This window comes from Shewanella sp. HL-SH5 (genome assembly GCF_051163755.1).
In the GTDB taxonomy this organism is placed as follows: Bacteria; Pseudomonadota; Gammaproteobacteria; order Enterobacterales; family Shewanellaceae; genus Shewanella; species Shewanella glacialimarina.
Genome location: NZ_CP195038.1, coordinates 1,260,933 through 1,318,603, shown reverse-complemented (window position 1 = coordinate 1,318,603; position 57,671 = coordinate 1,260,933). Strand labels below are relative to the sequence as shown.

45 protein-coding genes and 1 other RNA gene (2 of these 46 cut by a window edge) are annotated in these 57,671 nt (G+C 40.4%); 19 read left to right on the top strand and 27 right to left on the bottom strand.

The window, feature by feature from the left end; genetic code table 11:
- The 3 genes in view from ACRWQM_RS05695 to ACRWQM_RS05685 are tightly spaced (at most 34 nt apart) and all read left to right on the top strand, a layout consistent with a single transcriptional unit that may run on beyond the window.
- On the top strand, nt 1–824 hold the 3' portion of the coding sequence (locus ACRWQM_RS05695) for a sugar phosphate nucleotidyltransferase (protein WP_434931531.1). Its footprint begins 529 nt before the window's first position; only the last 824 of its 1,353 coding nucleotides appear in the window; the start codon falls outside the window, past its left edge; the stop codon is at nt 822–824.
- 31 nt (nt 825–855) lie between these two features.
- Nucleotides 856–1,275 carry an adenylyltransferase/cytidyltransferase family protein gene (locus ACRWQM_RS05690; protein WP_226414508.1) on the top strand — a complete coding sequence of 140 codons (420 nt, stop codon included), beginning with the start codon at nt 856–858 and terminating at the stop codon, nt 1,273–1,275.
- A 34-nt stretch (nt 1,276–1,309) separates the two neighbouring features.
- Nucleotides 1,310–2,554, top strand: coding sequence for a CDP-glycerol glycerophosphotransferase family protein (locus ACRWQM_RS05685; RefSeq protein ID WP_434931530.1), 1,245 nt, complete (start codon nt 1,310–1,312; stop codon nt 2,552–2,554).
- Nucleotides 2,555–2,583: 29 nt separating this feature from the next.
- On the opposite strand, the gene cysS is transcribed toward ACRWQM_RS05685, so the two are convergent.
- Nucleotides 2,584–3,963, bottom strand: coding sequence for a cysteine--tRNA ligase (cysS, locus tag ACRWQM_RS05680; RefSeq protein WP_434931529.1), 1,380 nt, complete (start codon nt 3,961–3,963; stop codon nt 2,584–2,586).
- Nucleotides 3,964–4,105: 142 nt separating this feature from the next.
- Between cysS and ACRWQM_RS05675 the strand changes: the two genes are divergently transcribed.
- Both ACRWQM_RS05675 and ACRWQM_RS05670 read left to right on the top strand, forming a co-directional pair.
- Complete coding sequence (locus ACRWQM_RS05675) at nt 4,106–4,597, top strand: peptidylprolyl isomerase (RefSeq protein WP_434931528.1); 492 nt, start codon at nt 4,106–4,108, stop codon at nt 4,595–4,597.
- A complete protein-coding gene (locus tag ACRWQM_RS05670) occupies nt 4,597–5,316 on the top strand; it encodes a UDP-2,3-diacylglucosamine diphosphatase (RefSeq protein WP_434931527.1) in 720 nt (239 codons plus the stop codon). The genes ACRWQM_RS05675 and ACRWQM_RS05670 overlap by 1 nt, the downstream gene beginning before the upstream one ends.
- Nucleotides 5,317–5,428: 112 nt before the next feature.
- Here the strand turns inward: ACRWQM_RS05670 and miaE are convergent, their stop codons facing one another.
- The gene (gene miaE, locus ACRWQM_RS05665) at nt 5,429–6,193 is read right to left on the bottom strand and encodes a tRNA isopentenyl-2-thiomethyl-A-37 hydroxylase MiaE (protein WP_434931526.1); all 765 of its coding nucleotides are present in this window, start codon (nt 6,191–6,193) and stop codon (nt 5,429–5,431) included.
- Between the two features lie 333 nt (nt 6,194–6,526).
- On the opposite strand from miaE, the gene ACRWQM_RS05660 reads away from it, so the two are divergent.
- The gene (locus ACRWQM_RS05660; protein WP_434926650.1) at nt 6,527–7,123 is read left to right on the top strand and encodes a Yip1 family protein; all 597 of its coding nucleotides are present in this window, start codon (nt 6,527–6,529) and stop codon (nt 7,121–7,123) included.
- An 86-nt stretch (nt 7,124–7,209) separates the two neighbouring features.
- On the opposite strand, the gene fabB is transcribed toward ACRWQM_RS05660, so the two are convergent.
- Nucleotides 7,210–8,421: a beta-ketoacyl-ACP synthase I gene (gene fabB, locus ACRWQM_RS05655; protein WP_226414494.1), complete on the bottom strand. Its 1,212-nt coding sequence runs from the start codon at nt 8,419–8,421 to the stop codon at nt 7,210–7,212.
- A gap of 155 nt (nt 8,422–8,576) precedes the next feature.
- On the opposite strand from fabB, the gene mnmC reads away from it, so the two are divergent.
- Nucleotides 8,577–10,592 carry an FAD-dependent 5-carboxymethylaminomethyl-2-thiouridine(34) oxidoreductase MnmC gene (mnmC, locus tag ACRWQM_RS05650; RefSeq protein ID WP_434931525.1) on the top strand — a complete coding sequence of 672 codons (2,016 nt, stop codon included), beginning with the start codon at nt 8,577–8,579 and terminating at the stop codon, nt 10,590–10,592.
- Nucleotides 10,593–10,652: 60 nt separating this feature from the next.
- On the opposite strand, the gene ACRWQM_RS05645 is transcribed toward mnmC, so the two are convergent.
- The 15 genes from ACRWQM_RS05645 to ACRWQM_RS05575 all read right to left on the bottom strand — a co-directional run bounded on the left by ACRWQM_RS05645 (nt 10,653) and on the right by ACRWQM_RS05575 (nt 30,826).
- Nucleotides 10,653–11,003: a hypothetical protein gene (locus tag ACRWQM_RS05645; RefSeq protein ID WP_434926652.1), complete on the bottom strand. Its 351-nt coding sequence runs from the start codon at nt 11,001–11,003 to the stop codon at nt 10,653–10,655.
- 297 nt (nt 11,004–11,300) lie between these two features.
- Nucleotides 11,301–12,815, bottom strand: coding sequence for an amidophosphoribosyltransferase (purF, locus tag ACRWQM_RS05640; RefSeq protein ID WP_434926653.1), 1,515 nt, complete (start codon nt 12,813–12,815; stop codon nt 11,301–11,303).
- A gap of 35 nt (nt 12,816–12,850) precedes the next feature.
- Nucleotides 12,851–13,339, bottom strand: a complete 489-nt coding sequence (locus ACRWQM_RS05635) for a CvpA family protein (RefSeq protein WP_226414484.1) — start codon at nt 13,337–13,339, stop codon at nt 12,851–12,853.
- Nucleotides 13,340–13,541: 202 nt separating this feature from the next.
- Nucleotides 13,542–14,207: a cell division protein DedD gene (dedD, locus tag ACRWQM_RS05630; protein ID WP_434931524.1), complete on the bottom strand. Its 666-nt coding sequence runs from the start codon at nt 14,205–14,207 to the stop codon at nt 13,542–13,544.
- Between the two features lie 15 nt (nt 14,208–14,222).
- Nucleotides 14,223–15,518, bottom strand: a complete 1,296-nt coding sequence (folC, locus tag ACRWQM_RS05625; RefSeq protein WP_434931523.1) for a bifunctional tetrahydrofolate synthase/dihydrofolate synthase — start codon at nt 15,516–15,518, stop codon at nt 14,223–14,225.
- Nucleotides 15,519–15,542: 24 nt separating this feature from the next.
- Nucleotides 15,543–16,328 (bottom strand): tRNA pseudouridine(38-40) synthase TruA, encoded by a 786-nt coding sequence (truA, locus tag ACRWQM_RS05620; protein ID WP_226414479.1) that lies wholly within the window; start codon nt 16,326–16,328, stop codon nt 15,543–15,545.
- A gap of 94 nt (nt 16,329–16,422) precedes the next feature.
- Nucleotides 16,423–20,817, bottom strand: coding sequence for a FimV/HubP family polar landmark protein (locus ACRWQM_RS05615; RefSeq protein WP_434931522.1), 4,395 nt, complete (start codon nt 20,815–20,817; stop codon nt 16,423–16,425).
- Nucleotides 20,818–21,084: 267 nt separating this feature from the next.
- Nucleotides 21,085–22,101 carry an aspartate-semialdehyde dehydrogenase gene (locus tag ACRWQM_RS05610; RefSeq protein WP_434926657.1) on the bottom strand — a complete coding sequence of 339 codons (1,017 nt, stop codon included), beginning with the start codon at nt 22,099–22,101 and terminating at the stop codon, nt 21,085–21,087.
- 167 nt (nt 22,102–22,268) lie between these two features.
- A complete protein-coding gene (locus tag ACRWQM_RS05605; protein WP_434931521.1) occupies nt 22,269–23,408 on the bottom strand; it encodes a 4-phosphoerythronate dehydrogenase in 1,140 nt (379 codons plus the stop codon).
- Between the two features lie 68 nt (nt 23,409–23,476).
- A complete protein-coding gene (gene glnS / locus ACRWQM_RS05600; protein WP_434931520.1) occupies nt 23,477–25,147 on the bottom strand; it encodes a glutamine--tRNA ligase in 1,671 nt (556 codons plus the stop codon).
- Nucleotides 25,148–25,301: 154 nt separating this feature from the next.
- Nucleotides 25,302–27,611 (bottom strand): Fe(2+) transporter permease subunit FeoB, encoded by a 2,310-nt coding sequence (gene feoB / locus ACRWQM_RS05595; protein WP_434931519.1) that lies wholly within the window; start codon nt 27,609–27,611, stop codon nt 25,302–25,304.
- On the bottom strand, nt 27,608–27,841 hold the full coding sequence (locus tag ACRWQM_RS05590; RefSeq protein ID WP_226414467.1) for a FeoA family protein: 234 nt from the start codon (nt 27,839–27,841) through the stop codon (nt 27,608–27,610). Before ACRWQM_RS05590 ends, feoB begins: the two co-directional genes overlap by 4 nt.
- Before the next feature lie 176 nt (nt 27,842–28,017).
- Nucleotides 28,018–28,548 (bottom strand): GNAT family N-acetyltransferase, encoded by a 531-nt coding sequence (locus ACRWQM_RS05585; protein WP_434931518.1) that lies wholly within the window; start codon nt 28,546–28,548, stop codon nt 28,018–28,020.
- 84 nt (nt 28,549–28,632) lie between these two features.
- A complete protein-coding gene (locus ACRWQM_RS05580; RefSeq protein ID WP_235089149.1) occupies nt 28,633–28,911 on the bottom strand; it encodes a peptidylprolyl isomerase in 279 nt (92 codons plus the stop codon).
- Nucleotides 28,912–28,987: 76 nt separating this feature from the next.
- Nucleotides 28,988–30,826 carry a DUF885 domain-containing protein gene (locus ACRWQM_RS05575; RefSeq protein WP_434931517.1) on the bottom strand — a complete coding sequence of 613 codons (1,839 nt, stop codon included), beginning with the start codon at nt 30,824–30,826 and terminating at the stop codon, nt 28,988–28,990.
- A gap of 74 nt (nt 30,827–30,900) precedes the next feature.
- Between ACRWQM_RS05575 and ACRWQM_RS05570 the strand changes: the two genes are divergently transcribed.
- Nucleotides 30,901–31,410: a diguanylate cyclase domain-containing protein gene (locus ACRWQM_RS05570; RefSeq protein ID WP_226414458.1), complete on the top strand. Its 510-nt coding sequence runs from the start codon at nt 30,901–30,903 to the stop codon at nt 31,408–31,410.
- Nucleotides 31,411–31,480: 70 nt separating this feature from the next.
- On the opposite strand, the gene ACRWQM_RS05565 is transcribed toward ACRWQM_RS05570, so the two are convergent.
- The 8 genes from ACRWQM_RS05565 to ACRWQM_RS05530 all read right to left on the bottom strand — a co-directional run bounded on the left by ACRWQM_RS05565 (nt 31,481) and on the right by ACRWQM_RS05530 (nt 43,459).
- On the bottom strand, nt 31,481–32,728 hold the full coding sequence (locus ACRWQM_RS05565) for a tetratricopeptide repeat protein (protein ID WP_434931516.1): 1,248 nt from the start codon (nt 32,726–32,728) through the stop codon (nt 31,481–31,483).
- Entirely contained in the window at nt 32,728–33,348 is a 621-nt protein-coding gene (locus ACRWQM_RS05560; RefSeq protein WP_434926664.1) for an energy transducer TonB, read from the bottom strand. Before ACRWQM_RS05560 ends, ACRWQM_RS05565 begins: the two co-directional genes overlap by 1 nt.
- Nucleotide 33,349: 1 nt before the next feature.
- Complete coding sequence (locus ACRWQM_RS05555; protein WP_226414450.1) at nt 33,350–33,754, bottom strand: ExbD/TolR family protein; 405 nt, start codon at nt 33,752–33,754, stop codon at nt 33,350–33,352.
- Nucleotides 33,755–33,767: 13 nt separating this feature from the next.
- Nucleotides 33,768–34,295, bottom strand: a complete 528-nt coding sequence (locus ACRWQM_RS05550; protein WP_226414447.1) for a MotA/TolQ/ExbB proton channel family protein — start codon at nt 34,293–34,295, stop codon at nt 33,768–33,770.
- The gene (locus ACRWQM_RS05545; RefSeq protein ID WP_434926665.1) at nt 34,295–35,650 is read right to left on the bottom strand and encodes a MotA/TolQ/ExbB proton channel family protein; all 1,356 of its coding nucleotides are present in this window, start codon (nt 35,648–35,650) and stop codon (nt 34,295–34,297) included. The genes ACRWQM_RS05550 and ACRWQM_RS05545 overlap by 1 nt, the downstream gene beginning before the upstream one ends.
- Nucleotides 35,650–36,432 carry a DUF3450 domain-containing protein gene (locus ACRWQM_RS05540; protein ID WP_434926666.1) on the bottom strand — a complete coding sequence of 261 codons (783 nt, stop codon included), beginning with the start codon at nt 36,430–36,432 and terminating at the stop codon, nt 35,650–35,652. Before ACRWQM_RS05540 ends, ACRWQM_RS05545 begins: the two co-directional genes overlap by 1 nt.
- A 1,175-nt stretch (nt 36,433–37,607) precedes the next feature.
- Nucleotides 37,608–40,442, bottom strand: a complete 2,835-nt coding sequence (locus ACRWQM_RS05535; protein WP_434931515.1) for a TonB-dependent receptor domain-containing protein — start codon at nt 40,440–40,442, stop codon at nt 37,608–37,610.
- Nucleotides 40,443–40,960: 518 nt separating this feature from the next.
- Nucleotides 40,961–43,459 carry a DNA polymerase II gene (locus tag ACRWQM_RS05530; RefSeq protein ID WP_434931513.1) on the bottom strand — a complete coding sequence of 833 codons (2,499 nt, stop codon included), beginning with the start codon at nt 43,457–43,459 and terminating at the stop codon, nt 40,961–40,963.
- An 80-nt stretch (nt 43,460–43,539) separates the two neighbouring features.
- Here ACRWQM_RS05530 and dinG point away from each other — a divergent pair, with 80 nt between their 5' ends.
- The 6 genes from dinG (at nt 43,540) to ACRWQM_RS05500 (ending at nt 49,085) form a co-directional block, all read left to right on the top strand.
- Nucleotides 43,540–45,615 carry an ATP-dependent DNA helicase DinG gene (gene dinG, locus ACRWQM_RS05525; protein WP_226414435.1) on the top strand — a complete coding sequence of 692 codons (2,076 nt, stop codon included), beginning with the start codon at nt 43,540–43,542 and terminating at the stop codon, nt 45,613–45,615.
- An 8-nt stretch (nt 45,616–45,623) separates the two neighbouring features.
- On the top strand, nt 45,624–46,397 hold the full coding sequence (locus ACRWQM_RS05520; protein WP_226414433.1) for a sulfite exporter TauE/SafE family protein: 774 nt from the start codon (nt 45,624–45,626) through the stop codon (nt 46,395–46,397).
- Complete coding sequence (locus tag ACRWQM_RS05515; RefSeq protein WP_434931512.1) at nt 46,394–47,056, top strand: primosomal replication protein; 663 nt, start codon at nt 46,394–46,396, stop codon at nt 47,054–47,056. The genes ACRWQM_RS05520 and ACRWQM_RS05515 overlap by 4 nt, the downstream gene beginning before the upstream one ends.
- 9 nt (nt 47,057–47,065) lie before the next feature.
- On the top strand, nt 47,066–47,770 hold the full coding sequence (locus ACRWQM_RS05510; protein ID WP_434931511.1) for a DUF2057 domain-containing protein: 705 nt from the start codon (nt 47,066–47,068) through the stop codon (nt 47,768–47,770).
- A 7-nt stretch (nt 47,771–47,777) separates the two neighbouring features.
- The gene (locus ACRWQM_RS05505; RefSeq protein WP_434931510.1) at nt 47,778–48,686 is read left to right on the top strand and encodes a histone deacetylase family protein; all 909 of its coding nucleotides are present in this window, start codon (nt 47,778–47,780) and stop codon (nt 48,684–48,686) included.
- Nucleotides 48,687–48,764: 78 nt separating this feature from the next.
- The gene (locus ACRWQM_RS05500) at nt 48,765–49,085 is read left to right on the top strand and encodes a late competence development ComFB family protein (protein WP_434926672.1); all 321 of its coding nucleotides are present in this window, start codon (nt 48,765–48,767) and stop codon (nt 49,083–49,085) included.
- 114 nt (nt 49,086–49,199) lie between these two features.
- On the opposite strand, the gene ffs is transcribed toward ACRWQM_RS05500, so the two are convergent.
- Nucleotides 49,200–49,297: signal recognition particle sRNA small type (gene ffs / locus ACRWQM_RS05495), an RNA gene on the bottom strand.
- Nucleotides 49,298–49,559: 262 nt separating this feature from the next.
- Between ffs and ACRWQM_RS05490 the strand changes: the two genes are divergently transcribed.
- The 5 genes from ACRWQM_RS05490 to ACRWQM_RS05470 all read left to right on the top strand — a co-directional run.
- Nucleotides 49,560–50,375, top strand: coding sequence for a hypothetical protein (locus tag ACRWQM_RS05490; RefSeq protein WP_434926673.1), 816 nt, complete (start codon nt 49,560–49,562; stop codon nt 50,373–50,375).
- A gap of 329 nt (nt 50,376–50,704) precedes the next feature.
- Nucleotides 50,705–52,840: a multiheme c-type cytochrome gene (locus ACRWQM_RS05485; RefSeq protein WP_434931509.1), complete on the top strand. Its 2,136-nt coding sequence runs from the start codon at nt 50,705–50,707 to the stop codon at nt 52,838–52,840.
- Between the two features lie 278 nt (nt 52,841–53,118).
- Nucleotides 53,119–55,095: an OmcA/MtrC family decaheme c-type cytochrome gene (locus ACRWQM_RS05480; protein WP_434931508.1), complete on the top strand. Its 1,977-nt coding sequence runs from the start codon at nt 53,119–53,121 to the stop codon at nt 55,093–55,095.
- Between the two features lie 103 nt (nt 55,096–55,198).
- Nucleotides 55,199–56,185, top strand: coding sequence for a DmsE family decaheme c-type cytochrome (locus ACRWQM_RS05475; protein ID WP_434926676.1), 987 nt, complete (start codon nt 55,199–55,201; stop codon nt 56,183–56,185).
- A gap of 12 nt (nt 56,186–56,197) precedes the next feature.
- A protein-coding gene (locus ACRWQM_RS05470; RefSeq protein WP_434931507.1) for an MtrB/PioB family decaheme-associated outer membrane protein crosses the window boundary here: on the top strand, nt 56,198–57,671 show its 5' portion. Its footprint extends 614 nt past the window's final position; only the first 1,474 of its 2,088 coding nucleotides appear in the window; it begins with the start codon at nt 56,198–56,200; its stop codon lies off the right edge, out of view.

Genomic DNA, 57,671 nt, shown 5'->3' with positions numbered 1-57,671 from the left:
ATTTAGACAGTATTGAAAACTTTGTTGCTGCGACAAGCCATATCATCAAACATGCCGATGAGTTCGCCATTAAAGGCCGTAAAGTAAACAGCATGGGAGTCGCTGGTTTATACCTTGGCCAACAAACCCAATGCCCAAGTTTTGCTGAACAAACAGTTCATGGCTGCATTGGCGCAAATAGCTTTGTCCACTCATCAGTTAACTGTAATAACTTAATCGTTATTGGCCAAAACTGTTTTATAGAAGACAGTGAGCTAAATGATAGCATCATCATGCCCAATACTTTTGTGGGTAAAAATCTCACCGTAAAAAATCAAATTATTTCGCAAGATTACATCATAGATATAGCCCATAACACTTGGGTAAAAGTCAATGATACTAGCCTTGTTGCAGCTTGTCAGACTGGCGTTAAGCCACAGCAAAAACCGTCATTAGTACATAGATTCATTGGTTTTGCTTTGCTGATACTGGCTTTACCTTTAATGCTGATAAGTTTACTGGTCGCCAAAGCAACTTCCCCTCAACAGCCTATTATTCGCTTCAATGCCAGTAGTAACCAGCAGCGCACAATTCAGTTATACGAAATCGCTGTCAATTCGCAAATATTAGCCAAGTTACCGCAATTGTGGCATGTAGCCAAAGGCAATCTATTACTTTTCGGGGCAAGCGCAACCTTAAACCAACAGGCTAAATATGGGGTATTTGGTCCGGTACAACTGTTACTTGATAAAAATGCCCCCGCAGAAGAAATTGAATTAGTTGAGATGGAGTTTCAGCAATTAAGTCAACTCGGATACGTCAAACGTTTATGGCAATTAGCTTAATGCATACCAGACAAAATTTGAGGATACAGATATGAAAACCATTATAACCTACGGCACATTCGATTTATTCCATTTTGGCCATGTTAGATTGTTTAAGCGCTTAAAAAGCTTAGGAGATAGATTAATTGTAGGCGTTTCAACTGATGAGTTTAATGCCTTAAAAGGCAAAGCAGCCTTCTTTAATTATCAGCAAAGAATTGAAATTGTTGAGGCCTGTAAATACGTTGACATGGTGATAGCTGAAACGGATTGGCGTCAAAAACGTACTGACATTATTCGCCTCAATGCTGATGTATTTGCCATTGGCGACGATTGGGCAGGTAAATTTGATGACTTGAATGATATTTGTAACGTCCTATATTTAGAACGTACTCAACAGATATCGACCACTGATATCAAAAATAATTTAGCAAACACCCGTCCCGCGATATTAAGCCCGCAAACGGTTTAATTCGCGGTTCACTCATTCAATTTGGATAACGGTCATGAAAGGTATTTTACTGTTTATACGCTTTGCTATCACGCAGCTTATTTATACTCTTTCAGGCTTGACTCCAAGAGGTCACAAAGCGGTGATGGGCTGTTATAAAGATAAATTTGCCGATAACAGTAAATACTTATTTTTACACTGGCAGCAACAACAAACCATCCGCGCTATTTGGATATCCGCTGATAAACACATAGTTAAGCGTTTGCAAGATGAGGGATATGAAGCCTATTTAAGATGGTCACGGTTAGGTGTGTGGCATAGTGCAACCGCTAAGTATTATGTGTATAACACCTATATTGGCGATGTTAATCAATACCTCGCCAAAGGCGCTGTTAAAATTAACTTATGGCACGGTTCGCCATTAAAACAAATCGAATTTGATATCAGTAATGGCCCACTATTTCAGGTTTATCATCCGCAAAATATCAGCCAAAAGTTCATTGCTAAAGCCCTGTATCATCAACAATATGTCCGCCCAAACTTAATGATAGCTCCCAGCGATACGGTTAAAAAACTGTTTGCTAGTAGCTTTAGAATTAACGATGAGCAGTTTTTAACCTGTGGCAATCCACGCACCGACTATTATCAGCGTTATAAAAGTGAAGATTGGTTGCAACTTCAGCTGCCGTTAAACACGCAGCAAGTTATCCTATATGCGCCGTCATGGCGCGACAGCCATTTAGATAACGCTGCCAACATTTATACTCAAGCCATCGACTTTGAATGCTTGTCAGCACAATTACAACAGTCGAATCAATGCTTGTTGATAAGGTTACATCCAAATGAAGCGCATCTTGCGACTGAGCTAAGCCAGTATCCGAATATTATTAATGTCACTTTTTGGGATGATATTTACGGCATTCTGGAGAAAATTGATTTGTTAATAACAGACTATTCATCTATCTATATTGATGCCCTGCAATACCCATGTGACATTGCGTTTTTCTTATTTGATAAAGCACACTATCAAGCAGAATGTCGCAGTGAATACCCCTATGTGGCTGAATTACCTAAGGCAGGCATCAATTTATTCATCTTTAGTGATTTACAGGATTATTTAATTGAATTTGCTGATCAGCGCTATGATTTAACTGACAGTAAAGTACAGAACACTATTAAAGACTCAGCCAGAAGTCGTTTAATCAATACCTTTTGGCAATATCAAAGCCGCAGTGGTTTAGATTGCTTAGATGCCTTTGTTCAAAATGAGCAAATTGCAGCCACAAAAAAGCCTGCTTAATTAGCAGGCTTATTTTGTCAGCAATCTAATTACTTTTTACGCCATGAAGTGCCACTTGGGCCATCTTCTAACACGACGCCAAGCTCGTTTAAGCGATCGCGTGCAACGTCCGCTGCTGGCCAATCTTTTTCTGTACGAGCGCGGTTACGCTCAACAATCAAGGCTTCAATTTCAGCCACTTCATAATCAGTACCCTCACCTTTGAAGAAAGCGTCCGGAGTTTGGCTGACAATACCTAATACTGAGGTTAACTGTTGAAGGCTAACACCCAATGCCGAAGCTGCGGCCATATCTGTTAACTTAAGACGGTTGATTTCACGCACCATATCAAATAGTACTGAGTAGGCTTCAGGGGTATTAAAGTCATCGTCCATAGCTGATTTAAACTTAGCGACGTACTCTGTGGCTGGCGCAGCCTCAACGGTTAAGTCTAAATCCTTTAGCGCGGTGTATAAGCGCTCTAATGCGGCACGGGCCTGTTTTAAATTATCTTCAGAATAATTTAGCTGACTACGATAATGGCCTGACAACAAGAAATAACGCACAGTTTCAGGGTCGTAATGCGCTAATACATCACGAATGGTAAAAAAATTGCCTAATGACTTAGACATCTTTTCACGATCTATCATCACCATGCCTGAGTGCATCCAGTAGTTTACATAAGGCGTGTCATGGGCACAGCAGGACTGGGCTATTTCATTTTCATGGTGTGGGAATTGTAAATCTGAGCCACCGCCATGAATATCAAAATGCGTCCCTAAGTGCTTGCTGTTCATGGCTGAACATTCAATATGCCAACCTGGACGACCTGAGCCCCATGGCGAATCCCATGTTGGTTCACCCGGCTTTGACATTTTCCATAGCACAAAATCCATCGGATTTTGCTTACTTTGATCCACTTCTACACGAGCACCAGCTTGCAACTGGTCTAAGTTTTGCCCAGATAAACGGCCATAATCTTTGTAAGATGCAACACTGAATAATACATCGCCATCCGGGGCAACATAAGCATGACCACGGTCTAATAAACGCTGCACCATTTCAATAATTTCAGGCATGTGCAATGTGGCTTTTGGCTCAAAATCAGGACGCACCATGTTGAGTGCATCAAAATCTTTATGCATTTCAGCGGTCAAACGCTCTGTTAACGCATCGCAAGATTCGTTATTCTCGTTGGCGCGCTGAATAATTTTATCGTCAACATCGGTAATATTACGTTGAAAATTAACCTCGTAACCTATGTAACGTAAATAACGTACTATCATGTCAAAAGATACAAAGGTACGGCCATGACCGATATGACATAAGTCATAGATAGTTATGCCACAAACATACATTCCAATTTTACCTGGTGTTATCGGCTTAAATTCTTGTTTATCGCGGCTCATACTGTTGTAAATCTTTAACATCGAAGTTCTCTTTTAAGCATATTAATCGAAAAATAATTCCTAGCGATTCTAGCATGATGGACACGCTTTTGAACACAATGCTTTAAGCAGCAATCAAGATAAGTTAGAATCGCCGCAAATTATTTTATTTAAGTGAGACTTCATGATTACTTTACATACCAACCTTGGTGACATTAGCTTACAACTTGATGCTGAAAAAGCCCCGGTAACAGCGGCTAACTTCATGAAATACGTAGAAGAAGGCTTTTACGAAGGCACTGTTTTTCACCGTGTAATTGATGGGTTTATGATCCAGGGCGGTGGTTTTACTGAAGAAATGGATCAAAAACGTGTCAATGCTTCAATTAAAAACGAAGCAAGCAATGGCTTATCAAACCGCAAAGGTACGGTAGCTATGGCACGTACTTCTGATCCTCATTCAGCTACAGCGCAATTCTTTATCAACGTCAATGACAATACATTCCTTGATTTTAAGTCAGAAACGTCTCAAGGCTGGGGTTACTGCGTATTTGGTGAAGTGGTTGAAGGTTTAGACATCATTGAAAAAATGAAAGTGGTCGCCACAGGTAACCGTGGTATGCATCAAGATGTACCATTAGAAGCGATTGTTATTCAAAGCGTATCTGTTAAGTAATGCGTACCGCTTTTGTGGGTGATTTGCATTTAAGTGCAGATCGCCCTGACATCACCCAGGCATTCTTGCAGTTTCTCAAACAAGGCTTAGATAATGTAGAAGCACTTTACATTATTGGCGACTTGTTCGAAGTGTGGATGGGTGATGATATTGCCGAAACATATACCGTCGATATTGCTAATGCGATAAATCAAGTATCTCAGCACATACCGGTTTTTTTTACCCAGGGTAATCGAGACTTTATGGTCGGTAAGGCATTTTGTCGCAATGCAGGCATGACCTTATTACCCGATGTGTATAAAACCAATCTTTATGACAACTCAACGGTTATTTTGCATGGCGATAGCTTATGTACTTTAGACATTGGTTACCAGCGCTTTAGACGCTTTCGCAGCCTAACCATAGTCCGTTGGATTTATTCACACCTACCTAAACAGACCCGCCTAAATATTGCCGCTAAAATCAGGCAAAAAAGTCAAACGGGCAATCAGCAAAAACATTATGAAATTATGGATGTTGAGCCAAGTGCTGTTCAGCGTTTACTTGCTGAAACCGGTTGTGATCTTATGATACATGGTCACACTCATCGCCCTAACATTCACTTACTAGCCCAAGGCAAAAAGCGAGTTGTTGTTGGCGACTGGTATACCCAAGGCAGTGTATTAATGGTTGATAAATCAGGTTGTGAATTGGTGCAATTGCCTTTTATTGAAAATTAATTCAACATCAAACACTGGCTCAAAACACCGACCTATTTTATTTTTTGCTAATGATGTATTTAACTCAATCGCGCACCAAAACATTATAAGAGCTGTGTATAGTGACGTATAACTACACTGGCACGCCACTGTGAAATCGAAACTCGGTATCATCGGCCATAATCAATGCCGCTTCTTGCACCCTGAAATACGCGATACGCTCACTGATATCCTCACCCGCTACATCTTGAGCAAGTGATAAATAATCTTGATAGTGACGCGCTTCTGAACGCAACAAAGAAATATAAAACTTACCCAGTTCATCATCTAAGTGAGGGGCGATTTTAGCAAATCGCTCACATGAGCGAGCCTCAATAAATGCACCGACTATTAGCTTGTCGACGATAGTGAGTGGTTCATGGGTGCGTACATGGCTAATGAGCTGTTTGGCATAGGTACCTGCACGCATATTGCTATAATCAATGCCTCTAGCCGTCATTATTTGCAGCACTTGCTCAAAGTGATGAAACTCTTCTTTAATCAACTTAATCATTTTTGATAATAAATCAGCGCTAATACTTAAACGATGGTTAGCCACTAACTCATTAGTAATGTCATTCTTTTTCACATCACGGTTAAGAAAAGCATTGGCATCGCGGGCTTGGCTATAGACAAAATCTTCATAGGGTTTAGCCCAGATTTTTAATATATTTGCGCTGCTTTTATCAATCGCATATTTACGCACCATCATCATCGCAGTTTGAGCCGCTTTTAACTCACAGTTACAGTGGTCGATTAACAAATCCGTTAATTGTTGCGGTTGTCTGGCGTGTTCAATCCAACTGTTTGGGGTTTCACAACCTAAAAACTCATTAATTGGTGCAAGTAGTTGCTGCATAAAGCCCATTATCCTATCAAGTATCTGTGACTATCTTACCTGCAGATATTTTTTTTATGAACACAAATACATAATACCGCTTGACGAAATGCCATTTATGTTCAATAAATAGTCTTGTGCGTAGTAAGTTTTAACTTAATGTTAACAAGCGCATTCAATTACCTTAATAGATAGACTTCAAATTAGGAATGAGGTTATTACTTAGCAATATTACTACTCAGTTTTGTAGTGTTAAGTATATGCAGGACTGATTAAGGCGATTGTAAAGAGCTGTAGTCAGTTCGTCTGTAGTTTGGCGAGCTTGTTGTAATGTGCTAAACAAGGATAACAATAATGATACTGAATCACTTAATGGGGCTTTACACTCATCCAAAACAAGAGTGGCAAACAATCGAAAAAAATCATGAGGCACTTAAAAGCAGCCTTAGTCATGTACTGCTTATTGCCCTCATCCCTGCGATATGTGCATATTTTGCAACCGCACATATTGGTTGGAACCCTGGTGCTGGGGAGGCCTTATTTCTAACCAGTGAAAGTGCGATGATAATGTCTGTTGGAATGTACTTTGGCCTTATTGCTGGCGTGCTGGCCTTAGCATATCTGGCCTACTGGATGGGTAAAACATTTGATGCCGACCCAACTTATACCCAAGCGGTTGAACTAGCATCCTATACCGCAACACCTTTATTTATGGTCGGCTTAGCCGCTTTATATCCGGTACTATGGTTTATTATGGTCGTCGGTTTATTCGGTTTAGCCTACTCTGTATATCTACTTTATGCCGGTGTTCCGATAATAATGAACATTCCAGAAGAAAAAGGCTTTATCTATGCCAGTTCGGTAGTGACGGCAGGTTTGGTCTTACTGGTCGCGTTGATGGGTTCAAGCGTTATTTTATGGAGCTTAGGCTTTGGCCCCATGATGCAATAGATTAAGTATTTAATTAGCTACCCAAGCTATAGCAATAAAAAAAACCAGTCTAACGACTGGTTTTTTATTGGGTAAACTGTAAGAAGTTACTTATATTTACGCATAACCAATGTGGCATTTGTGCCACCAAAACCAAAGCTATTGCTCATAATTGTGGTTAAGTTAGCTTCACGTAACTCGCGAACAATAGGAATATCTTTCGCTTGCTCATCAATGTTATCAATATTGATACTTGGTGCAATAAAGTTATTTTCCATCATCAACATACTGTAAATCGCTTCATGCACGCCCGCAGCGCCTAGTGCATGACCTGTAAGTGACTTAGTTGATGCAACAGGAGGCATTTTATCTTTAAATACCGCACGTAGTGCTTCTAATTCACGAACATCACCCACTGGAGTAGATGTGCCATGGGAATTAACATAATCAATTGGTGTATCAACATCCGCTAGTGCTAGGTTCATACAACGAACCGCACCCTCGCCTGATGGTGCAACCATGTCGTAACCGTCTGACGATGCGCCATAGCCAATAACCTCAGCATAGATTTTTGCGCCTCGGGCTAAAGCATGCTCTAACTCTTCAACAACGACTATGCCGCCGCCGCCAGAAATCACAAAACCATCACGGTCTGCATCATAGGTGCGCGATGCTTTGGTTGGGTTATCATTATATTTAGTCGATAGCGCTCCCATAGCATCAAAGCCCATGGTCAGTGTCCAATCAACTTCTTCAGAACCACCAGCAAATACCATGTCTTGCTTACCCATTTGGATAAGCTCAACGGCATGGCCGATACAGTGGGAAGATGTTGCGCAGGCAGAACTGATAGAGTAGTTAACGCCTCTGATTTTAAACGGCGTTGCTAGGCACGCGCTAGCAGTGCTAGACATAATGCGTGGCACTATATAAGGCCCGACACGTTTGACGCCTTTTTCGCGTAAGGTGTCAGCGGCTTGTACTTGGTTTGAAGAAGACGCACCACCGGTACCAACCACTAATCCAACACGGTCATGTGAATACTGCTCTTCAGTTAAATTAGCATCAGCAATCGCTTCTTGCATCGCGATATAAGCATAAGCCGCGGCATCGCCCATAAAACGTAGTGCTTTACGGTCAATATGGTCTGCTGGGTTGATTTTAATATCACCCCAAACGTGGCTACGTAACTTCATTTCTTCAAACTGCGCTGAATGGGTAATGCCACTGCGACCCGCTTTAAGTGAATCTAACACTTCTTGCTTATTGTTACCGATACTTGAAACTATACCTAGCCCGGTGATCACGACTCTTTTCATTATTTGATATCCATTTAGTAGATGTCGGCACTTAATTGCGGCAATAATATCTGTTTTACGGCATTTAAGTGGTCAGCTTTCCATAAACACAGGTAAAATAATGTTAATTATTCCTGTTTGAGTAAACTATTTTGAGTAAAAGCACCAATTTATTCATGGTAAATCATTATCTGAATTATCTCCAGCGGCTTATAAAACAACTTGATACAGAAACAAAGCTGATCCATGTTGGACATTTAGGCCTAGCTGAACCGTCACATATTAATGATTTAGTGGGTGCATTTACACAATTAAAACAAACCAGCCCAGCCTGGCAACATGGTCGTTTGCATGTGAGTTTATTTACTCATCATAGCAAAGAGCAACAAGCTGAATTTAATGCTTTTATGTTACATTTTAAACAAATATTATGCGATTTTATTTTAGATATTGCCATTGCGCCGATTGAAGGCTGTCAGCGCATTAATATTCGAGATGATATTTCAATAGACTGCTACTTTAGTCGCACTGAGCTGCAATTATCAAGCGTAGCCAATATTCAACATAAGGTTCACCATTGGTTTGCCTGTTCCGATACGATGACGCCCTTATTAAGGGATCACTTTTACCAGATAGCCAATGTTTGGCAACTCGGCAGACTTAGCCATAATAATACGGCAATCAGTATTTACGACAAACCAATCACGCCAACGGATCCATTTTTCTATTCACTGCAAACAGCTATTGCTCAGGCTGGGTTTAAGTTATTGACGGAGCAAACCACTGCTTCAATCACTCAGGAAGTAACTGGGCCAACCACATCGACTAACGCTGTTGATACGATTGCTTGCCAAGAGCGACAAGCATTAAGGCATCAACAACAAGCTACTTTCGCCTATCAAGGTCCGCTTACGCCTGCATCAATTAATCAGCACATAGGAATTATTGGTGGCGGTATAGCCAGTGCTTCACTCGCTTTATCGTTAGCTGAAAGAGGCAAAAGCGTGGTGCTTTATTGTCAGGACGAAGAGATTGGTCAAGGTGCATCAGGCAATAGACAAGGTGCCATTTATCCTTTGCTCACACCCGAAAATGATGCATTAAGTCAATTTTTTCAACAGGCTTTTTTGTATAGTCGTCAGCGGATTCAACGTTTAACCAGTCAAGGTTATAACGTTAGTCATGGCTTCTGTGGTGTACTTCACACAGGTTTTGATGAACGCAGCAAAGCGCGGCTGGATAAAATAATCAAAGGCCAGGACTGGCCTGATGATATTGCTCGTCCGGTATCGGCAAATCAAGCGAGCGACATTGCCGGTGTAGAAATAAAGCAAACAGGTTTGTTTTACCCTTTAGGAGGCTGGATTTGCCCCTATGAATTTGCCAAAGCCTCATTAGATCATGCTATCGCTATTGGCAATATCACCATAAAGATGAACTGCAATATTGAATCTATCAAACAAACAGCGCAAGGTTGGGAATTATTTTCTGGCGAGCAACTGTGTAACGAACAAGACTCACCTATCGCCTTTCACCAGCAGTTAGTCGTTGCCAATGGTGCAAATTTAACCCGTTATCAACAAACCCGTGAGATCCCGCTCAGCGGCTTCAGGGGACAGGTCAGCCATGTACCTTCACAAGGAACACTTGCCAGTCTAAAAACGGTGATTTGCGCCAATGGCTACTTAACCCCGGTTTATGAAGAACTTCACTGTGTCGGCGCCAGTTATGTCAAAAATCCTCAACATTTAGATTTTTGTCCGACTGAACAACAAGAAAACGGTAAGAAAATGAGCCAAAGCTTTGCTGATGTAAGTTGGCCAGACGATATCGATGTGAGTAAAAATGAAGCCCGTGTCGGTATTAGAATGGTCAGTCGCGACCATTTTCCGGTAATGGGTTATGCAACTGATATGGCAGAATTAAATAAACGCTACCAAACTCAACAAGCCAGCAAAGATAAACCCAGTTTATGGCAACAATACTGGCAAACGACACCAGCTCCTATTCATGATGGGTTATTTGTTTTAGGCGGATTTGGCTCTCGGGGGTTAAGTTCAGCGCCCTTAGTTGCCGAGTGTCTGGCTGCAAGCCTATGCGGTGAAATCATGCCTATTAATCTTGAAACACAAACCCTGCTGAGCCCTAATCGAATGTGGATGCGAAAATTACTCAAAGGCAAAGCGATATAAATTGAGTGTTGCTTGCTTCAACCGGTTAAGGCTATGGTTCAATCATCGCCTCCCGTATACCTAGCGGCAAATGACCTGATTGTTTTTATTAATCGTGATGATGAACCGCTTATGAAGCTCATTACTCGTCACGTAACCGCAACTGCCGTTATAAACAGCAGAGTTTTCATTTTCAAATTGATAGCGGTACATACCATCATTTTGTTCCAGTGAATAATATAAAGTATTTTTCTCACCGTCATTAATCGCCCCAAAGTTTAAGTTTGAGCTTGGTAGAGCAACTTCTATTTGTTTGATGGCTGACGCTGAATGATTTTCGATGGTTACACTAGGCATAACAAATAAGCTTCCGTAATAGGCAAAACAAGCAATAACGAATGTGGAAATGACAACCTTAACGATAAGTTTCATATTATTCCTAGAGGTAAATCAATGCTCTTTTATGATGTAATAAAATTATAAAGGCTAACTAACTTTGGTTATCGATTCAAATTAAAAGCATGTTTTAATTAATAAAGACTTAAACATACTTTTAGAAAATTTAAATCAACTTACTGCTGTTTTAACAAAGCTCTTTGAAAGTCTATTTCAATAAGCTTCCACTCATTCACTTTTAAAAATGTAAATTAAAGCGTTAAATCAATGCCCGTGTAACAAAAAGCCTGCATTTTCGCAGGCTTTTAGCATTCAATCGACTAACGATTTAACTTAAGGATGACACTCATTGTGCATTTCTAAATTAGTGCCGATATCTTTGGTTCGATTCGCTTTAGCATCATCATTACGTAACTGCATAATGTGATCTAAATATGCTTGATCAACATCATTAGTAATATAATGACCATCAAATACCGATGTTTCAAAACGTTTAATTTCTGGGTTTTCCATTCTAACAGCTTCAATCAAGTCAGTTAAATCCTGGAAAATAATACCGTCGGCACCGATAAGCTTGGCAATTTCATCCGCATCACGACCATGGGCAATTAGCTCATTGGTGGTTGGCATATCAATACCATAAACGTTCGGGAAACGGATTTCAGGCGCTGCTGAAGCAAAGTACACTTTCTTAGCCCCTGCATCGCGTGCCATTTCGATAATCTGTTCTGAAGTCGTACCACGTACAATAGAGTCATCAACCAATAACACATTCTTACCTTTAAACTCGGCATTAATGGCGTTCAGTTTACGGCGTACTGATTTTTTACGCTCTTGTTGGCCTGGCATGATGAATGTTCGGCCAATATAGCGGTTTTTAACAAAACCCTGGCGATACGGTAAGTCCATATGGCGAGCGATTTCAAGTGCTACATCACATGAGGTTTCAGGAATAGGAATAACCACGTCAATGTCGTGTTCGTCCCATTCTTTTTTGATCTTTTCGCCTAACTTGGTGCCCATATTTACACGACTTGCATATACCGAAATATTATCGATAGTCGAGTCAGGACGTGCAAAATAAACAAACTCGAAAATACATGGCGAATAACTTGGGTTAACAGCACATTGACGAGTAAATAATTGACCATCAAGAGTCACGTAAATCGCTTCACCAGGAGCAACGTCACGCATCACTTCAAAACCAACGGCGTCTAAAGCAACGCTTTCAGATGCAACCATGTATTCAGTGCCAGATGCGGTTTCGTGCTTGCCTAATACTAATGGTCGAATGCCAAAAGGATCACGAAATGCCACTAAGCCCTGGCCAATGATCATTGCTGCAACCGCATAAGCACCACGGGTTTGAGCATGAACTTTACTAATAGCGTCAAAAACTTCGTCTGCTGATAGCGTTAAGCTGCGGGTTTCTTGCAACTCATCGGCTAACAAATTCAATAAAATTTCAGAATCTGAAGTGGTATTGATATGACGACGTTTGGTTATTAAGCTTGCAGCTAATTCAGTAGTATTGGTTAAATTACCATTGTGAGCCAATGAAATACCAAACGGTGAGTTAACGTAAAACGGTTGAGCTTCAGACGCGCTTGAGCTACCTGCAGTTGGGTAACGTACGTGGCCGATACCAGCATTGCCTTGTAAACGTTGCATATGTTTTGGTTCAAATACATCTTTAACCAAACCATTTGCTTTGCGTAAACGAAATGCATTTACGTCAACGGTTACAATACCTGCTGCGTCTTGTCCACGATGTTGAAGCACTGTCAGCGCATCATAAATCGTTTGATTAACTGTAGACTTGCCTACTATTCCGACGATACCACACATGGGTAAGGTTCCTTACTGTAAGGTGTTTTATTGTTTTAGATTTTGGGTACAAAGCTTGATGTATTTTCCAAGTAGTCAAAAAACCATTGAATAACCACACCAAATTCGGGCACGAGCACTGATGCCTTCCACCAATCGGTTGAAGGAAAACCAGTAAACGCATCCATAAAAAAGAGTAACGCGCTGACGATTAACGCCCCGCGAATAGCACCAAAACACAAACCAAGTACTCTATCGGTACCTGACAGTCCAGTTTTAGCAACGAGTTGACCTAAAAGATAATTAACAAGTGCACCAATAATAAGCGTCGCAATAAAAAGAATGGCAATTGCGACACCATTACGCACCATTGCATCTTGCATTTGCGTAAGATGAACAGCAAGGTCGAGATAAAATTGACTGGCGATAAAAAAAGCCGCAAACCATACCACTAACGACATGGCTTCTTTGGCAAATCCACGCACTAAACTAATGATGGTAGATAAGCTAATAACAATAATAATTGCGTAATCAATCCAAACCATTGAGATGGGGATCCGGGTAAGCACTAAGACGGCGCGATTCTAACAGAGGTGAAGACTTTTCTCACCCCCGATCGACTAAATTAATCATACATGAATCAGAACAATCAATTTCTACAACAGATAAATTATCAATCTAAGTAAAAAAATCTATGCAATCAATGAATGGCCGCATAGAGCAACTCAGTATAAATATTGACTAAGATTAATTGTCCATTGGATCATAAGCGATAATTTTACCTTTTAACCCTGTCAGTTTCGCTATTGCAGTTTGACGAGCTTCAAGCTTATCCTTTGACACTTCAGGGCCAACAAATACGCGGGTTAATGATCCCTCGACCGGTTTTTCAGGCAAAGTATAGGCGGTATAGCCTGACAGTCTAAGTTTAGCGATTAGCGCATTAACATTAGTCGCACTATTAAATCCACCCAATTGTAAGGTATAACCGGACTTAATTGGGCTTGATACTGCTTTAGCAACTGGCTTAGGAGCAGGCTTTGGTACGACTTTTTCGACTGCAGGTTTACTTGGAACAGCTTTAGGTTGAGCTTTGGCGGTCTCAATCACTTTTTTTGCCGCTGGCTCTTTGGCTACAGGTTCTGCTGCATCATTACCTAAAGGAACCACATCAGGATCCACTCGAGATTCATCATCGTCACCAACAATATCGACACTGGCAACATCAAGGACTTCAAAATCATCTGGTGTTAATGGCTTGCTCTGAACTAGAGGCGCTGAACGTAAAGGTATTTCAGTAAACTCTTCGACTACTTTGGCTTTTTTACCGTCTAAAAGATCAGGTAAGAAGATTACCCCAAGGGCAACAAGCACTATAGTTCCAACCAAACGGTTTTGAAATTGAAGTTTCAAGATTTTATCCCAGTGTTACATTAACAATTTAAAAGCAGCGACAGTATAAAAAGAGCCGAATACAATTACCACATCATTAGGCTCAATAGTAGCATTTACCGCTGTCCAGGCCTCATTCATATTATTAAAAGCATTCAATTCAAAAGCGGCACTATGATCTAGCTGATTTTGTGCAATGGGCTCCATTAAAGCTATCAATTGCGCTGAGCTAGCACCACGCTCAGTCGATAGTGTCACCATATTCCAGTGATTCACTACATCAACAAGTTCTGCAAAAACGCCTGATATATCTTTATCTTTTAACATGCCACAAATGGCAACAATTTTGCCTGATATGGCTATTTTTTTGTGTAGCTGTTCAGCAAGATATTTTGCCGCATGTGGATTATGTGCAACATCAACCAAGACTAACGGTATTTGGTTAACGCACTCCAAACGGCCCGGTAAACTTGCCAACTCAAGGCCTTTGTTAATCGTTGCATAATCTATTTCAGGCCAAAGCTTATCCATAAGTGCGACCACACAGGCCGCATTCGCTAATGGCAATGTAGGCAATGTCAATGCTGGAGATTGTGTTATATGAGTAGAGAAAGTCCAGTTATCATTATTAAGCTGATAATCAAACTCGTGCCCTACTCTGATAAGCTGGCAACTAATTTGTTGTGCATAATCAACTACCGACTGCGGTAAATTGGGTTCACCTATTATGCTGATACACTCACTGCGACACACACCCGCTTTTTCACGCCCAACCAGCTCTCGGGTATCACCTAAGTATTCTTGATGGTCTAAATCTATGGAGGTAATTATGGTCGCGGTTGAGTCAATCACATTGGTAGCATCTAAACGGCCGCCTAAACCAACCTCTAAAATAATCACGTCTAGCTGAGCATGTTTAAATAAATATAAACCTGCCAAAGTGGCGTACTCAAAGAATGTCAGTGATATCTCTGCTCTAGCTTGTTCAATGGCTTGAAATGCGGCAATGAATTGGTCGTCACTGCAATCTTGCTGATTAATTCTGACCCGCTCATTATAACGGAGTAAATGTGGCGAGCTGTATACACCAACTGTTTTGCCACTTTGAATTAATATCGATTCTAACATGGCACAAGTTGTGCCTTTGCCATTGGTTCCCGCTACAGTGATCACCTGTGCAGGTTGTAGATTAATTAAGGCTAAGCGCTCTGCAACAATAGAAACTCTGGCGAGTCCCATATCTATTTCGCTAGGGTGTATCGCAAGTAAATAGTCTAGCCACTCATCTAAATGAGCATCTTTATTGGGCGCAATAATTGTATCTGTGTGCATCACGGTTGGCAGCCTTTGTCTTTATTAATCAAGCATAAACAATGGCCCTAAAGCCAACTTAGGCAAATCATATTGCTCAGGGTAAGAAACGTCAACCAGGTATAAACCATTCGGTTTGGCTGTTGGCGCTGCTAATTTTCGATTTTTCTCGAGTAATAACTGCGCTAACCAGTTAATAGGTTGATGACCTAAGCCCACTTCAATCAAAGATCCAACAATATTTCTGACCATATGATGTAAAAAGGCATTAGCTTTAATATCAACCAGAATATACATGCCTTGACGAGTCACGCTGACATGATGCACGGTGCGATAAGGGGTTTTAGACTGACAGTGCAGCGCTCTAAAGCTAGTAAAATCATGTTCACCTAGCAATGTTTGTGCAGCTTGGTGCATTAAGGTTTCGTTAATTTCACCACGGTAATGGCTAACACCTTGAGACAGTACTCCAGCGCGAAGTGAATGGTTATAAATAATGTAACGATAGCGTCTAGCCGTGGCGCTATAGCGAGCATGAAAGCTGTCATCGACTTCTTTTGCCCAGCGCACAGCAATAGTGTTAGGCAGTTTAGTATTTACCCCTAAAGTCCACGCTGACATTTGACGTATCACGTCGGTATCAAAATGCACTACTTGACCGGTGCCATGAACGCCTGAGTCAGTTCGACCCGCGCAATGCAATCTAATCGGGGCATTGGCTATATACGAAAGCGCTGTTTCCAGTTGTTCCTGTACAGAATCGACTTCGGCCTGTCGCTGCCAACCAAAAAAATTACTGCCATCATATTCGACACCTAACGCTATCCGCATAACTTGACCTTTCACTTTAAATCAAAATGGCGCGCATTCTAGCATAAAAAAAACGACGCATGTCTAAGCGCCGTTTTAAATAGTAATTTTAGGCTTAGGTTAGCTTTTTCATCAACGAACTTGCTTCAGCTTGTTGGCGATCATTTCCATTCGCTTGAACTTCTTTTAATAAGGCTTTGGCATTGTCTTCATCGTCAATTTCGATGTATGCACGCGCCAAGTCTAACTTGGCGCTAACGGAGTTTTCTTCATCATCAACATCGATCATATCGGCATTACCAATAAGTGATTCAAACTCACCCATATCAACATCAATTTCTTTATATCTATCACTGGCAACGCTATCGTCTTCATCTGCGTCATTGAGTAATTTATTGATATCAATAAAGCCATTCTCGCGTTCAAAGTTGCTTAGTTCGGCCTCTGTAATATGTGGCGATGCTAATTTAGACTCTTTTGCATCAAGTGCCGCTATTGCCTCATCAACGGTCAAGCCATCATCTGACAAGACAAATTCGTCTTCATCTATATTAAAATCAATATCGTCATTTACACTGAAATCGACATCTTCATCATCGACTAAAAAGTCCTTACTGTTATCAATAAGGTTGTCAGTTGGTGCTGCAAGTTTGGCTGGAGGATTAAATAAATCAGTTTCCCAATCCAATAAATCTGCAGGTGCTTTTTTAGCTGCTTTTAAGTCATTGAAAAATCTTGAGTCTTTTTCAGCTTTAGCTGTGACCTGCTCTGCAGGGCTATTCACTTGTGCTGATGTATTGTCAAACGCAGACTCATAAAAATCTAACTCTTGAGCATCATTGCTCAACTCATCGTTTAACGTCTCATCTTCAGCGCTCATTCCTGCTAAAAGAGCATCGAGCTCATTTTCGGCATCGGCTAAAATTGAATCATCAATGTCATCGCTTTTTGTTAGATTTTTGTCACTATTAACCTCGGCAGACGCAGCTTGATTAAGCTCTGATTCTAATGCATCAAAACTCAAGTCATCTTGTTCAGTGGTTTCGTTCGCCAGCTCAAGTTCATTAATTAGGTTTGATAAATCATCATCGTCTAGCTCATCATCTTCATCAAAAGATAGAAATTCTTCCGCTTCATCTTCAAGGGTTGCTGATTCGAGCTCGGCTAATAGTGAGTCTAAATGTGGGGTATTTTCTGGCAGCTCATCAAATTCAAGAAATTCATCTTCAGTAAGACTGACGTGACCTTTATCAGACTCAGATCCAGCGGCGATAGCATCAACCATAGCTTCTGTTTCAGTTTCAGCAGCTTCTGATGTAATTTCTGCTGTGCTTGCTGATGTGTTTATAGCAAGCTCATCGACAACGTCAGCGTCTTGATCTGTTTTAGCATCCTCAGCCTCAAAACTGGCTAGCAGTGCGTCGATATTATCGTCATCTGTATTAATTTCATTTGCATCAACTTCATCATCTGACTCAAGTTCAGCGGCAATTGCATTTGCAAGATCTTCTATTTCGGTTTCAGTAGCTTCTGTTTCTGAAGGGGCATCTTCAGCCTCAAAACTGGCTAGCAGTGCATTTATTTCATCGTCATCTGTATTAACTTCATTTGCATCAACTTCATCATCTGACTCAAGTTCAGCGGCAATAGCATCAGCTAGATCTTCTGTTTCTTTTTCAGTTTCAGTTGCTTCTGTTTCTGCTGGGGCATCATCAGCCTCAAAACTGGCTAGCAGTGCATTTATATCATCGTCATCTGTATTAACATCATTTGCATCAACTTCATCTTCTGACTCAAGTTCTGCGGCAATTTCATTTGCCAGATCTTCTGTTTCTTTTTCAGTTTCAGTTGCTTCTGTTTCTGCTGGGGCATCTTCAACCTCAAAACTGGCTAGCAGTGCATTTATATCATCGTCATCTGTATTAACTTCATTTGCATCAACTTCATCATCAGACTCAAGTTCTGCGGCAATTGCATTTGCCAGATCTTCTATTTCGGTTTCAGTAGCTTCGGCCTCAGTTTCTGCTGGGGCATCATCAGCCTCAAAACTGGCTAGCAGTGCATTTATATCATCGTCATCTGTATTAACTTCATTTGCATCAACTTCATCATCTGACTCAAGTTCAGCGGCAATTGCATTTGCTAGATCTTCTGTTTCTTTTTCAGTTTCAGTTGCTTCTGTTTCTGCTGGGGCATCATCAGCCTCAAAACTGGCTAGCAGTGCGTTTATATCATCGTCATCTGTATTAATTTCATTTGCATCAACTTCATCATCAGACTCAAGTTCAGCGGCAATTTCATTTGCTAGATCTTCTATTTCAGTTTCAGTAGCTTCTGTTTCTGCAGGGGCATCATCAGCCTCAAAACTGGCTAGCAGTGCGTTTATATCGTCGTCATCTGTATTAATTTCATTTGCATCAACTTCATCATCAGACTCAAGTTCAGCGGCAATTTCATTTGCTAGATCTTCTGTTTCTTTTCCAGTTTCAGTTGCTTCTGTTTCTGCTGGGGCATCTTCAGCCTCAAAACTGGCTAGCAGTGCATTTATATCATCGTCATCTGTATTAACTTCATTTGCATCAACTTCATCTTCTGACTCAAGTTCAGCGGCAATAGCATCTGTCAGATCTTCTGTTTCTTTTTCAGTTTGAGTTGCCTCAGTTTCTGCTGGGGCATCATCAGCCTCAAAACTGGCTAGCAATGCATCGATATCATCGTTATCTTCATTATCAATTTCGGCAGATAAATCAGCTTTATCTGCTGTTTTATTATCAAGATCAAAACTGGCTAATAGCGAGTCGATATCATCTTCGCCAGCTGTATTTTCATCGACGATACTATTATTAGTTTTAAGTTCAGAGGCAGTCTCATTTGAAGCATCCTCATCAGGTAAGTCGAATCCTGCTAATAATTCATCAATGTTGTCTTGTTGATCAGCAAGGGGATCTTCAACAGAACTGCTTTCAGGTTCAACATCAAGATTTGCGAGTAATGCATCTAAATCATCTTCTGGCTCTGCGGCTACAGGCGCAACTACTTCATCAGTTTCACCATCGAGATTAGCAAGCAATGCGTCTAAATCATCTTGTAGCATTTCGGCAGGTGCATCGACTTCATCAGTTTCACCATCAAGATTAGCAAGCAATGCGTCTAAATCATCTTCTAGCGCTGCTGGAGAAGCCTCATCAATTTCTTCATCGTCAAGGCCTGCCAACAAACTGTCTAAATCTTCATCAGTTTCAAGTGGTTCAAGCTCAGAATCCTGCTCTTCCATGGCTTCAGCCCACAGATCATCAAGTGAAGTTCCTTCATCTTCCTCTTCGACTTCAGGCGTGACATCAATTTCATCTTCAGCTTGTGTTAAAAACATTTCAGATGCCATGTCCATCTGGTCATCATCAATCACTAAATCAGTGTCTGACTGCATATCTAAGCTGTCTAAATCTAATAAATCATCGATGGACTCTTCATCGTCACCATCAAGATGAATGGCAAGATCTTCAAGATCATCCCCATTTTCATTATCTGTGCGGCTTGGAACAGTGTTAGAGGCTAATTTATTTTCTGTTTGAACTGGTTCTACAGTATTTGCACTTGAACGGCGACGCATGATTAAAGCAATAACGCCGAAGATTAATAAAATTGGCAAGCTTGCTGCTGCAATTAATAACCCAGTGTTACTGGTTAAGTTCCGCCAGAAATCAGTGGGTTGCTCTACAGGTGGTTTATTAGCCTCTTCAAGTTCAATAACCAGCGCTTCATTGTCAGCAATCAGCTGTGCTTGTTTTTCACCTGAAAGCTGTAAATCTTCTTCAAGACGGCCAATGCTTTGAGTTAGTTCTGCTAACTTTTGCTTTAAAATTTGATTATCACTGCGTGTAGCCATCAACTGGTCTTGCGCTCTAGCAAGCTCATCTGTCAGCATCAATGTTTTATTATTTGCGTTATCGAGCTGATTATTTAGGGTAATAATCTCATTCTGTTTAGCTGCGCTAAGGGGCTCTGCCTCGCTAATTTTGGCAGGTGTTTGAGCAATGATTTGCAGTGGTTTTTCTGGTACTGGTGCTTGTTCTACTTTTACTGGCGTAGCAACTGGACGCGGTGTTTGTTTAACAACAGTTCTCACTGCACTATCGTCGCGCTCTGCACGTAATTTAGCTTGTTCCTTTGGAATAGCAGCCATTACCTCTGCAGAAGGCACAGTTAGGATCATGCCTCTTTCTAAGGTGTTAAAATTATTTCCGCTAAATGCTTGGGGATTGGCATCAAATAATGCTGCCATAACTTGATAAATGGTAACTTGGTCATTAGGGCGTACCTTCTGAGCAATACTCCAAAAAGTATCGGCTGAGGTCGTTGGGCCATATTGCCGGTTTGCCTGTTTAACTTCGCCATTAGGGCCGGTTATTTTAAGCGTATCGGCTTGAGCCGAAGCAAAAAGTTGAATTCCTGAGACTGCTGTGGTGGCACATAAAAGTAAGCCCACCCAATATGAAGTACGAGATGTCATTCAATCCTTCCCTTTTAGCACGAAACATTTGTCATGGTGACAATTGGCTTTAGGTCATTTTTATCGTTAATTATTTGCTATAAAATTTCGTTAACTGTTATTAACATTATTGATGATTAATGAAATTTTGGCATTTTTACGACTATAAACTAAGTTTGTCAGCCCTGCTACTATAGCGGCAAGCCTAAAACTAAAAAAGCCCACAAAATGCGGGCTTTTTAGACTAAATAACTCAATTACCTGAGATAAATTTAACTCATCGGATATTTAGTAATAATCGCGAATTAAAATCTCAGCAATTTGAACACTGTTTAAGGCCGCACCCTTACGAATGTTATCGGCCGTTACCCATAAATTTATACCATGAGAATGAGAAATATCTTTTCTGATACGTCCAACAAAAACAGGATCATGACCAGCTGAGTCAGTTACCGCTGTAGGGTATTCATCATCACTTTCAAACATCACCACACCTGGGGCGCCACGAAGTACCGCTTTAACAGCTTCAGCATCAACAGGCTCACGGGTTTCAAGGTGAATAGCTTCTGAATGACCATAAAATACCGGCACACGAACCGCTGTTGGATTAACCACGATTTCGTCATCACCAAATATTTTTTGTGTTTCCCACACCATTTTCATTTCTTCTTTGGTGTAGCCATTTTCCATGAACTTATCAATTTGTGGCAACACATTGAATGCTATCTGCTTGGGATAAACGCTAGGTTCTGAAGGTAAACCTTGCAGTAGTTTAGTGCATTGTCCCGCTAGCTCATCAATGGCTTTTTTACCTGTTCCAGAAACCGATTGATACGTAGCCACATTAATACGCGTAATACCAAAAGCATCATAAATCGGCTTTAATGCAACCAGCATCTGAATCGTTGAACAGTTAGGATTAGCAATTATGTTACGGTTACGGAAATCAGCAATCGCCTCAGGATTCACTTCAGGGATCACTAATGGTACATCAATGTCATATCTGAAATGTGAGGTATTATCGATAACAACACAACCGGCTTCACCTGCTATTGGTGCCCACTTTGCAGAAACATCTCCACCCGCGGAGAAAAATCCAATTTGAGCTTGGGTCCAGTCGAATTTTTCTACATCAAGAATTTCAACCTGCTTACCATGAAAACTCACGGTTTCGCCGGCACTGCGACTACTCGCTAAAGGAAATAACTTAGCAACCGGAAAATTACGCTCTTCGAGGATCTCAATCATTGTTTGACCCACTGCGCCCGATGCACCTAAAACGACAACATTAAATTCCTGAGACATATAAACGCTCGACTCCTAATAATCTTATTGGACTAACAATCTACCTAGTTTACTGCGCTTATACTAGGCCTGATTAGTTAAAAATGGTTCGATTAGGTTGATTTTTTCTCAACTGACTAACCCTATGACAAAATAGGTAACGAATGGCTAAAAAAACGAGACTTTTATTAAGAAAAACCCAGTGATGACAAGGTATTTCTGCAATCTATACTTGCACTATTTGCATCACTCACAGGATATTTAACCGCTAAAGCACTGAACTCTCGTCTGTGGGTATGTTGCTTACGCAGCAAGTCAAATCCAGCAGCACTATCAAAATGCTCTCTAAATAGCGCATCATCATCGCGTAAATCAAATACTAAACGGCACATTTTAAGTAAGCTGGTTTCATCTAAGTTGGTGATATTCAATAACTGACTAAACTCAAATTCTGGTAATAAGTAATTCAATGATTGATTAACGGCAATATTCAAGTGTTGGCAGAGCTGTTGATATAATATAAAAGTGCCCCTAGCCTTACCTTCTAAGCTATATCCAGCAACATGGGGGGTAGCAAATTCAACTAAAGGAACCAGTTCAGCCATTGGATTGGGTTCACCTTCCCATACATCGAGAATCACTTTTAAATCTGTTCGCGTTTGTTTAATCTTTATTAATGCCCGATTATCAATCACCTCACCACGACAGCAATTTATTAACCAGATGTTTGGTTTTAATGACTTGAGCTTTTGCTCATCAAATAAATACCAGGTTTTATGTGGGCCGACTTTAGTAATGGGTACATGTAAAGACACAATATCTGCACGTTCAAGCAACTCATCAAGGGAGATAAAATGACGGCTATCGCCTTCTGCTTGCTTAAGCGGATCGCATAACAAAACTTGCAAGCCATATGCTTGCAAACACTTGGCAGCAGCGGTGCCAGTATTACCGGCTCCAACAATCCCTACCACTTTACCTTTTAATGAGGTTTGTAACCTTTTAGCTAGCTCTAAAAGTGCAATAAAAACGAATTCACCCACCGCAGTGGCGTTACAGCCTGGGGCGTTTGAAAACATAATGCCACGCTGATTTAAATACTCGATATCAATGTGATCAGTGCCAATGGTGGCACTACCAACAAATTTCAATTTATGGGCATGCTGCAACAAAGCCTGGTTAACCTTGGTAACAGAGCGCACTAATAACACATCAGCATCGTTGACTTGCTCAGCAGTTAGGGTTCTACCATTGACGAACTCTATTTGGCCAAGTTCTGCAAATAATGCCTCAACAAAAGGCATGTTTTCATCAGCAATTATTTTCATCAGCTTTTCTACATAGTTGAAAAATAATAAAAAAGGCGCATATAGCGCCTTTTATAAAATAATACGAGTTAAGCGAAAGAATCTCTTAACGGTACTGTTAAGTTAAATACTAAGCGATCGGCACTTGAGTCTTTATTATCAGCACAGTAGTAACCTTCGCGCTCAAATTGATATGCTTTTTCAGCTGGTGCACTCACCAGGCTCGGCTCGACCAATCCATTTAATACTACCAATGAATTAGGATTAATCACCTCATCCACGGTATCAAATGTTGCAGGATTAGCTTCAGTAAATAAACGTTCATACAAACGAAACTCAGCAGGTTTTGCAGAAGATGCTTCAACCCAATGGATCACGCCTTTTACTTTGCGACCATCAGCAGGGTTTTTACCTAAAGTTTCATCGTCGTAAGTGCAGTAAATAGTGGTCACGTTGCCATCTGCATCTTTGTCACAGCGCTCTGCTTTAATCACATAGGCATTACGTAAACGCACTTCTTTACCTAACACTAAACGTTTAAAGTGCTTATTAGCTTCTTCTTTAAAATCTTCAGCATCGATAAATAAATCTCGACCAAAAAATAACTCTCGGGTGCCCATCGCTTCATTAGAAGGATGCGCCGCAGCTTGAATACTTTCAGGCTCAGCATGTGGATAATTTTCAATAACAACTTTAATTGGGCGAAGTACTGCCATGGCGCGCGGTGCATGTTCGTTTAACTCTTCACGAATACAAGCATCTAACATACCCACTTCAATTAAGTTATCTTGTTTGGTCACACCGATACGCTGACAAAACTCACGAATTGAACCAGGTGTATAACCTCTGCGACGCAAACCTGCAATAGTAGGCATACGCGGGTCGTCCCAACCGTCAACAAGCTTACGAGTGACTAAGTCATTCAATTTTCGCTTAGACATTAAGGTATATTCAAGATTTAAGCGCGAAAACTCATATTGACGAGTTCGATTTGGCGCTTGAAAATCATCTAAATGATCTAATACCCAGTCATATAAACGACGGTTATCTTGAAACTCTAATGTACAGACTGAATGAGTAATATTCTCGAGCGCATCAGAAATACAATGGGTAAAATCATACATTGGATATATGCACCATTTATCACCTGTTTGGTGATGATGTGCAAATCGAATACGATAAATGATAGGATCGCGCATACACATAAATGGCGAAGCCATATCAATTTTAGCTCGCAGAGCACACTCACCTTCTTTGAATTCACCATTACGCATTTTTTCAAATAATGCGAGGTTTTCTTCAACCGATGAATCACGATGAGGGCTGTTTTTACCTGGTTCTTTTAAGGTGCCACGATATTCACGGGTTTGCTCGCCGTTTAAGAAACAAACGTAAGCTAACCCTTTTGTGATTAACTCAATCGCATATTGATGCAATTGGTCAAAATAGTTCGATGAATAACGAATATCGCCAGACCATTCAAATCCCAACCAGCGCACGTCTTCCTGAATAGATTTAACATAGTTAATATCTTCTTTCTCAGGGTTGGTATCATCAAAACGTAAGTTACACTGGCCTTGATAATCTTTAGCTATACCAAAGTTTAAGCAAATAGACTTGGCATGACCAATATGTAAAAAGCCGTTCGGCTCTGGTGGAAAACGAGTGTGCACCTGATTGTGCTTACCACTTTTTAGGTCTTCGTCAATGATATTACGAATGAAGTTACTTGGACGTACTTCGGTGTCCACTTGACTCATGAAAATCCTCTCGGCACACATGGCAATATTGTTAAAAATAAGATGATCCTACAGAACTGTAGCAGTTACAACTATTGCACTACAAAAAGCGTAAAAAAAACAATAAACCCAGCTAAAGCTGGGTTTATTGTTCAATATTCATCTATTAATTAGCTTAACCAGTAATAATTTTTATCCCGGGAATAATCTGTTGAGCTTTGAGGCCTTTCTTCTTTAACCAAACATAGAAGATGACCAATGCAAACATAAAGAAACTTATCCATGCCATTGATTGCACAGGGTGTTCACTGAATGTGGCACCTTGATAAACAACAGTGGCTGTTCCATAAGCTAAAGCAAATGTCCATAATGCGGCAAACCGCGCCCATTTAATACCAAACTCATTAACTAACGCGCCCATAGCCGCAACACATGGCGTGTAAAGTAAAATAAATAATAGATATGAAAAAGCAGCAATTTGTCCACTAAAGCCAGATTGTAAGGCGCTGAATGTTGATTTATCAACCGCTAACTCTTCTGCTGCGGTGTCAATATTATCAACGCTCCCAACATCAATCGATAATGGATCATCAGGGGCGATACCAAGTAAGTTCTCAGGTATTGTTAACCATGCAGCATGGAATGTATCAGCTAACGATGCCAACTCTTCATCACCAGCGCTAGGTGTGCTATATAAACTATTCAAGGTGCCAACCACGGCCTCTTTAGCAAATATCCCAGTAATGATACCTACAGTTGCTGGCCAATTATCTTGTTCAATACCCATAGGAGAAAATAAAGGCGTCACTTGTTGACTGGCTACACTGAGTAGTGACTCCTGGCTATCCTCATGACCAAAACTACCATCAATACCAATTGCATTAATAAAGTTGAGCAGCGTCACTACGATTACAATGGTTTTACCCGCACCAAGAATAAAGCTTTTGGTGCGTTTAACAGTACGAGATAATACCGCTTTAACTCTTGGCATTTCATAGCTTGGTAATTCCATCACTACCGCACTGCTGCTTCCAGGAAGTACAGTATGGCGTAATAGCAGCCCTGTACCAACTGCGGCAAAGATACCAATAATATAAAGCATGAAGACTAAATTTTGCCCCGAGTCAGGGAAGAAAGCCGCTGCAAATAATGCGTAAACGGGTAATCGGGCACCGCAAGACATAAAAGGAGCCATCATACCGGTTACGATACGCTCACGCTCGCTGCCTAACGTACGTGTCGCCATAATGGCAGGAACAGAACAACCAAAACCAACTATCATTGGCACAAAGGCTTTTCCGGGTAAACCAATTCGACGCATTAAACCGTCAACAACAAATGCTGCTCTTGCCATATAGCCCGATGCCTCAAGTACAGACAAGACTAAAAATAGCGCTGCAATAACCGGAATAAAAGTCGCAACGGTTTGAACACCTTGACCAACACCACCGGCGAGAATTGTCACTAGCCAATCTGGAGAACCAATTGAACTTAACATAGCACCAAAATGATCGACAAAAATGGCACCGGCTGTCATGTCAAAAAAATCAATAAAAGAGCTGCCAACATTGATACTAAACATAAACATCAAATACATGACGAACAAGAATACCGGAATGCCTAAAAATGGGTGCAGCACAAAACGGTCTAACCTATCTGTCATACTAAGATGTTCGCCGACATTAACAGAAGCGTTAAAGATTTTTTCAACGAAATCGTATCGTGTTGTAGCTACCATCACTTCTATATCTTCACCGCTTTGTTCTGCGGTTTTGGTACAAGCGCTAACAATATCTTTAAGTTGACTGCTGTCACAGCTACCACAACCGTTGCCATTACCTAACATGGCTAAAGCACGGCCTCGGCTTAACTGAGGCAAATGATGTAAATTACTTTGTTGTTGCAATGTAATAACACTTTGCTCAATTGAAGCGTGATAATTAAGCTCAAGTGGTTTTTCTGCTATTTCTTTATCAACAATCGATAATATAGCGGACTTAACGCGTTCAACATCGTTCAAATCTCGAGAACATACACCTATAACTGGACAGCCTAGTGCTGCAGACATTTGTTCAATATCTATGTCGATTTTAAGTTTTTTAGCCGCATCAGTTTTGTTAAGTACAACGACCATAGGGATGCCAAGTTCACGTAACTGTACCGTTAAGTACAAATGGCGTTCAATGTTAGTGGCATCAACCAGATTAATAATTGCGTCAACTTTTTGATCAGCTAAATACTGTTGAGCAATTTGCTCATCTAGCGAGCAGTCACAGCTGTTACCTGCGGGTAATAAATCATAGATACCGGGTAAATCTGTTAAAAAAACCTCGGTATCGGCAAGACTAAACTGGCCAGTTTTCTTTTCAACCGTGACACCAGACCAATTACCCACCTGTTGATTTGAGCCGGTTAGGGCGTTAAAAAGCGTAGACTTACCTGCGTTAGGGTTACCTACAGTGACGCAATGGAATTGTTTAGTCATGATTTAACCACCTCAATAACTTCAGCTAAATCTTTACGCATACAAATGTGGCTACCTCGAAGATTAAGTTCTACACCGGAACCCATTGGCGCTCGACGTACTAAACTAAAATGAGTATTAGGCGTAATCCCCATTGAGAGTAATTTACGCTTTACGGTTTGCGGAAGAGAAAGATGGCCGATTTGACAAATCATTGCCTTGTCGCCGGGACTTAGCTCGCTAAGTTTCATTAAGGTACGCCTTTTACATCATTGATGACCAGACAATTCTAGCGAAGGTTAGGCAGTTAAAACTTTATCTAGATCAAAGTTTTTAGTGTTAACGAGAATTGTTTTCAATTGTATTTAGTATTATGTGACAAACCTCTTAGTAAAAAAAGGGTTTTTTTATGAATTTTGAAACATCTTCATCGTGGAGCTAATACTAAGCCGAATTGGTAATCATCTATCCACTTCCCCGCTAAGTAAGTGTGCTGCAAAAAAGTGCCCTCTAAACTAAAACCTACTTTTTGTAATACTTTAATTGAAGGTAAATTCGTTTGCGCACAAACAGCAACATACTTATGAATATCAAATTGCAAGCGGCCCCAGTCAACTAAAGTTTGCAGGCTTTCTGTTCCATAGCCCATACCCTGCATGCTTGAAGACAATAAGTAACCCACCTCAACACGCTTTGAATAAAAGTCCTGACAATAAAAGCCCGTTAAGCCAACAAACTCGCCATCAATGGTTTCAATCAGTAACGTGAGCCAGTCACCACTTTCGATAGACCAAGGCAACAATCTTGACTCAAACTTTGCCAGTAGCACTACTTCAGTCGCAGGTTCACGAATATACTGGTTAACTTGAGGATCTTGGTTGATAGATAAAAAATTATCCCAGTCTTGATATTGCAAACTTCTAATCACTAATCTATCGCTATACAGTGCTATATCCATATTACTCTCACCGACAATAACAACAAAAAATCTGACAAAAAAGGCGACACTTAGTCGCCTTTAACATCATTATTAACAAAGAGACTAACCTCGGCTAGTCACTTCTAATAAATGATATCCAAACTGAGTTTTCACTGGACCTTGAACTTGGTTTAATGGCGCATTAAATACGACTTCATCAAACTCTTTTACCATCATGCCTGGACCAAAAGAACCTAAGTCACCGCCTTGAGAACCTGAAGGGCATGAAGAGTAAGATTTTGCTATTTCAGCAAATTCAGCTCCATTTTCAATTTGTTGCTTTAATTCGTTACATTGCTCTTCAGTACTGACTAACAAATGTCTTGCCGTTGCTTGTACCATTCTAACTCCTACCTAGCTTGAAATAAATGTGCCGCACACCTTAGCATAAATAAGACGTGTGACACACGCATGAAAATTAATGTTTTGCTAATTCAGCATCAATCCAATCAGACACTTTTCTTTCCATTACCGCCATAGGTAATGAACCTGTAGTGAGAATTTGATCATGGAAACCTTTAATATCAAATTTATCACCCAATTGCTTTTCAGCATCTGCGCGTAGTTTTAGAATTGTTAACTGGCCTACCTTATAAGATAAGGCTTGGCCGGGAATGGCCATGTAACGCTCAACCTCTGCAACAATATCAGACTCCGCCATTGGCGAATTATCTTTCATGTATTGAATAGCTTGCTCGCGGCTCCAGCCTTTGGCGTGAAGACCGGTATCAACAACTAAGCGCATAGCGCGCAACATTTCATCAGACAGCTTACCAAAATACTGATACGGGTCAGTGAACAAGCCCATCTCAATACCTAAGTATTCAGCATAGAGTGCCCAACCCTCTTCAAAAGCGGTATAACCCTGGAAACGTTGAAATTCAGGCACCTCTGATAACTCTTGTTTAATCGCTATTTGAAAATGATGACCAGGAGCTGCTTCGTGTAACGATAACGTGGTCATACCCCATTTAGGCTGAGCTTTTAAATTAAACGTATTGATATAAAAAACACCGGGACGAGAACCGTCAACAGCGGGTGATTCATATGATGCGCCTGCTGCAGATTGCTCACGGAAACTTTCTACTGGTTTCACCACATAATCAGCTTTAGGCATAACATTAAAATATTTAGGTAGTACTTGGTTAATGGTATCTTTTAATTCCATGTAGCCATCGATCAAGTCTTGCTTGTCAGTGAAGAAATATTGCGGCTCTGATGATAAAGAAGCAAAAAATGCCGTTAAATCACCTTCGAATTTAACTTGTTCTCTGACCTTATCCATTTCAGCTAAAATACGCTTCACTTCAGATAAACCAATCTGATGAATTTCATCAACGGGCATTTTTGTTGTTGTATGGCTATTCGCTAAATGTTGATACCACACTTTACCATTAGGTAATCCCCACCAACCGTCAGAAGCCCTTGCGTTAGCCAAATAAGTACCTTGAACATAATCACGCAGGGTAGCCAATGCAGGAATTAATTTAACGCTTATAAAAGATTTATACTCCTGTGTCAGTTCAGCCTTTTGTTCGGCCGTGAATGAATCAGGCATCAATTTTATGGGCGAATAAAACAGACTATCCTCAGGGTTAGCGACCACCTGGGCAGTTAGTTGAGGGATCATTCTATCTACCAATACTTTAGGTAGAACCACTTTGCTATTAATACCCTCGTCCATTCTCACTTGGGCCAACTGTAGCCAATTAACGAACCCATCTAAACGAGAAAGCCAGTTTTGATAGTCATCAACCGTTTTAAAAGGTTGTGCGCTTTCACCTGCACCTAACTGAACCATAGTGAAAACGGTGTTATAAAACTGATTCATGGGCAAGAAATGCTCAGGATAAGTTTCCGCCATCAATTCCATATCACGATCATAAATAAACATGCTGTAGCTAATTTTCAAATCAGCAGGTAAAGCATCCGCATCAATATCTTTAGCCTGTGAAAAATACTTGGCATTAAGATCATGACGAGCCTTTAAATATTCCTCGGTTAATGATTTACCAAATTGATCATTGTATTCATTCACGCCAACAAAGGTTGCGTAAATCGGTTCAAGTTTTAATTGCTCTTTAAAAAAGCTATCAACCATAGTTAAGTAAGCCTGTTCAGCAGATACTTTAGTTGATTGCGAAATTGATTGAGCTGCAGCTTCAGTCGAAGCCAAAGATGCTTGTGGCGTATTATCGCTACAACCTTGGATCGCAAACAATAACGATATGCTGGCTGCTAGGAGGGTTTTCTTCATTTTTATTAATCCTTTTACACATGAATCAAAAAACATATCTATAATTAAGTAAGAATATTCAATGGAGTTCCTCAATGACCTATTCTTTTCGCAATTCAAGCTTTAGAGATCCTGAAACGGGTGTCTATAATCAAATATACTTTATGGAAGTGTTTAACCGTGAATGGCACCGCCATCAACGAGAAAAACAAAGCTTAGCGTTATTGTATCTTTGCCCACACATACATGAAACAGTTAAACAGCCTCATTTACTGGAATTATTCACTAATCAGGTGCAAGAAGCACTTTTACGAGCAACGGATCTCATCGCAAGATTAGACACAAATCATTTTGCCCTTGGCTTATTCAATGTCGATGAGGAAGGCGCTAAAGTCGTTTTACAAAGAATTGATGAGCAAATAAATCAATTTCTCACCAAGTACGGTAAAGACCATAATTTCAGTATTAATTACAAACTCGCAGGAGGAATATGTCTGCCCAGTAATGATAAAAATATTGAAGGCTTATTTGTCAAAGTAGAATCACTTTCAAATGAATTAGCGCTAGACCATTCGCGTCATCAAGCTTTGACCCACTTACAGTAATTCATACAAACTACACATAATAAAAAAGCCCCTCGCGGGGCTTTTTTAATGTCTAGAGAATGACTATTAACTACAGGGCCACGTTATGAATACGGGCTTTTTCTTTAATATAAGAAATGTAACTATTAGCACTTCTAGCAGTCTTTTTATCTTTCGATGCTTGAACAGCACGATTATAAGCTGACTTATATTGTTTCAAGGTCAAATGCACTAATGCTAGCTCGAAATGCGCTTCACCTGGGTTATCAATACCCAAGTCAAGTGCTTTTTCAAGGGCAACAATCGCTTCTTTATAATTTTGGTCAAGGGACAATAAACGCCCTTGCTTTAAATATAATTCACCATCATTACCTGCGACAGCTGCTTTACCATAGTAATTAGCGGCTAGCTTAAACTCTTTAGCATTATGGTAGAATCCAGCGAGAACATTAAATGATTTCTGATTTTCTGGAATCAACCCTGATTTCAAGTGTTTTTCATAAATTTTAGCAGCTTGATAAGGCGAACCTTTTTGCGCTAAAAGTTGTGCTAAACGAGTGATGTTTCCATCAGTATCTAAGAAACCAGCTTTATAAGCTAAGTCATAAGTTGCTAAAGAACGATCATAATCTTCAGTCATCAAATAAAACTGTGCTAACTGAACCCATAGACGCTTATCGTCTTGGAATAAAGGCACCATAGTTTCTAGAATTTTAACTGCATCTTTATACTTTTTCTGATTAAAGTATGCGGTCAATTTCATTTGATATAAGTTTTTATCAGGCTCTTCTGCTAATGCTAAACCTTTATCAGCAACTTCAAGAACTTTATTCCATTCTTTTAACTCTGTGTGTGCAATACCTACACGGCGATACATTTGAGAATCAGCCTTACAGGTAAAGTCCATCCATTTGTAATAATATGGAATAGCTTCCTTGAATTTTCTCTCTTGTAGTAGCAAATCAGCATACAAACGCATTGTTGCAGCGTGATCAGTACCACCAAGAATGTCAGCTTCAACGGCAGTCTTCAAGTACTTGATCGCCGTTTGCATTTGACCTTTCTCAGCATAAAAGTTACCTAACATGCGATCGACATAAGCTTTGTCAAAATCGTTTTTAGGATTAGCTTCTAATAGCATAGAGATTGCTGCGTCTAAATTGCCTTCAGTATATGCTTCGAAAGACTTTTGTACTTTCTTAGCAGCACTGTCGCCGACTGCACGAGATTGACGCTTGTCAATCTCACACTTTTCAGCTGCAATTGCGGCACTGCTCAAAATTGCACTTCCACAAACAGAAAGAAGTAGTGCTGTTGCAATAGTCGTAATTTTGCGCATTATCTACCTCCTTTCTCTAAAGTGAAATCAAGTTGTACAGCCATACCGGTTTGTTTAAGCGCTTTGCCATCAACAATTTTAGGCTTATATTTCCACTTCTTAAGAGCACGAATTGCTTCGCGGTCAAATAAGCGTTTTGGTTCTGCTTTGATAACGGTAACGTCATCTACACCACCAAGTTCATTGATTGTAAAAGAAAGTTGAACCCAACCCTCTTTACCATCACGAGCAGCAGCAATAGGATATTGAGGCTCGATACGAACAATCGGTGTAGCATCACCATCACGGGTCATCATGTTACCAAGCTTAAAGCCTGTTGATGCTGAACCCGCTTCAACTCCACCCATATTGAACGCCATATTAGTGTCAATATTGTTTGCAGCATCTGGCGGAGTAGTATCCGGCTTAGGTGGCTGCTCTGGTGGTGGTGGTGGCTTAGGAGTTACCCTTGGTTTCTTCTGTGCCTTCGAATCCTGCTTATCCATCGTAATTTCAATAACAGGGGTCTCAGTCGACTCATCGTTGCGCTGTGCACCGCCGCCGACCAAGAATGCCATGAAGGCAAACAGACCAAAAGTCACTGCGGCACCAATTATGATTGATACGAGTGCTCTTAGCATATTAGTCATTCCCCGCTGATACAGAAATTTTGTCGATACCAGCAGCTTTTACGTTATCAAGCACTTTAACTACTAAACCATGAGTAGTGTCTTTATCTGCTTGAATTAGTACAGCCGCTTCCGGTGCTTCAGCTAACATACGTTCTACGTTAGCGGTTACACGTTCAATATCAACCTGACGATTTTCCATCATAATGACGCCAGATTTACTGATGCCAATAAAGATGTTTGCCGAAGGTTTAGACGTAGCCTGTGACGCTTTAGGCTTGTTATAGTCTAAGCCAGATGGCTTAACAAATGATGTTGTTACAATGAAGAAGATCAACATGATAAATACGATGTCAAGCATCGGAGTCATATCAATTTGCGCTTCCTCGTCTATACTGGAATGCTTCTTACGTGCCATGTTCAATCTCTCTTTAGTGGTGAGGCATGCTGTCTTTTAGCATTTCTAATCTGATTCTCATTTTCGAGTCTAAACGAGTGCTGAAAAATACACCCGATAGCGCTGCTACCATTCCTGCCATTGTTGGCATTGTGGCCATTGAGATACCAGCTGCCATTAGACGAGCATTACTCGTCCCCTGAACTGCCATCACATCGAATACTGAAATCATACCGGTTACGGTACCAAGTAAACCAATCATTGGACAGATTGCTACTAGGGTTTTGATTAACAGCATACGTGCATTCAAATCTTGCTTAGCTTGGGACACCCAAGCTTCACGGATACGGTGTGCGTGCCAAGAGTGTGTTTCATCTCTTGCTTCCCACGCAGATATAACAGCTTGATGTTGCTTTGGTGATATCCAGTTTAGATACCAGTAACGTTCAAGCATTAATACCCACATTAGGAAAAGCACAGCTGCTACCAACCAGAGGACATCTCCCCCGGAGGCCATGAAGCCCCTGACGGAATCCCATATATCCATCAGGAATAGCATCATTAGTCAGCCCTCTTCTCAGCATGTTCTGCAATGATACCAGCGCTTTGTTCTTCAAGAACTTGAACGATTGATTTACTACGAGCAACAACAATTGCGTGTAATAACATTAATGGTAACGCTGCAATCAGACCTTGTACGGTAGTAACAAGTGCCATAGAAATACCGCCAGCCATTAACTTTGGATCGCCTGTACCGAATAACTGGATTGATTGGAAAGTTGCAATCATACCGGTTACTGTACCTAAAAGACCCATCATTGGCGCGATAGCTGCTAGTACCTTAATGATTGAAATACGTGCTTCTAAAGCAGGCGTTTCTTTCAAAATAGCTTCATCAAGTTTCAATTCTAACGTTTCAACATCAACATCTTTGTTGTCTTGATATACTTTCAAGATACGACCAAGTGGGTTCTTACCTGGGTTATTGATATTTTTACGTTGGCTTTTAACTTTACCAGAAGTAATTGTTAATGTGACTAAACGCTCTAGGGCGATTAAACCACCTAATGCTAGTAGTACTAAAATAATATAACCAATTGGTCCACCAGCTTCTAAACGATCTTCAATGCTAGCTTTGTTAGTGAAGATATTTAGTAACACACCACGGGCTGGATCAATATAGAACTCAGAGAAACCAGAAGTGGTATTTTCCCAGTTGCCTACTGCAGAAACTTGATAACCTTCAGGTTGTTGTGAAAGCTCTTGAATTAAGCTTAACTCAGGCTTATAAACAACATATTGACCATCAGCTGTTAAGTTGAATGCACCAACACGGTAGATAGAAGTGCTAACAACGTTACCGTCGATTGCAGTCACATTACCGGTGAATTTAACCACTTTACCAGACTCAACCATTTCAAATAATTGCGCTTCCCAGAATTGCTCTAGTTCTTCAATTTTCGGTAATGATTTACGCGAGCCTAATTCTGCAATAAATGCATCACGGCCTGGGTATTGAGCAGAAATATTAGATGCTGCAAGTTTACCAGCGAAATCGCCAGCTTCACCTTTAACAACACCAAACATTTCGCCTAAGTCGCCTTGGGCTGTTTTTAAATCTTCTTCTAACTGAGCAATTTTACGCTCGTTATCTAAAAACGCTTGGTTAAGGTCTTTACCACGTTGCTTCTCAGAAGCTAAAGCATCTTTTTCACGTTTTAATAGTGACGCTTTGTCACCACGTTCGTTTTGGAATTCTCTTTCACGTTTAGCGCTGTTTTTGCCTTCATTAGCGCGTTCAACTTTAACTTGTTGCAATAATTGGTCGATAGTTTTTGGTGCATCAGCAGCAGAAACCATGCCAGCAGTTAAAGACAAACTTGCAGCTAATACAGCTGTAGTAATTAACTTCTTCATTATTGAGCAGTCTCCGCAGCAGGAATTGGTAATGCGAATAGATCTAGAGCACCTTGCTTACGAGCAATGCGAATACCCTTTGTAATATCACGTAAATAGCTGTCTTCTAACTTGTTCCAAGTTTTAGCTTCAGCATCGTACATCCACGCAATTTTTTGATCTAAACTTTGAGCGTAAAGCGCTACGCGACCTAGGTTAAAGAAATCAACTAGCACTTCTTTACCATCTAAGCTTAATTTACCAGTATGAACTGATACAAAGTTACCGTATTCACGTTCAATGCTGTATGCATCAAGGATAAGACGATATTTTTCAGCTAAAGTGACTTCTGCTGTGTCTAGAATATTTTTTAAATTTTGAACACGTTCAGTACGTACTTCACTGTTAAAAGGAAGATCTAATTGAACAAACTGCTCTAATGCATCAACCATTTTAAACATTAACGGCACAACACCTTGACGTAACTTGTCAACGCCATTGATGTCTGTTTGTATTGAATCCAGTGTTTTTTGTTGATCCGCCACTAAACCAGCTACGTAGTCATTGTAAGACTTTAGTGATTCGCGTTCATCAGCAACACTGCCATACTCAAACAACATGTCTTGAGCTTGGTCAAAGTATTTGTCAACTTTTTGTTGTGACGCTGCAGTTTCAGCATGAATTCTGCTGTCGGCCTTTTGCACATCGGCAAGAGGATTTGCAACTACCAGGTTGCTACTAGCTAAAGCCAGTGCGCCAACAAGTGCAGTAGCGATTTTTGTTCTATTGCTTACCTTGGACATAGTTCCCAACCAATTTGAAGTGAATTAAAAAAGTGTAGACAGTGCAATTGTAATAGCTTGATAACAATGTTAGCAAAACGTCAACAACGCTAAGCCTATCTTTCTCTTGTGATTGTTAGTTTTTCTTCCCTTTTCTATGCCTGTTAAGGCATAGACCCGCTCGCATCATTTCACAAAATGTTGACCTATGTCAACATTTGGGAACATCAAAAATGAGCGAAAAGAACACGAAAGATTGAGATTATGTGTAGTCGCTTAATTTGTAAGCATTATGAATTCGTCAGGGTATATCTTATTACCTAATAAACGATCGTCGGAGATACACTTAGTGGGCGTAACCCTGAAGAATTCTATGCGTGGGAAAATGAACAAGTGATCTTTTAAATAACAATTAATAATTTGCTTATTGTAATGTTAACAGTCATTTATTAAGAGACAACTTACCTTTCAAACTCATTTTAATAATACATCAGACACATTCGTAAGCACTTGTTATCTTATTCAATTTTTTATCTGTCAAGCCGATCACAACAGCGAATTACCGAAGTTGAATCGACCTAACGTTCGGTAAAGGAATAAATGATATTGCTTAAGATGAATATAATTAAATGTCCCGTTAAACAACGTCTGGATAAATTCAAGCAATAAGCCCTAACTTTGAGACTTGAATAAAATCAGACTGTAATTCAGCAGGTAAATATTGACTTATAAATAGGAAATTATTCATTGTAGTTTTTAAACTTGGAAAACAAGTTCCAACCTGTTATTTTTTAGATGAACACATCCAAGTTGATGCTTCTAGACAAACGCATAGATTAAATGCCCCGTCAGAGTCACTCAGGCTTTGCTGTTGCAGGTGTATTGTTTTAACCATTTTAGTTCCTTTAGAGCAACAAGCCATTACACTCTAGGTCTTACGAAGTAGCACAGAGTTTTCATAGAAGATTTGAATTTCTGAATAAGGCTGCATAAATCTTGAAGTCATCACAACTGAGTACAACTCAGCAGAAACACTTTACCTTAAACCTTGTAACTAGCCTTAAATACGCATAAATTCCACTAAATGACCAGATAATTAATAGAACAGGAATAAAGCCGTTAATATTTTGTTTGATCTAAACAACACATAAAAAAAGCACCCTAAAAGGGTGCTTTTTGTCTAGCTAAATTGGAATTTAGAATTTTTGTGAAATTCGTGCAAACCAGCTAGCACCGAATAAGCGATATGTACTTTCGTCAGTATTACCGTTTGACCCAGTTTCGATATATGGAGGCTGTTCGTCAGTAAAGTTTTCAACACCTACACTGATTCTGGTACCTGTATCAAAGCTATAAGTTGCTGAAATGTCATGGTACATGAATGAGTCAACTGTGTAAGTGTGACCTTCTGTAACACCCCAATATACTAAATCATTATATTCAAGACCTGAAATATAATTAGCAGCATACGCAATAGTTAAGTCTTCCCATGTGTAGTTAGCACTGAAGTTGGCTTTATCTGTTGCATAGCTAGTGTCATTTTCAAAACGGCCATTCAAGTCTTCCATTTCAAACTCGAACGTGCTGTTGTTATACACTTGGTTTTTACGCTCTAGGAAGTGAGTCCAAGATACGTTTAGTGCAAAGTCACCCGCTAAAGCACTGAATGCGTAGTTAGCATCAAAATCGATACCTTTAGCAGTCATACGGCTTAAGTTAGTGGCTTGCTCAGTAATGTAAGATAGTTCACCGTTAGTACGTTCACTATTATCACATAGACTTGCTACGCCACCTAAATAACAACCTTTTAGAGAGTCACCAGCAGAGATAGAGTCAATTACGCCATCAATTTCAATAGCCCAGTAGTCAACAGTTAACCCTAAACCATCAACAAAATCAGGAGAGTAAGCTATACCAACAGTAAAGGTATCACCTTCTTCTGGTTGTAAATCAGGATTACCACCAGCTTGTGCAAGCTGTTGAGAATCTAAGTTATTTGAACCACCACTTGCTACGCCATCAGCCATACAGTTGCCTTGTTGCGCAGCTGTTAGTCCACCCCAAGCAGCTGTGCTACATGGATCTGATGTGAATGAGAATGTGTCGCTTTCAGGTGAATACAGGTCAGTAATTGTTGGAGCGCGGAAAACAGTACCGTAGGTAGAACGTACCATTAAGCCGTCAATCACTTTCCATTCAGCACCTAGTTGATAAGTTGTGCTGCCACCAAATGCAGAGAACTCATCGTAACGGATACCAACTGGTAATTCTAATGATTCAACTAATGGTAAATCACGTAGTACTGGAATACGGAACTCAGCGAACAAGCTATTTACATCAAAGTTACCTTGAGTACCTTTTGACTTATTGCCCGTCACTTCACCCATGAACTTACCCGAATCAACACGAGCTTTATACTCTTCTTCGCGATATTCATAACCTACGCCACCAGTAATAGCACCTGCTGGTAACTCGATTAAATCACCACCAATAAAGGCAGTAATTGTTTGTAATGTATATACGTCTGAGTCAACTAATGGTGCGGTAACATAGTCAAGCATGTCTTGAGTTACTGAACCTGGTCCACCAAAAATGTTCATAGACACACAGTCAGCAATAGGGCTATCAGCCGTACCACAAACGATATTACCTTTTGCATCTTTAAATGATGGGCCCATAGCTTTAGCTAAGTTCGGTCCGTATAACTGACCAAAGTCGTTTGATATTATTTGGCTGTGACCGTAGTTATAGTTAACGTCATAGTAGTAACTATCACCGATATCGCCTTCAATACCAATAACTTGTTGGAAACGAGTTACATCTTGTTCAAAGCTACGTCCACCTTCAAGCATACGACGACGTGAACGAACTACATCTTCCCCAAATGGGTTATAGAAGTTGTCCTTTGAAACACCATTAAACGCAGTACCATTAGGTAAAATACCTTTGTAAGCTGGGTCATATTGTGTGTCATAAGGAACCGCAGCTAACTCTTGACGTGATTCACGCTTGTTAACACGCGTTTCAGAGTACATGCGTGTATCATCGTTTAACTCAAATTGACCTTCTACGAAAAAGTTAAGTTTTTCATATGGAGTTTGTAGGTAGTTAACTGGTGCGTAGTTGTAAGTGTCATTGTTTGGACCACCGCCAACATAATTACGCATATCGGCTAGTGTCGCGATACCGCCATCACAGGTACCATTTGTTTGGCTAGGCTTACCAGCTAGATAGAAGTTACCACATGGAGTAGAACCAGAACCCACTTCAATAACGTTTGCATCAGGGCCAGTACCAATTAAGCCATTCTGCCAAAAAGACTCTTCGCCTTCTTCACCAAATACTTGCCAAGGGTAGTTAAGAAAATCTACGCTTGTATCACCTTGATAAACAGCATCTTGCTTAACATAGTCAACACCAAACACTAAATGACCAGCATCAAATGCTTTACCAGCAACTAAGCTGAAGCTTGTCTGTTTGTTAACGTCAACATCAAATGAATTTTTAGCTTGAGCTGTGATTTCTAAACCTTCGAAATCTTTACGAGTAATAATGTTAACAACACCCGCTACTGCATCGGCACCGTATGTAGCTGATGCGCCATCTTTTAGCACTTCAATACGTTCAATCATTGAGCTTGGAATTGTTTGGAAATCAGAGCTTACTGGACGACGGCCGTTAACAAGTACTAAAGTACGAGAAGAACCTAAACCACGCAACTCAACGAAAGTAGCACCGTTACCACCATTGTTAGTTGTGGTCATAGCTGGTGAACCAGACATTACAGAACTATTCTGAAGGAACTGACCAACGTCTTGAATACCCTGAAGCTTCATTTGCTCAGCAGTAATAACTGTTACTGGTGATGCAGTTTCAAGGTCGGTACGCTTAATACGTGAACCAGTTACTTCGATACGTTCTACTTTTGCGCCTTCTTCAGCAGCAAAAACTGCTGGAGCACTAAATGCAGCTGCTGCTGCACCGCTGATCAGAGCAAAGCGCACTGATTTAGCTAATACGTTCTTATGCATTGTCTATCTCCCTGGATATATTTGTCTTTCTTATAATGCCAATCTTCGTTACTTGAAGTATTGGTGTTGAGATACTATAACACTTTGCGCTATAAAATCACATTTGCCACGCAATAAAATCACATTTGAAACAAGTAATCAACAATTGATACCTCGTAAGCGCAAAAGTTAATCAAGTTGATATTTAATATCCGTTCACTTTTATGGACAAAATGATAAAAAGGTAAATTAAAACATTAAAATTCAACAAGATAAAAATTAAACAATAAAATTAGCTAATTTTTCATTTTTAACCCTATAACAACATGTGTATAAACAATTCATCAGCAGCTAATATAAATCTAATTTTGCAAAACTTGTGATTTGACATAAAGCATAAAACATATAACAACTTCATAATCGCTGAATGATAGCGGACCTTGCAGCTTAAGAAGCGATCAAGTGTGCTTGACGTGTAAATACCTCACTTGGAACAAAATAATGAATTCATTCACGCCCGCAACATTTTAGTAACAACATTAGATCAATGACATTTGACCGTTAGAAAAATCGCCATAACTTAACCCAAGTAATGACAATATCGGCTCTGCAATAGGTTGAATTTGTTTTTCGATGTAATAGTCATAATCCATTAACCAGTCTTTATCACACACAGGTTGAACGCCTGCGGTGGTGATCACATACTCAATAACCGCTCCCCTTTTTAACCAGTCGCTATTTTGCTGATACTCGGCCATCAACTTTGCCGCCCTTACATGTGGGGTCGACTTAGCGGTGTAATCTTCAACATTTCGCTTTAAGCGTTTTTTGAACACTAGCTCTTGATCGAATGCTCCTTGCTTTAATAGCGCTACTTGGGACTCTAAAAACTCGCTAATATCTTGCTGATTAAAAAATCGCTGATACAGCTGATATTGAATGCGTTTAGAAAGCGGTGTCCAATCGCTTCTGACCTGCTCCATTCCTTTAAAGACCATTTCAGGCTTTTCATCTTTATCTAATTTCAAGCCAACATAGCGTTTTTTACTGCCAATTTCACTTCCGCGCAAAGTGGGCATAATAAATTGCTGAAAATGGCTTTCAAATTCTAATTCAAGATAACTTGGCAAATTAAATTCTGTCGCACACCAATCAGCCCATTTATCGGTAATGATTTTTGCCATTTGCAAGCCAATTTCTGACGCATTTAATTGGATATCATTACCTAGCCAAACAAATGTAGAGTCGGTATCACCATAAATGACTTGGTAACCCATTTCCTCTATCCAAATCTTGGTCATTTTCATTATCTGGTGACCGCGCATCGTAATAGAGCTGGCAAGCTTTGCATCATGAAATACGCACCCCTTTGACCCAAGAACTCCATACAATGAATTCATGATGATTTTAATGGCTTGCGATAATGGTGCATTGTGATCTTTTTTAGCCTGCTCACGCTGCTCAGCTAAGCTGGCTATCAACTTGGGCAGAATTGGATGATGGCGATTAAACTTTGCCCCTAGAAAGCCATCAACTAACATTTCACTGGCATCTAAATTTGACTCAGCTAACTTTAAGCCTTCTACTAAACCTTTAGGATCAATCAAAAAAGTGCGGATAATTGAGGGATACAAACTTTTAAAATCAAGTACCAACACATTTTTATAATGCCCTGGCATAGAATCCATCACATAACCACCAGGACTTTCCAGCCCATTACTTGCGGGCATTTGGGGGGCAACAAAACCGCTGCGGTGTAAATGCGGAAGATATAAGTGATAAAAAGCGGCTACAGATGCCCCGACTCGACCAAACTCAAGCCCGGTTAACTTAGCGCGTTCTATGGCAAAATCAAGTAGCTGAGTCTTGTCAAAAATATCCCACACCAAGCGGCAATCAGTTAAATTGTAGTGCGCTAGTTTGAGCTTATCGTCAACGAACATTTGGCTTATTTCATTACCTCGATTTTCAACATGGTCAATCGCTTTACCCTCATTTAATAAAGCACGCGACACAAACTCAAGCGAAAATCGATCAAAGTTATAAAATGCAGCTTTAAGCCAATCAATGCCATCTAATACCACTCGTCCGGGCAAATTTAAGGTTTCAGGGCGATATTTATCTTCGACTTTCCAGCTTAACTCACTGTGGCCTCGGCCAATTCTGAGTGGAATATGATGATGTTTACAACGCTTAAATAGCAATGCTAAATCAAATACCACCAAAGCCCACCCAATAATAACGTCGGGATCATATTGACTAAACCAATTGATTAATCGATGCAGTAAAGCAACCTCATCTTTAACCCACACAATGTAATCTTCGGCATCAGGGTATGATGCTTGTTCACCCACCATAATAACGCATTGATAATCAGTCCCGTATAGGCCAACCGAATACAACTCGCCTTGCATACTGCATTCAAAATCGAGTGAAATAACTTTTAAATCACTTCTTGTTGATAACACACTTTGTTTATCACGCGCGCCATCAGCCAAAGCAGTACCGCTGGCTGCAGCGTGCAAAAAATCATTGTTTACATTATCTAACTTGGTTGTTCTTACGCTACCTCTTCTTGCACGATACGCGGTAAGTACTGGCAGACTTTTTACACTAGACTCAATAGTGCCCTCACATTCGATATCAAATGCGATAAATCGCTCAATCAAATAACGTTGCTCGGCACGAATATCGGTTTCATATAAAGGCACCCCGATATCATTGGCAATGCGCTGCAATTGCTTAAGCGCAGAACTGGTTTTTAAATAAATGCCACAAACAATTTGATGGTCAAAATTGGTCATTGCTAAAACAGCCACACGGGCTTGGGTTAAGTAAGGGGTTAGCTTGGCCACATCAGCTTGACGGCAAAAGCACACAACATCTTCGTTATGAAGTTCAACGAGCACAGGTCCATTAGCCGTTTTAATATAATATTGCAGCACTAACTGGCCCTGCCGATAGCTGGCATGACGAGTAAGTACCTGCCCTTCAACACGGGTTAAGGCTTTATTTACCGGTAAGCTATTTGAGTTCAATTTTATTATCTGTTTTAAGCACAAAGATTCACTGTTATTATGTACAGCATAAATCAGTCACCGCAGAATAAAAACTACTCATGCTCACTGACCAGGTAAAAACGCAAATTCGCACCATCTATAAAGACATTGCCTCGGCAATGCCACAATTTCGTTCACGCCGTGAACAAAATTATATGGTGGCAGAAATTTCTAAAACTTTAGCCGGTGAATATGACAAACAACGACCTATTATTGTTGTTGAAGCGGGTACGGGTATTGGTAAATCACTGTCCTACCTTTTAGGCGCTATTCCCTTAGGCATCGCGAGTAAGAAAAAAGTCTGCATTGCCACCGCAACAGTGGCACTGCAAGAGCAACTATTGCACAAAGATCTGCCCTTTTTTTTACAACACTCAGGTTTAAATTTTAAATTTGGTTTAGTTAAAGGGCGTCAGCGGTACGTTTGTTTAGCAAAGCTAGAGGGAATGATGGGTTCCCAAGACAGTTCGCAAATGGCGATGTGGCAAACAAAGCCAGATCAGAGCCAGGTTGAGCAACTGCAAAAAATTCATCAAGATTATCATCAGAAAAAATGGAATGGTGAACTTGATAGTTTAAAAGAGCCTATTCCTGACTTTTTATGGCAACAAATATGCTGCGACAAACACAGCTGTCATCGTCAGGTTTCTGCACACCATAACTGCCCTTTTCATAAAGCCCGTGAAGATGTTGACACATGGGATGTGCTTATTGCTAATCACAGTTTATTGTTTGCTGACTTAGAATTAGGCGGTGGGGTTATTTTACCTGAACCTGAAGATATGTTTTACATCATAGATGAAGCCCATCACTTACCGATAGTCGCAAGGGACTTTTCCAGCGGGCAGGCGACGATACGTGGCGCCTGTGATTGGTTAGACAAGGCTAATAAAACCTGTAGCAAACTGCAAAACCAGTTAAAAACTAATAATATTATTGCCCCAGTTCAAGCCATGCTTGATCACATCACCGACATTATTAGCTTACTTAATCAGGTGGCTCAGTTTTGTGATACGCAGCCACAGTTTTTTGCCAACCCAGAAACCAGATGGCGCTTTGAACACGGTCAATTACCCCAATCATTAACCATTCAGGCTGAAAACATCGCCACAGCTACGGGTAGCGGCTTAAAACAGTTTAATAAAGTGGTTTCAGTTTTATCTGAAGCAATTAAAGATGGTGAGGTGCCAAAGCACCAATCTGAAGGCTTGCTGTCTGAAACAGGTTTTATTCTGCAACGATTAGAGAATCTGCATAAAGTCTGGAAAATGATCGCTAAAGAAGACAATAAAAAAGGCGCGCCTACTGCCAGATGGATTGAGTTAATTACCGGTAAACAACAAGATTACTTAGTCAGTGCTTCCCCCATTGAAGTCGGCTTTATGCTTGAGTCAATGCTATGGCAAAAGGCTGCTGGGGTGGTGCTGTGCAGTGCCACACTAAGAGCGCTGAATAACTTTAATCACTTTGCCCATCAGGTTGGTTTAAGTATCAATGATGGCAGTCGCTTTTTAGCCCTGCAATCACCATTTGATTATGAAAATAATGCCACGCTTTTTATTCCCCATATGGATAATGAGCCAACAGATGATGATTACACCGCAGAGCTTGCGACCCAAATAGTCGCCTTAATTGAAGGGGAAATGGCCTCTTTGGTATTATTTGCATCGTACTGGCAAATGGACAAAGTGGTAGAATTAGTTGAAGGTAAAATCCCTAGTGAGCAACTTTTTATTCAAGGTTCAATGCCAAGGCAACAAATTTTAAGCCAGCATAAACAACGTTGTGATGATGACAAACCCAGCATTATTTTCGGCACAGGTAGCTTTTCTGAAGGATTAGATTTGCCAGGCGATTACCTCACCAACCTGATTATTACCAAACTGCCCTTTGCCGTGCCGACATCACCAGTTGAACAGGCCCATGCCGAATATATAAAAGTAAAAGGCGGTAATCCATTTTTACAACTCACCATTCCAGATGCTTCGCGCAAGTTAGTCCAAAGTTGTGGTAGATTACTGCGAAAAGAACAAGATTATGGTCGCGTGACAATCTTAGATCGCCGTTTGGTGACTAAACGTTATGGCAAATCGTTAATTGATGCATTACCGCCCTTTCGGCGGGTGATTGAGTAGGTATACCCTTGGAATTAATGTTAGACCCAAGCCACTTAGCGGCATTGGCGGTTATTGGAATTATCGCAGGCTTTATTGACGCTATAGTCGGTGGCGGTGGCCTTTTGTCTATTCCCGCCTTGCTCACCATGGGTATACCACCACATTTAGCCCTGGGGACCAATAAATTAGCGGCATGTTTTGGTTCAATTACCTCTAGCTATACCTATTATAAACAGCAATTATTTGTACCAGCATTCTGGAAGACCTGCGCTATTGCCACTTTTGTCGGTGCGATACTCGGTAGCGGACTGGTATTTTTAATTAACTCGAATTGGCTTGAAAAGTTACTTCCACTGCTTATTATCAGTATTGCGATTTATACTTTATTCAGTCCTAAAGCCATGGGCAGTGCACATTATGTCGCGCCTACCAAAGCTCCAACTAATAAACGCCAAGCAACTCAAGGATTAATACTGGGCGGTTACGATGGATTTGCAGGGCCCGGTATCGGTGCATTTTGGACTGTTTCCTCTATTTCTTTACATAAATTACCGTTACTAGAAAGTTGTGCTTTAGCAAGAATCATGACACTAATCAGTAACATTACTGCGCTAATTATTTTTGCTAGCTTGGGGCAAGTTAATTGGATATTAGGCCTATGGATGGGAGTTTGCATGATGGCAGGATCATTTATTGGGGCGCGAAGCGCTATCCGTTTTGGCATTCCTTTTATCAAGCCGTTGTTTATTATCTCTGTGGTATCCATTGCCACCCATTTAGCTTGGAGTGCCTGGGCATGAATACTCAGCAATTAATCCTAATGCTGAAGCAACAACTTGCTCATATAGAACAAGAGGCACTGCAGCATGATAATCAATTAGGCGACCAGCAGAAAAAAACACTGCAACATGTTGAACGTTTTAATCATAGCGTTTTTATCCAGGAAGGTGCTCAATTAAGCCCTTGCATTGTGCAACTTAGAAAGGATATCGCTCAATTAGAAAAACAGTTAACGCTTAACTTAGCTAAAAGCACTATTGAACTTAGCTGCCTGCGGATTCAAGATAGGTTTACCGCATTAAGGCGTGCTTTGCTGACGACAGGATTAAACTTAAAATCTGCTGAGCAGAAAAAAGCCAGTAATCGTGCTCGATATGCTAAAAAACAACAGCAGTCGGTACAGGATAGTGGCTTTGGTTGGATAGCAAATAACATCATGCAAAACAGTCATCAACTTTACCAAGAGTTGAATAAACATTTTGCTTGGGCTAATAAAATTGAATTTAAAATTCAACAGATGGAATCAAATCTTGAGGTATGTCATGCTGCTGACAAAATTACATTGCAAAATGACATTCTTTTAATGCATCGTCGTTTAGGTAAGTGCCGCCAAGCCATCAGCTATATTGAAGAGCGGATACAACACTTTGAGCGACCACGCCAAAGTTTAAATCGTTAAGGAGCAACAATGAAATCATTATTATCCACCAGTGCAATTTTGGCATTACTTTCATCAACCTCACTGATGGCAGCTAATCTTACCATTCCAATGTCGTTTGAATATTTAGCTTTAGATGGTCAACAGATAGAAACAAATTCGTTTAAACATAAATCTGATTTAAATTTAACTACTGGCAGTCATAAAATTGCGATTAGATACCACGACATGGTTCAAGATGACTTCAGTGATAGCCAAAGCTTTATAAAATCAGCGCCTTTTATTGTCACTCTCAATGTTGATGGCGATTTTAATTATACTCTCTCTCCTGCCACAGGTGAGGTAGTAAAACGGCCAAAATCTTTTGCCAAAAAACCTGAAATTATTATTACTCGTCAAGACAAAGGTTCAGTCAGTTATTCGGTGGAAAATACTCAACTTGAAGAGGCCTCTTTTATTGCTAATTTGTTTGGCGGCAATAAAGTCGCTGACATCGATGCCATGTCTGCACATGCAACAAGTAGCAATCCTGCTGTTAATTATACAGCAACGACTTCTGCCCCAGTTTCACCTACAGTAGCCGCAACCGCTGTCACAGTGAATCAATTAAATACAGATAACTCGCCAAAAGCCACTAATCCAGCCCAAGCTGAGCAAATGTTACAATATTGGTGGTTACAAGCCGATGAGAAAACCCGTAAAGAATTTATGAGTTGGGCAATAAAACAACTGTAATTTGTTAATGAAAATCCCCTTTGTTTATCACGCCAGCTACTCACAGCTGGCGTTACCTTCTCAGCATCGATTTCCAACAAGTAAATATCAAAACTTGTTTGATTATGCTATCGAGCAAAATTTAGTTTGTCCAAGCATGCATCATCAAGCCAATAAAATTGATATTAGTCTAATAAAACAAGTGCACAATGCTGATTATGTTGATGCGTTTATCAATGGTTCTATTCACCCTAAAGCACTGCGTAGAATAGGTTTCCCCTGGAGTGAGAGTTTAGTCAAACGCACTTTACATGCGGTAAATGGCACATTATTAACCTGCCAACTAGCCCTTAGCCATCAAATATCGGTGCATTTTACGGGTGGCTACCATCATGCTCACTATGATTTTGGCAGTGGTTTCTGCATCTTCAATGATTTAGTTATTGCGGCTAGTCAACTAATAGAAACACAACATGTTGATAAAGTATTAATTTTTGATTGTGATGTTCATCAAGGTGACGGTACAGCAACACTCTGCCAGGGCAACCCCAATATCATCAGTTGCTCAATTCACTGCAAACAAAACTTCCCATCCAGAAAACCTATTTCAGATTATGATATTGAACTTGATAAGGGCTGCTCTGATGAGGAATATTTATCATACATTGACAGTGTCTTTGGATATTTAATACAACTTCACCAACCCGACCTTATTATTTATGATGCAGGCGTTGATATTCATCAAGATGATGATTTAGGGTACTTAAATATATCTACGCAGGGCATTCTCGCTAGAGATAAGCTAGTATTAACCTTAGCCAAACGTCACAACATTCCTGTTGCCGCGGTAATCGGTGGTGGATATAGCCGACAGGCAGATGAGTTAACACAAAGGCATAGTCAATTGCTGATTGCGGCAAATCATGTTTGGGTGTAAAAATAAACTAATGATAAACGTTTTTGTTGTCTACTATAATGACAGATAAAGCCAACACGACAAATAATGGAGAAGACCATGCATTTAGAATTTCGTAATTATTATGAAGTCTTACTTTTGGAAATATTGCGCGATGAAGGTTTAATGGATGAATTACCTGAAGATTATCTTGCGGATCTTTGTTGTGTGACTTTAAATCAATTACCAGTACGCTATATTCGACATCTCGTTGACACTTACTTTTTCGAAGACTACAACGAACTTAAACAGATGAAAAATGAAATCAGCTCCGCTTTAGAGCGTTCAAGAGCCTTTTTAAAAGCCAATTTACACAATAAATTAAAACAAGAAAATGAACTGTCAGCTGAACAAGTCATACAGTTAGGTCACAATGAGTAATATTAGGCTTACTGAGTAAAATATTAGGACTTGAATAGCTTTTAACATATATGAATAGGTCTTATAAAATAGGACTTATTAACTTAATTATTGCGGGGAGAATTGTTGGAGGCTCCCCTAGAGCCGACACCCCGGCACACGAGTCGCTTGCTGCGGTTGCTCCCTTCCGGGCCTGGCCGAGTTCACAAGTTATCATTGCGGGGGGACCCTAGGGTCACCATAGATTTCTAAATAAGCTAAGTAAAAACAAACTCATCTAGAACACTGGGGATTATCCCTTAACCCACCAATGCAATCAAGCCCTAAGTCTGGTCTTTTTGTCTTTAATCGCTTACTTGCACAATGATCACTCAATTTTACGATTTTCAATCAAGGTATAAGAACACCTTCTATACTTTATAGATAAAGTGTTCGCCGTAAAATACTGACTTAACCATTTTAAAGTCATTACCGATAATCTACAGGAGAAAGTGAATGCAACATCTCATATCAGTCACTTTCTTCTCCTTTATGATTTCTCTTTTGATCCAATTACCAGTGTTAGCCGCTCAATTTAATGTGGATTATTCAGCAATCCACAAGGTCAACTCCCACGTGTTATATATAGACAGCCATCAAGTTGAAAATAGTGTTGAAAATATGCTTGTAACTAAACAAGCAATATCGAATGAAGCTGAAGAGTTCAGCTTTATCCCTTCTATCAGCTTACTAAGTGAAATAAGTCCGGATGATAATTACGATTCATTACTGTACAGTCCATTACAAAACTCTCTATTACCAAATCATCTATCACAAAGCCATCAATTACAAAGCAGTCTTTTCCCGACTTATATACGTGCTAATGCTCAAGCGGGTATCAAATCACAATGGAAAATTACTACGGATTTCATGGTTAGTAGTTTTTTAACACGTAGAGCCTACTCAATAAACTGGCAAGCTGAACACTCAAACTCTGCATTTGAGTTTGAAAATACAGCCATAAGTGAAAACAGTATTATCGGCAGTGAAATTTCGATGCACAACTTATTGAATAATAAATTGATCATAGGTGTGAATTATCAACTAAATAACTTCCTAACACAGCAAACCGACTTCCCCCGCCAACAAATTAATACCTACGCAGATTTTGAAGTGATCAATAATCTCAATATACATTTGAATTGGATCTTATCTGAGAAAAAAGCCCTAACGCCACTTTTAAATACCAGGAAAACGACCATACTCACTCCAATTGACATCAATACGATTCATTCTCACTTACTCCTACTATCAGTTAGTTACAAAATGTGACTAATATCCCACTCTGAGAAGATAGCTTAAAAATTACCCACTTCAATCATCGTAAAGCGTGTAAACTTTGTAGCGCATTTGTTGCAAAAAAGTTTCCGTTAATCGTTCGGTAATTTGCAAAGATAGATAACTTTTGCTCAAAAACTCACATACGTAACCTTTGTCACAATGAAAAAAATACCACTAAAGGAATAGATGGGCATAGTTCACAAATCTTACATCATCACGCTGAACAAGTACTTAAGGTTGGCTACACTGTCCATAGGTAAAAACCATACGCTTTATAATGAATAGCATTTGAAGTGATAAGAATATTGCAGGGAAATACGATGAAACGATTAAATTTAAATACAACAGCAAAAGCTGTGTTCAGTGCAGGGATACTCTCATTTGCACTTATGGGTTGTGGCAGCGATGGAAAAGATGGTGAGAACGGTATTGATGGTCCTATAGGTACACCAATAAAATCTGCAACCAATATCAAAAGCACTATTACTGCAGCAGATGTCGACGAAAACAAACGACTTACTCTCAGCTTTAATCTTACCGATGCTAACGGTGCCGCTATTTTAGGCCTTACTCAAACAGACATTGCTACAATTTCTTTTGGCCGTGTTGGGGCGGCAACTGAACTGGGTGAAAATGAAATCGTGAGCCCTAATCCGGAACGTAAAATCTGGTTAAGTTACTTTAACAAAGATAAAGGAGAAGGTTACTTTACAGGTTCTAGCTATTTTGATGGCACAAAAAGTCAGTGCACTGATTGTTTTGTTGATAACAATAACGGCAGCTACTCAATTAAAATAGACAAAGCTATCGATACATTAGGTAAATATGACTATGTTGCCGATACGACAAATGGTGTCTATATATCAATCAAAACAACAAATAACTTATCAAAAACCATGGTCGACAATAGCTTCTTTTATTGGGTCCCCGAAACCAATGTGCAAGTTGACAAACCACTAAAAATACTTGCTAACGCTGACTGCCAAAGCTGTCACCGAGAAGGACAGGCGGGCGAGTTATCAATGCATGGCAGCAAGCATAATACTGAAGAAGCATGTTCATTTTGTCATACCGACTACAACCGATACCTCAAAGAAGATAAAGATTCTGCCGGTAATGTGATTGGTGAAGCATATGCATATGACGGTTCAATCAAAGGCATGGTTCATAGTATTCACACTAATTCACATGCTTCAACCGTGGGTGTATACCCGCAAATGACATCAAACTGTTTAACCTGCCATAACCCAAATCAAGAATTCAACCTAACTGATAGCTGGAAGGCAGATATAGATACCACATCTTGCTGGAGCTGCCATAGCCCTAGCCCAGCGGCTGAAGCTGCTGGGGCAAAGGCTTCACATCATCAAGGCGAAAACTGCTTTGCTTGTCATGGTGGTGAAGAACGGGGCCGTGGTGCAGAAGATGCTCACTATTCACTTAACAGCACCCACTTAGCATCAAGATTAAAAGTCACTTTCAACTCAATGACGGTTGCAGCTGATGAATCATCTATCACGGCTAATTTTACCGTTAAACATGGTTCAGAACTGGTTACCCTTAATCAAATTGACCCTCGTCCTTACAAATATGGTGGTTTTAATAGCGCGATTGTTATCAATGGTACTTTAGGCGATGACTTTTTGGTTAACTATCAAAAAGTTGGCATTAATACCTTTACTCAACAAAGTGATGGTTCTATCAATGCTTTAATTAGTGCAACCAGCTTCAATATCAAAACACTCATTGATGCTAAATCTACCATAGCACTGAGCAGCCAACTTCATGTCTGTTCTAAAAAAGGCGTTATTGCAGATTGTGTTGTAGATGACTTAAACCGAGCAGATGGCGATAGAAGCAAACAATATGCGCCATACCTTACCTCTGATACTTTCTACTACAACCTAGATGGCAGCACGGTTAACTCATCACCGCGCATGCAACACGCTAAGATGACTGACTGCCAACAATGTCATACCACAGAGATCACCCACCGTTATTCTAATGATCTTGATGGATGTGCATCTTGCCATAATGGTACACGGTCAAACTCAAACTTAGCTATCAAGGTACATGCTAAGCACTATGTTTATGACTCAAACGGTGATTTATTCTTCAAAAAAACCGAATGCCAAGCTTGTCATGGTGATGATGGATTCTCGATTCAGAACATCAAAACAACAGCATCGCCAGTCGCATTTGGTAAAGACAGTAATGGTGGCTTATTAGTGGTGTCACCGCAAACAGCTGCCTGTGTAAGTTGCCACTTACCGCCTTATGGATTAAGTGAATCAACGATTGGCCATATTGAAAGTAATGGCGGAGTGATTGGCACTATAAATCAACTTGGTGTTCCTGCCGCTGACTATGGGGCGATGAATGTTCAAGAGACATGTTCAACGTGTCATACGGATACTAGAATTCTTCAATCTCATTCAAATTGGGGCGGTCATTAACGGTTAACGTAAAGATAAAATGAAGCCGCTCGATAGAGCGGCTTTGCTATCTAAGGTTACATTTATGCGTGACTATATAGGCAATTAATATACCTCTTTATAAATAGAAAGACCGGCTTCACATAATGTAAAGACCGATGAAGATTTACTCGATTTAATAACGTAATCTTATTATTAACAACGTTTTCCAACATCGACTTAACTGAAAACAACACGCTTTGACGTAGAACGCAGAAAATACTGACAGTTAAGAATATGTTTTACCTTTACAGGGAAATATGATGAACACACAATACTCAAAAATAGCACTAATACTAGCCGCAACAACATTAACATTAGCGGGCTGTGGTGGTGGAGATGATGGTAAACCGGGCACACCAGGATTACCCGGCGGTGAGCCAGCTGCAGATATTAAAGTACTTAATTTAGATGTTACTAACGTCACTTATGTAGACGGTAAACCGGTTATCGATGTCTTTGCGACTAACGAACAAGATATGCCCATTATTGGTTTACAAGATTTAGGCATTACTGCAGCGCAATTAACGCCCGTTGGCGCCACAGGAGCAGGCAATAGTGCTCAATGGACGCGTACTGCTAGAGTGTCTGGCACAGCCAATTATACCGACTTGAAAAATGGTCATTATACTTTTACATTCGAAGTAGCTGGTTATAACCAAGCACTGACTCAACGTTATAATGTTTATGCGGGCGGACAAGGTTCCACCTTACTTAACGGTGTAACTGCGGTGCCTAGAAAAGAAATAGTCGAAGACTTCGACGGTAATGGCTATCAAGCACAGTACACCAAAAACATTGTGTCACATGCAACCTGTACAAGTTGCCATGCTGAGGATAAACCTTTAACCACTCGCCATAGTAATTATTACACCCAAGAAACGTGTGCAACTTGTCATAGCAGCTCGATGTCTATGGAAAGTCAATGGAATCATTTAGTTCACAATATTCATAACACCTCAAAAACCTTTACCGATAAAAACGGTAAAGAATACACAGGTGCAGCAGCTGAGCATTTAATCGAAAATAACTGCCAGTCTTGTCATGTAGAAGATGAAAATCTATCTGAGTGGCAAAATTGGTCTCGTATACCCACCATGGAAACCTGTACAAGTTGTCACGCTGACATTGACTTTAAAGCGGGTAATGGCCACTCACAACAACTCGATAATTCAAACTGTATTGCCTGTCATAACGCCAGCTGGACTGAAGAAATTCATACAAGTCCCTTCACCCAAAAAGCCGATTTTATTGACATGTATGGCATGAGCGCAACTTTGGTTGCTAACAAAGCTGTCCAAGATGACTTATCTGCAACACTATCAGTTACCATACTTGATACTAATGGGGCTAAGATTGATGCTAACACCTTAATTAGTAAAATTAAGCGCCTTGAAACTATCACTAACGTTGGCCCTAACTTCCCTATCATGGGATACAATCCAAATCCTGTTACAGGTTACAAAAAAGTCACTCAAGACCTAGTTAAAAGTGGCTTAGTTCAAGATAAGGTCACTATCCTTGATGGTGTATTGCGCTTCAATATCGCCAAACTTCCTTTTGGTGCCGGTGATACTGATACCGCATTCACTATTATTGGATTAGAAATGTGTAATGACGGCGTACAGGCGATTGACTGTGCTGACGGCGTGGCGACAACATCAATGAAAGCTGAACTAACCCATGGGACATTATCAGGGGCTGCGCCAAGTTATCGTCACACTGATTCGGTTAACTTCAGTACTTGCCAAAACTGTCATGGTAAAGCCTTTGAAATCCATAAAGGCCATCATGCTGGTTTTGTCATGACCGAACAATTAGGTCGTGAAGTCGATGGTAAAGTGATTATTGGAGTCGATGCTTGTGTTGCTTGTCATACACCGGATGGCACTTATGCTTCAGGCGCAAACCAGGGCGCTATTGAAATGAAGTTGCACAGTGTACATGGCGAACAGAGCATTATTAGTAACTGTACCCAATGTCACAATGACTTCAACCTTGATGCATTCAAGCTAAAAGGCGCATTAGCCACTGCCGGTGGTGGAGATAGTTACACAACGCCTATCACTGCAACCTGTGCTTCTTGTCATGGTTTTGACGAAATCAAAGCACACGCTGAAGGACAAGGCGCGGTAGTTAACGGATCTTACCAGCAAGCTAATGACGCTGCGCAACTTGAATTCTGTTTAGGTTGTCATGTCCCCAGCATTGAAAATCATGCTGCTATGAAGTTTTAAATTGCCCACAGGGAGAAGCTGATCATTTCTCCCTGACTTATTGGCAATGCGCTTAATGATTTAGCGATATAGCGCTTTTATGGACAAATTAGGAAGTCTACTTATGAAGACCAAAACAACATCTCAAATCTTGTTATCAGCCTTGTTTTCACTGGTGCTGCTAATGGGTTTAGTAAGCCCTGCTAGTGCAGCAAAATGGGATGAAAAAATGTCGCCAGCCGAAGTGGAAGCGACATTAGATACAAAATTTGCTGAAGGTAAATACTCACCTAAAGGTGCTGACTCTTGTTTAATGTGTCATAAGCGTTCAGAAAAGGTCATGGATCTTTTTAAAGGCGTACATGGTGCGATTGACTCCAGCAAAAGCCCTATGGCGGGTTTACAATGTGAAGCTTGTCATGGCCCACAAGGCTCGCATAACAAGGGTGGTAAAGAGCCGATGATAGCCTTTGGCCCAAACTCTACCCTGCCAGCAGATAAACAAAACAGTGTGTGTATGAGTTGTCACTTAGATGACAAACGCATGTCATGGAATACCAGCCACCATGATAATGCTGATGTTTCTTGTGCATCTTGTCACAGTGTTCATACAGCCAAAGATCCTGTGCTGTCTAAGCAAACGGAAATGGAAGTCTGTACAAGCTGTCACACTAAGCAAAAAACCGACATGAATAAACGCTCTAGCCACCCAATGAAGTGGAATCAAATGACCTGTAGTGATTGTCATAATCCACACGGTAGCTTAGCGGAGGCTGACTTAATTAAACCAAGCGTTAATGAAACCTGTTACGAGTGTCACACCGAAAAACGTGGCCCTAAACTTTGGGAACATGCTCCAGTGACCGAAAATTGCGTCAGTTGCCACAATCCTCACGGCAGCGTGAATGACGCCATGCTTAAAACCCGTGCACCGCAACTTTGTCAGCAATGTCATACCAGCGATGGCCATGCAAGTAACGCTTATTTAGGTAACACAGGTATGGGTTCAAGTGTGGGTGACAATGCATTTACAGGCGGACGCAGTTGCTTAAATTGTCACAGCCAGGTACATGGTTCTAACCATCCATCGGGTAAGCTATTACAGCGCTAGGGAGTTAACACTATGAAGTACAAATTAAACTTAATTACCCTCGCCTTATTAGCGCCAGCCAGCTTTACCGCTATGGCCGGAGGATATGGCTTAGCCAATGCTAATACTGATAATGTAAAATTTGATGCATGGGCTTGTAAAGGATGTGCTGTTGCAACTAGCACAACTGGCAGTATTGGCGTTGGTGTGGGTCATAACAGTCAAAGCGACATAAAGTCAGCTAATGCCTTCAAAAGTGATAATGAATTTGCAGGCAAGTTAGATGCCGATATCAATTATCGCGGTACCCAAGGTTATCGAGCACAGGTAGACGCTACCGATATTGGCATGGACAATGGTCGTGCTGATATTAATGTGGGTAAGCTGGGAACCTATAACCTAAATTTTAATTATCGCTCAATTGCTAGCTATAAAACCAATACCGCACAGACGCCCTACCAAGGCGTTGGTAGCAGTAATTTGACCTTACCCGACAACTGGGTAACCGCGGGTTCAAGCTCACAAATGCCTATGCTTTACTCAAGTTTAAATCCATTTGAATTATCACTTAAACGTGAAAAAACCGGTTTAGGCATTGAATACCAAACGGAGTCACTGTTCACAACCTTTGTTAATTATGAGCGTGAAGATAAAACGGGTCTTAAGCAAGCATCGGGGAGTTTTTTCAACCAATCTATCATGCTACCGCAGCCAGTGGATTACACCACAGACACACTAGAAGCCGGTATTAAGCTTAAAGGTGACAATTGGTTTACTAGCTTAAACTACAATGGTTCATCATTTAAAAATGCTAACAACCAATTAAGTTATGACAGTACCTTTAACCCTACCTTTGGTGCTCAAACACGTGGTTACATGTCATTAGACCCAGATAATGAAGCCCATAGCGTATCACTTATGGGTCAGTTCAATGACTCTGTGACTGCGGTATCGGGTCGCTTAATGCTGGGGCAAATGAGTCAAGATCAAGAATTTGTCACATCAGGTTACGGATATCAGCTGCCAGCAGAGTCATTAGATGCTAGCGTTGATATAACAGGCTTAAACTTAAAAGCTGTCAGCAGAATTAGCCGTACGCTAAGAGTGAATGGCAGTTATGATTACAGCGACAGAGAAAACAACACTCAAATTGAGCAGTGGACTCAAATTAGTATCAATAATGTTAACGGTCAAGTGGCTTACAATACGCCCTATGATCACACTTCACATCGAGCTAAGTTAGGTGCTGACTATCGTATCAACTATGGTATTAAATTAGATGGGGGTTATGAATTCAAACGTGATGAGCGAAGCTATCAAGATCGTGAAATCACTGACGATAATAACCTTTGGGCCCGTATTCGTGTCAATAGTTTCGATAATTGGGACATGTGGGTTAAAAGCAGCTTTAGCCAACGTGATGGTTCAGACTATGAAGTCTCTGAATGGACATCACAAGAGCAGAATCAATTACTGCGTAAATACTATCTTGCTGACAGGGACAGAA

What these genes read in the sequence shown, in the direction of transcription:
- ACRWQM_RS05490 (WP_434926673.1), top strand. Translation starts at nt 49,560, where the DNA reads ATGCAACATCTCATATCAGTCACTTTCTTCTCCTTTATGATTTCTCTT.
- ACRWQM_RS05550 (WP_226414447.1), bottom strand. Translation starts at nt 34,295, where the DNA reads ATGATGCTATTCCTGATGGATATATGGGATTCCGTCAGGGGCTTCATG.
- cysS (WP_434931529.1), bottom strand. Translation starts at nt 3,963, where the DNA reads ATGTTAAAGATTTACAACAGTATGAGCCGCGATAAACAAGAATTTAAG.
- ACRWQM_RS05610 (WP_434926657.1), bottom strand. Translation starts at nt 22,101, where the DNA reads ATGTCTCAGGAATTTAATGTTGTCGTTTTAGGTGCATCGGGCGCAGTG.
- ACRWQM_RS05560 (WP_434926664.1), bottom strand. Translation starts at nt 33,348, where the DNA reads ATGCTAAGAGCACTCGTATCAATCATAATTGGTGCCGCAGTGACTTTT.
- ACRWQM_RS05515 (WP_434931512.1), top strand. Translation starts at nt 46,394, where the DNA reads ATGAATACTCAGCAATTAATCCTAATGCTGAAGCAACAACTTGCTCAT.
- ACRWQM_RS05580 (WP_235089149.1), bottom strand. Translation starts at nt 28,911, where the DNA reads ATGGTACAAGCAACGGCAAGACATTTGTTAGTCAGTACTGAAGAGCAA.
- feoB (WP_434931519.1), bottom strand. Translation starts at nt 27,611, where the DNA reads ATGACTAAACAATTCCATTGCGTCACTGTAGGTAACCCTAACGCAGGT.
- ACRWQM_RS05690 (WP_226414508.1), top strand. Translation starts at nt 856, where the DNA reads ATGAAAACCATTATAACCTACGGCACATTCGATTTATTCCATTTTGGC.
- ACRWQM_RS05685 (WP_434931530.1), top strand. Translation starts at nt 1,310, where the DNA reads ATGAAAGGTATTTTACTGTTTATACGCTTTGCTATCACGCAGCTTATT.
- purF (WP_434926653.1), bottom strand. Translation starts at nt 12,815, where the DNA reads ATGTGTGGTATCGTCGGAATAGTAGGCAAGTCTACAGTTAATCAAACG.
- ACRWQM_RS05635 (WP_226414484.1), bottom strand. Translation starts at nt 13,339, where the DNA reads ATGGTTTGGATTGATTACGCAATTATTATTGTTATTAGCTTATCTACC.
- ACRWQM_RS05675 (WP_434931528.1), top strand. Translation starts at nt 4,106, where the DNA reads ATGATTACTTTACATACCAACCTTGGTGACATTAGCTTACAACTTGAT.
- ACRWQM_RS05615 (WP_434931522.1), bottom strand. Translation starts at nt 20,817, where the DNA reads ATGACATCTCGTACTTCATATTGGGTGGGCTTACTTTTATGTGCCACC.
- ACRWQM_RS05535 (WP_434931515.1), bottom strand. Translation starts at nt 40,442, where the DNA reads ATGCATAAGAACGTATTAGCTAAATCAGTGCGCTTTGCTCTGATCAGC.
- truA (WP_226414479.1), bottom strand. Translation starts at nt 16,328, where the DNA reads ATGCGGATAGCGTTAGGTGTCGAATATGATGGCAGTAATTTTTTTGGT.
- ACRWQM_RS05485 (WP_434931509.1), top strand. Translation starts at nt 50,705, where the DNA reads ATGAAACGATTAAATTTAAATACAACAGCAAAAGCTGTGTTCAGTGCA.
- folC (WP_434931523.1), bottom strand. Translation starts at nt 15,518, where the DNA reads ATGCACACAGATACAATTATTGCGCCCAATAAAGATGCTCATTTAGAT.
- miaE (WP_434931526.1), bottom strand. Translation starts at nt 6,193, where the DNA reads ATGCAGCAACTACTTGCACCAATTAATGAGTTTTTAGGTTGTGAAACC.
- ACRWQM_RS05505 (WP_434931510.1), top strand. Translation starts at nt 47,778, where the DNA reads ATGAAAATCCCCTTTGTTTATCACGCCAGCTACTCACAGCTGGCGTTA.
- ACRWQM_RS05660 (WP_434926650.1), top strand. Translation starts at nt 6,527, where the DNA reads ATGATACTGAATCACTTAATGGGGCTTTACACTCATCCAAAACAAGAG.
- ACRWQM_RS05605 (WP_434931521.1), bottom strand. Translation starts at nt 23,408, where the DNA reads ATGAAAATAATTGCTGATGAAAACATGCCTTTTGTTGAGGCATTATTT.
- ACRWQM_RS05555 (WP_226414450.1), bottom strand. Translation starts at nt 33,754, where the DNA reads ATGGCACGTAAGAAGCATTCCAGTATAGACGAGGAAGCGCAAATTGAT.
- ACRWQM_RS05540 (WP_434926666.1), bottom strand. Translation starts at nt 36,432, where the DNA reads ATGTCCAAGGTAAGCAATAGAACAAAAATCGCTACTGCACTTGTTGGC.
- glnS (WP_434931520.1), bottom strand. Translation starts at nt 25,147, where the DNA reads ATGAGTCAAGTGGACACCGAAGTACGTCCAAGTAACTTCATTCGTAAT.
- ACRWQM_RS05510 (WP_434931511.1), top strand. Translation starts at nt 47,066, where the DNA reads ATGAAATCATTATTATCCACCAGTGCAATTTTGGCATTACTTTCATCA.
- ACRWQM_RS05475 (WP_434926676.1), top strand. Translation starts at nt 55,199, where the DNA reads ATGAAGACCAAAACAACATCTCAAATCTTGTTATCAGCCTTGTTTTCA.
- ACRWQM_RS05575 (WP_434931517.1), bottom strand. Translation starts at nt 30,826, where the DNA reads ATGAAGAAAACCCTCCTAGCAGCCAGCATATCGTTATTGTTTGCGATC.
- ACRWQM_RS05570 (WP_226414458.1), top strand. Translation starts at nt 30,901, where the DNA reads ATGACCTATTCTTTTCGCAATTCAAGCTTTAGAGATCCTGAAACGGGT.
- ACRWQM_RS05670 (WP_434931527.1), top strand. Translation starts at nt 4,597, where the DNA reads ATGCGTACCGCTTTTGTGGGTGATTTGCATTTAAGTGCAGATCGCCCT.
- ACRWQM_RS05585 (WP_434931518.1), bottom strand. Translation starts at nt 28,548, where the DNA reads ATGGATATAGCACTGTATAGCGATAGATTAGTGATTAGAAGTTTGCAA.
- dinG (WP_226414435.1), top strand. Translation starts at nt 43,540, where the DNA reads ATGCTCACTGACCAGGTAAAAACGCAAATTCGCACCATCTATAAAGAC.
- mnmC (WP_434931525.1), top strand. Translation starts at nt 8,577, where the DNA reads ATGGTAAATCATTATCTGAATTATCTCCAGCGGCTTATAAAACAACTT.
- ACRWQM_RS05545 (WP_434926665.1), bottom strand. Translation starts at nt 35,650, where the DNA reads ATGAAGAAGTTAATTACTACAGCTGTATTAGCTGCAAGTTTGTCTTTA.
- ACRWQM_RS05480 (WP_434931508.1), top strand. Translation starts at nt 53,119, where the DNA reads ATGATGAACACACAATACTCAAAAATAGCACTAATACTAGCCGCAACA.
- ACRWQM_RS05565 (WP_434931516.1), bottom strand. Translation starts at nt 32,728, where the DNA reads ATGCGCAAAATTACGACTATTGCAACAGCACTACTTCTTTCTGTTTGT.
- ACRWQM_RS05645 (WP_434926652.1), bottom strand. Translation starts at nt 11,003, where the DNA reads ATGAAACTTATCGTTAAGGTTGTCATTTCCACATTCGTTATTGCTTGT.
- ACRWQM_RS05590 (WP_226414467.1), bottom strand. Translation starts at nt 27,841, where the DNA reads ATGAAACTTAGCGAGCTAAGTCCCGGCGACAAGGCAATGATTTGTCAA.
- fabB (WP_226414494.1), bottom strand. Translation starts at nt 8,421, where the DNA reads ATGAAAAGAGTCGTGATCACCGGGCTAGGTATAGTTTCAAGTATCGGT.
- ACRWQM_RS05500 (WP_434926672.1), top strand. Translation starts at nt 48,765, where the DNA reads ATGCATTTAGAATTTCGTAATTATTATGAAGTCTTACTTTTGGAAATA.